The following is a 57,671-nucleotide window of genomic DNA, read 5'->3' as shown; positions in this document are numbered from 1 at the left end:
ATAGAGTAAAGGCGTTGTAAAGGATGGTGACAGAAATGATGGATAAAGAGAAATCAGTTGGTCATTCTGTTGATTTAGATTTCATCAAGAACAATGTTTTCGTCATTACCAATATCAAACGAGGCAATCGTTTAAATGAGATTTTAGAAACATATGAACATGGCGCTAATGACTTCTACGTTGTACAAAGTGCGCAGCAAAAAGGTAAAGCTGTTATTGCTAACTTAGATTTTTTCAGAGAGCTTAGAACTATTGAATGCTATTGATGAAGAGCACATGCAAGAAGCGATGTTAGCACGTAAAGATGATGAAGCCAAGATTCCATTAAAAGAGGCTCATAGATTTTGATGAAATCATAGCGCAGATGTCTTACTGCCCGTTAATGCGGGATAAATAGTATTTAAGCAAAGCATGGTGTTATAGCGATAAGGTGGTGATGATTTTTTCATTCGTCCCTAACCGCTAAATACCGTGCTTTTGCTTGTCCTCTCACAATATTTCTATTCATACTCAACACCATTTCGATACCCTATGGCAATGGGTATTGCTATAACGTTCCAACGATAATATACTGAAAACAAAATTGCATGATTCGTTGTGGATTTCTATTCCGACTATTAACAAAGGATGTGGCATTCATGAACTATCAAAAATTACAGCAACGTTTTCCATTATTAAGACCCTTTTCAGGCGAGACAGAAGGCTATTTATTTAATTTTGACGATCAGCTTTTTGAAATTCCAAAACACACTATTACACAAAGTGAGCTAGAGCTATTGCGTATCTTTTCTGGACCGATCACACTGCCAAATGATTATGATACGGCTTGGCTTGATTATTTAACAGATCAAACAAGTGAAGCTCCAACAGCAATTCATAAACATCGCATACTATTTCTTCATTTTGACAAAGCATTTACTGCTCCTAATTTACTTCGGACAGCCTTTGAAGCATTACTTGGAAAAGGCATTATACTCATATCACTAAATCCTCAATTATTTGCGATCATTGAATGTATTGAAGAAGATGATTTACTTAATTTTTCTCATTATCTCGATCTTTTACTGGAGGATTTAGAGACCAGCTTTAAGATATTCGTTTCTGATGTTATGCCAGACATCACTTTTACAAAAAAACACTTTAACTGGTTCGTTGATATACAGCAATCACTTTGGTCTTATACAACTAAGCATGTGCTTACACAACAAGAGCTATTAGTGCCGTACTTATCATTGCAACTCGGCGTACAGGAGAAAAATATTTTTATATCCTCTGTTTTAAAAGAAGCGACCTCACAGCATGATTTAGTACAAACTATAAAGCAATTGATTAAATACGAGGGAAATATATCACTTGCTGCTAAAAAGATGTTTATGCACCGGAATACACTCCAAAACCGTCTGGAGAAATTTCAACAGCTTACTCAAAAGGATATTCGGCAATTTGAACATCGGCTTGAAGTGTTTCTTGCTATCTCCTTTTTAGAGTCCATGTAAATCATACTGCCCAATTTACAACATAAATATTGTGCACTGTTTACCTAGGTCTACACTATGAAGTTATTTATAATGAATGTATGACTTACAAAGGGGTGTAGTGTATGGCGGAATTAAGATTAGAACATATATATAAGATCTACGATAAAAATGTTCAGGCTGTAACTGATTTTAATTTGCATATTCACGATAAGGAATTTATCGTTTTTGTCGGTCCATCTGGCTGCGGGAAAACAACGACATTGCGTATGATTGCGGGCTTAGAGGATATTTCAAAAGGTGAATTTTATATCGATGATGTACGAATGAATGATGTGGAGTCAAAAGATCGTAGCATTGCTATGGTGTTCCAGAGCTATGCATTATATCCACATATGACTGTCTATGATAATATGGCATTTAGTTTAAAGCTTCGGAAGGTTGATAAAAAGGAAATTGATCGACGTGTGAGAGAGGCAGCAAAAATATTAGGCTTAGAAGATTACTTAAAACGGAAGCCCAAAGCGTTATCAGGTGGACAACGTCAGCGAGTAGCTCTCGGTCGTGCTATCGTGCGTGAAGCTAAAGTTTTTTTAATGGATGAGCCACTCTCCAATTTAGATGCCAAGCTACGTGTACAAATGCGTGCTGAAATTCAGAAGCTCCATCAACGTATTCAAACAACAACCATATACGTCACACATGACCAAACTGAAGCAATGACTATGGCGACTCGTCTCGTAGTTATGAAGGATGGTCTTATTCAGCAAACTGGAGCACCAAAGGAAGTTTATGATACCCCGCATAATATGTTCGTTGCAGACTTCATTGGATCGCCTTCTATGAATCTTTTCCAAGGACGTCTAACTGAAACAACTGTAATACTTGGTGAGCATAGCTTCCCTATTCCTCCAACATATTTAAGGGTATTGAAAGAAAAAAATTATTTAGGCAAAGATATTGTACTAGGTATTCGTCCAGAAGATTTGCAAATTACAGCAGCCGATTCTCCGTACATTTTCCGTGCGACAGTAGACGTTGCTGAGTTGCTCGGTGCAGAAACCTTCCTGTACTCTTCATTAGCCAACCAAACATTTATTGCACGTGTTCATGCTGATAGCAATTTACAACCAGCCGATGTGGTGACATTAGCCATGAAAGAAGAAAAGATCCATTTCTTCGATCCCCAAACAGAAGAACGTATTTAGTAAATTACGCCCACTCATGGATTATAAAGAAGAACTCAGGCGATACGACAAGTCATCGTATCGCCTGAGTTCTTTTCTTGCATTATTTCTTTCGCGTATTGACCTTCTTATGCAGCCCTTGAATTGCAGTACGTGTGGCATCCAGATAATCAATTGTTTGCTCATAGTCGCTCGTTGCTACGCACATAAATAAAATGTCAATTACATGGAGCTGTGCAAGACGCGAGGATGTTGCCCCGCTTCTAAATGTCGCTTCTACATTCGGTGACGTGTATAAACAAATATCCGCTAAGCTTGACACGAGTGAACTACCATAGCGAGTCAAGCTAATTGTTGTTGCAGGTGTTTCACGGGCAATTTCAAGGATTTTAGCAACTTCATGAGTTTCGCCAGAAAATGAAATACCTACTACCACATCCCCCTCTTCTGCGTTAACAACTGCTGTAGCTCCTAAATGTAAATCCATGAACGCCTTACTATTCTTATTAATACGCAAAAATTTCTGATCTGCATCCATTGCTGTAATACCAGATGCCCCGACACCAAAAAAGAAAATTCTGTTGGCCTTTGATAATGCTGATACCGCACGATTCAGCTCTACCGTATCAATCAAGTCCGCTGTCTGGCTCAAAATTTGACTACTTTGCATTGTCACCTTTTCTACAATGGACCGTAACGGCTCATTCGGCTCAATATCGCGATCATCTGTTTTTTCTCGTTGCAAATCACCAGCAATACGTAACTTTAACTCCTGAACACCACTGATATTTAAAGATTTGCACAAACGAATAACAGCCGCACTACTCGTATGACTCGCCTCTCCTAATTCAACAGCTGTCATTTTAATTGCCTTTGATGGATGCTCTAAAATATAGGATGCCACCTTCTTTTCGGATGGCGGTAACTTCTCCCGCATTTCTGCAAGCATAATCAATCCCGCACTTATTTTTTCCATTCCAATCAACTCCGCACTCTATTATGTATGTATTGTAACTAGAACTCCTTTCTGGTTCCGTGACATCCGCCGGAGGCTTTCACTTCTTTCAGCAGGTGTTTAGACACCTGCTGAAAAAGTGAATGGAAGCATTTCCACTCACCCCTTCCGTCAATCCTTCTTTAACTCCACTGCCGTACGCACATGCCCCTCTGATTGTGCTAATAATCTCTCCGCTTCATTTAAAGTCGTCTTCGTAAGTAACATTACAATGGCAAGCTTCACTTGAAAATTAGTCTGCTCTAAAATGTTTTCCGCCTTTTCATAGGATACACCTGTTGCCTCACAGACAATCTTTTTAGCACGCTCACGTAATTTAAAATTACTTGCATGGACATCCACCATTAAATTTTTATAGACCTTTCCAAGCTTAACCATCGATGTTGTCGTAATCATATTTAGTATTTGTTTATGAGCAGTCGCAGCCTTTAGCCTCGTGGAACCCGTTAAGATTTCTGGGCCAGTAATGACCTCTATTGCAATATCTGCATAGGCGCTAATGACAGATTGCGGATTGCTGGCTAAACTTATTGTTTGTGCCCCTATCTGTTGTGCATAAACTAACGCTCCCTTTACAAAGGGGGTCCTACCACTTGCTGCAATCCCTATAACAACGTCCTGTGCACTTAGCTGCTGTTTCTTTAACTCGACTTTCCCTAGCGTACAGTTATCCTCCGCACCTTCTATGGCGACCATTACTGCGTCTGAACCACCCGCTAATAAAGCTTGCACGAGCTTTGGCGGAGTACTGAATGTTGGTGGACATTCCACTGCATCTAATAAACCTATACGACCACTTGTCCCTGCACCTACATAAAATAATCTCCCTCCATTTTTCAGCGCATGAATGACTGCCTCAATCGCTTGTTCAATTTCAGGTAGTACCTTTGCAATGGCTTGCGGTATTTTTAAATCATCTTCATTCATAAGCTGTACAATTTCAGCAATTGACATTAAATCTAAATTTTCTGAATCAGGATGATAGTCTTCTGTCGTCAGTTTTGTCATTCGTTCCATCAAAGTCAAATCCCTCCTATTTTATTTCTTATAGTTGCTCATCCAAGTTTCCTTAACAATTTGCTGTAATGACTTCGTGATTAAAACACCCTCACTAATAAGTCCCTTTACAAATGCACCGATAACAGGTGGTACTTCGGGTTGAATGAGTCGATTGTTAATAGCTGCTTGCTGCAGTTTTTCTTGAAAACAATTAGCAAAATAACTACTTTCAAATAAACCGCCGCAAGTGACAATAGGGAAGCTTTTGACTTGTGGCTCTTTCTGAAACATCGTTAGCAGTAATTGGGCTAAGTAATTACTGGCACGTTCTATAATAATCTTCGCTGTTTTATTATTTTGTTCAGCCAGCTGTAACACGGTTTGTACAATGGAAGCAATCAACACACGCGGCTGAACATGCTCATAAACTAGCGTAATTATTTCAGTTGGATCTTTTAGCTCTAGTTGCTTTAAGATCACTTCTGTAAACATATCTCCATCTCTACCAAATGCATCGAAATGCTGTGCAATAACACGTAATGCCTCTTGCCCAATATAGTAGCCACTACCTTCATCTCCAAACAAATAACCCCATCCACCTACACGGCTAACACGATTATTTTTTTGAACACAATATACAATAGAACCAGTTCCTGCAATAAGGACAAGCCCTTCATGTGCAAATGTACCGCTAGTAAGTGCCGCTACCGCATCATTTGTAACATACACCTTGCAGGATTCAGCTGTGAAAAATAATTCCATCCATTTATGCCAGCGTGCTAAGTCCTCCTGACGATCCCCACCTGCCATACATAAAAAGATAGTTGAAACATCATTTCCCGTTGCCCCAACTTTTTGGAGTAACCGCGTTAGTAATTTCATCATTTGCTGTCGTACTTCTTCTGGTGGAGTCGATTTTATATTTGCTCCTGTTCCTTCAACGGCAGCAAGTACTTCACCGTTTTTTGTACCTATAACTGCACGGGTTTTAGTCCCACCACCATCTACACCAATAATGTATTGTTTATTTAATAGCACCCGCCGTCAGCCCCTCCATAAATTGCTTAGAAGCAATAAAGAATAAAAGTATCATCGGCAATGATGCAAGTGTTAAACCAGCGAAAAGCGAACCCCAATCAGCCGAATGTTCCCCGAAAAGAGACATCATTCCAACTGGAATTGTACGCTTCATCTTATCTGTAATGAAGATAAGCGGGAAGAAAAAATCATTCCAAGCGGCAATAAAATTAATGATGACCACAGTCCCAAGTGCTGGTCTCATTAACGGTAATACTACATACCAGAGCACCCTTAAATTCCCCGCTCCATCAATACGTGCAGCCTCCTCTAGTTCATAGGGCATCGTTTTAAAGAAACCTGTTAATATTAGCATCGTCAGCGGAATTCCTGTCGCAGTATTCATCAATATTAGTGACCACAAGGAATTAATAAGTCCTAAATCACGCATTAAAATGAAAAGAGGTACAATCCCAAGTTTAATCGGAATCATCATCCCTAATAGGAAAATAAAAAATAGCGCTTGATTCCATGAAAATTTAAAACGCGCAATATAAAAAGATGCCAATGAACAAACAACGATTATTAATACAACAGAAACAATACTGACAAAGGCACTGTTCATAAAATAAGTTGTAAACGGAATTTTCGACAATAACGTATGGTAAGTATCTAAGCTAAAGCTGGTTGGTAACCCCAAAGGATTTTTGTAAATATCCACACTCGTCTTAAATGACGATAAAATCATTAATAAAATAGGATATAAGCTTATTGTCGCCACTGCAAATACAACAATATAGTAAAACGGTCGAGCCCAAATTGTGCTTTGCTTCATTTACTCACCCCTTACATTTGTACATCTTTTTTACTCGTAAAACGTAAAAATACTGTTGTGCAAATTAAAATAAAGAAGAATAAAACTGTTGCTAATGCTGACCCTAAACCAATAGCTGTTGCACCAGAGGCTGTCGAGCTACCAAATGCCAAGCGGTAGAAGAATACAGCTAAGGTGTCTGTTGAATAATAAGGCTCTCCCATTGAGCCCTGCATTGCATAGACAAGCTCGAAGGCCTCAAATGATTGGATAAATGTTAAAACACCCATGATCATAATAGAAGGAATCATTAATGGCAGATAGATTGTACGTAATAATGTAAAGCCCTTTGCACCGTCTAGCTTCGCTGCTTCGATTAGTTCACTTGGTATCCCTTGAAATCCAGCTAAGAAAATCAAGACACCAAAGCCAAGACCAAACCAACAATTTACTAAAATAATAGCGATTAAAGCTGTATCGGGATCACCTAACCATGCCTTTTGTAAGCTTTCCAGACCTATCTTCTCCAAAATAACATTCAGAGTTCCAAAATTTGGATTCAAAATGAGTTTCCATAAAAATCCTACAACTATTACTGATAGTAATCGCGGCAAGAAGAAGGCTGCCTTAAAGAATTCCGCGCCCTTTATTTTTTGATAAATAATAAACGCTAGAAAGAAGGCTAACCCATTCATAACAACCATTTGTAATACAAAATACAGTACATTATGTTTGAAGGCATTCCAAAACATTGACCCATATGGTTCCGTCGTAAACAATGTCACGAAATTTTGAAATCCAATAAAATTGCCTCTCGTCATCCCTTCCATTCAAAAAAACTATAGGATAATGCAGCTAAGATAGGGTATAGTACAAACATTCCGTAAATAATCAATGCGGGGATTGGAAAAAGATGAATGGTCCACTTTGCCCAAGTTTTTTTCTTTTTAGTCGGTGAAGCTGTAGTTATGTTCATCTTCGGACAGCCTCCTTTAAAGAAATTTAGACAGTAAGACCCCAGCTTCTTCCTTCGAAGTGTTAGTGGGGTCATTTCACAATCCAACTATTAGCTATCTACTTGACTGAGGATGTAAAATAACGTGCTCACTTACGTTTGAACACGACGATCAAGGAAAGATAGATTTATTTTTGAAACGGTGTAAACCATGTTTTAGCGTTTTCTTGTACTTTTGCTGCTACCTCTTCCGGTGTCACTTGACCTAAATACATGCCTTGTAGTTCACTTTCGAGCAAGCTCTTTGTTGTCGGATCGCCACCTGTAAAATTCGTAACCCACATATACGGTGTTGCTTCATTTTCTGTAGATTTGCTAATGTCATTTAACAATGCATTATCAGAGGTAATACCTGGAATTGCACTAATCATCGAGAATTCTTTTACAAATAGTTCTCCAAATTCTTTTGTTGTTAAAAACTCCAAAAACACTTTAGCAGCATCCTTATTTTTCGAATTTGCATTAATAGCAAATGAACCATCTACCCAAGTTGTCACTGTTTTATTTCCAGCTTTTGATGGTATCGGGAAGTATCCTAAATCTAAATCTGGATTCATTTCTAGTACAACAGGAATTTCCCAACTGCCTAGCGGGAACATAGCTGCCTCACCTAGTGCAAATAATGTACGAATATCATCCATCCCTAACCCTTCTGAATTTGCCGGGAAGTATTTTTTCAAGTCATTCATCACTTGTATAGATTCTATAAACTTAGGATCTGTGAAATCTTTTTCTCCCGCAAGCACTGCTTGATAGAAATCATTCCCTTCATAAATGGCAGGACCTACAATACCGTGCATCAACGACAATAGCCAGCTTTCTTTAGTCCCCATTGCCATCGGCGTAATACCCTTTTCTAGCAATTTATCATTTAGTGCTATGAATTCATCCCAAGTAGTAGGCACCTCTAAGTCATTATCTTTAAAAATCTTTTTATTGTAGAAGAATTGAGTTGAGCTCAAGTTAATGGGTACGCCATACTGATTACCTTCTTCATCGCGTGAAGCTTTTAATGCTTCTTCAGGATATGCACTCAAACCATTTAAGCCATTAATTTTTTCTACATAACCCGCCTCAGCAAGCTTTAATCCTGCAGCATATGGACGTAAATGAAAGATATCTGGACCTTCACCCGCTTGTAATGCTGTGTTTAACACTGTGTTATACTCAGTATTTTTGGTTGGGTTAAATGATATGTTAATTTCGGGATGTTGTTCATTAAATAATGCAATGACTTTTTCATATTTAGCAACGTCTTCTGTACGCCAACTCCCAATCGTTAATGAAACTTTTTCTGCGTTTCCTTTATCATCTGTATCAGGTGTTGGTGAGCTTGTTGATTTCTTATCCGAGGAACAGCCTACTAATGCTACAACGAGTACTAAAGGCAACAGGAACAACCATTTATTCATTTGTTTCATAACCACACATCCACCCTTCATATAATTAGATTTTCATAGATCATCGTATGAAGCTTTTCTCTAATTCCCCTTATGTCCGTATTTCTCCCATAATGAACAGCGTTTGTTAGGAAAACAACGAACGCCTTTTTAACAGGGTCCATCCAAATACTTGTGCCAGTAAATCCTGTATGTCCAAAAGAACCCTTGTTCCACCTCCTACCAAAACAAAATAATGAACGATCTCCATTCCAAACTTCAAAGCCAAGTCCTCTGTTACCCATTGTCTTAGTGTATGTAAGCTCCATCCACTCAAATGGTATGGTAGATTGCTGGATTATTCCCAACCAATATTTCGCATATTTTGCTAAATCCTCTGCGCATGAAAATAACCCTGCACTACCTGACACTCCTTCTAATAGTAATGCTTTCTCATCATGTACAATTCCTTGTACAATTTTACCTACTACCATTTCTGTAGCCGCTGCTTGACTCCTTTTCTGCTCAGGTAATCGGAAACTTGTATGATGCATACCCCATGGCTTGAAAATCTCTTGCTCCACAAAATTCTGAAAAGGCTGACCTGTAACATTTTCGATAATCTTCCCTAATAAAATCATACCTAAATCACTGTATAATACTTGCTCATTTGGCTGTCCAATGACATCACACGCTAAAACCTCCTGCATAATATCACGCTGATGATGTCTCCTAACAGACGGCTCTAAGTCTGCCGGTAGCCCAGAGCAATGTTGTAATAATTGTTGTATTGTAATGTGCGGAAATTTAAAATCTGGTAAATGATCTTGTGCTGAATCTATCAAGTTCAACTTGTTCCTACTAATCAGCAATAGAATAGCTGGTAATGTTGCGACAACTTTTGTTAATGATGCCAAATCAAACAAAGTATTATTTGAAATAATTTGCTTACTCCCATCTTCAGCTGTATATGCTCCGTAGCTTTTTGACAATATACGTCTATGCTGCTGTTGGACAATAAGCACTGCACCCGGAATTTCTTTGTCCCCCACCAAGCGATTCATATATGCATCTACCAAATAATCACCTCACAATAAAATAACTAAATTTTCTGTATTTTAATAGTATGAAATAAAATGATAAAAAACAACACAAAATTTTAAAATTTTTTTTCAGATTTTACTATTTGATGTATCAATTTCGCCTTGGCGTAATGGCGTCCGGATTTTGAATTGTGCCTGCACAATTCATTCCTTTCAAAATCCGTGACATCCGCCGGAGGCTTTAGGCTAACACGATGTTGGTCACTCAGTCGTTGCCACAGGCCGTGGCGTTCTTAGACTGAGTTCCTCTATTTCAGTAGGTGTTTGGACACCCACTGAAAAGGTGGGAATCTTCGCTGAATGAAGATAAAAAAAGCTCCCCTTCGATAAACAGATTTATAATTTTTCATCTGTCTACCTATAGGAGAGCATTTCATTTCATTTCAGTTCATTATTATTTAGCTGGTTTTTTTAAATCCATAGAAGCCGCCGTGCTTTCAATTTTTACACGTTTTAGGAAGAAGGCAAGCACTAGTGCCAGAACTGTAATACAAGCTGCTATTAAGAATGAGTGTGTAATACCATCTAATAAAGCATTTTGCATAATTTGATCCTGCATTTGTTGCATTTGCTCTGGTGTTGATGCAACACCTGATTGCGCTGCAGTAGCTTTTGCTTCTGCAATTAAATCTTCGGCTGTTGCTTTTTTACGGTTATTCATAAACGTTACCATCACGGCACTACCAATTGCCCCTGCCACTTGCTGCACAGTATTATTAATGGCTGTACCATGCGGGTTCATCATTTGTGGTAATTGGTTTAAACCGTTTGTCATAATCGGCATCATAACCATTGACAAACCAAACATACGAATTGTGTACATAGACACGATAAATGTATAGCTTGAATCTAATTCTAACTGTGTTAAACCGAATGACGCAATTGTTGTAATCGTTAAACCGACAATCGCTAATATACGCGGTCCAAATTTATCAAAAAGCTTACCTGTAATCGGCGACATAATCCCCATTACAAGTGCCCCAGGAAGCATCATTAAGCCTGCTTCAAATGGATCAATTCCACGAATCGATTGTACATAAGCAGGAGTTAAAATCATCCCAGAGAACATAGCCATTGACACGATGACCGAGATAGCTGATCCCAATGCAAACATTGGATATTTATAAATACGTAATTCTAGCAAAGGTTGATCCATACGTAGTTGTTTAAATATGAAGATGATTAAAGCAAGAAGGCCAGCTGAAATCATGCCATATACCCAAGGACTTGACCAGCCCTTATCCCCTGCAGTACTGAAACCATATAGAATACCACCGAATGCAATTGTTGATAATAGTACTGATGGGAAATCTAAATGAACTTCACGTGTCTCCATCACGTTTTCTAATTTCCAAATACCAAACAATAAACTAATAACTGCAAATGGAATAATCATTTGGAAGAGCATACGCCAATCATGGTGCTCAACAATATATCCTGATAACGTTGGACCTATCGCTGGTGCCGTAATCATGACTAAACCAAAAATCCCCATTGCTGCCCCACGTTTTTCTTTCGGGAAGCTAATTAACATTACATTCATTAAAAGTGGTGACATACTTGAAGCACCCGCTGCTTGCACCATACGACCTGCTAGTAATGTACCGAAGTTAGGTGCAAAGCCAGCCATAATTGTACCGATCGTAAAGACTGACATCGCTACAATAAATAAATGTCTATTTTTAAAGCGCGTTACAAAGAACGCTGAAGCCGGTACTAAAATACCACTTACAAGCATATAGCCTGTTGCGAGCCATTGTACTGTTGAATACGTTATATCAAAATCATTCATGATTGTTGGTAACGCAACGTTTAACAATGTGTTATTTAGAAAAGCAACAAAAGCACCCACAAATAAAATACCAATCATGCCATAGGGGGGCTTTTTCATTATTTGCTCACTATTCATTTATATCCCTCAATTCTTTGTTGTTTTTTGCGATAAAACTTATTTTATACTCGCAGTCTACTTTTTTCAACAATAAAGATTATTTTTTTTTCGAAACATTGATATATAAGCATTTCCATTATAGAATGATAGTATAATATTTTCTAAAAAGGTGAGGTTATGAACAAAAGAAAAAGACAAATAACTACTTCTGCACGTGAGCTCTTTATCGAAAAAGGATTCGTGGACACATCAATTAACGATATTATTAGTGCAGCTAAAATTTCTAAGGGCACTTTTTATAATCATTTCGCTTCAAAAAATGAATGTTTAATCGCCATTCTAGATCAAGGGCGTGAAGAAGCAAGTAATCGTCGACATGAGCTTCTTTACGGGAAAGACCCAGCTGACTTGGAAGTATTAACACAGCAAGTTGCCGTGCTCATGTATGTCAATCGCGAGCACAATTTAATTCAAATTTTTGAATCGATTTCCCATTCTCATGACAAAGAACTTAAAAAAATTATTTTGAACTATTACTTACAGGAGTTAGAATGGCTTGCTAATCGTTTTGTACAAGTTTTCGGTGAAGAAATCAGTACACTGAGCTACGAATGCGCTGTACAGGCTCTCGGAATGATTAACCTCTCATTACGTGCAGTTTTAATTTCGGATTCTCAATATATTAGTCGTGAAACGATTGTACGTATAGCATTGCGTAATATTAAAGCAATTATTCCTGTAATGTTAGAATCTAAAGAAATTATTATTAACGTTGAAATGATTAATGCTATTCAAAATGTGGTGAACTATCAATCGATTAACAAGGAGATGATTGTTGAACAATTGCAAGGCTTTACGAAAGAATTGTCTAAGGATGAAACAGTTGAGGGCTTAGAATACACTGAATTTTTGTTGGAAGAATTACAACGTGAGAAACCAAAGCTTTTCATCATCGAATCACTTCTTACTCCTTTCCGAAAAGCATTCGTTGGGACGGAACACGCTGCTGAAGCACGTGACATTGCCAATAATTTATGGCGCTACGTAAAAATTGAGCGGCCATCAGAAAGATGTAAAAGGTAAAATAACCACGTAAACCCACCATTACACACTTAAAGGGGCTATATAGAAAGTCAACCACTCATGACTTTCCATATAGCCCCTTTTTTTGAGCTTCTATCTTATTAATTTATTTATTTGATAAGACAGGACGACTTCTTGGGATCAGTGTCCATAACCTATTGCTTAATTTGACGATCTTTCGGCCCTATCCAAAAGCCAACTACAATACTAATAGCCACTACAAGAAAAGGTGCATACAAAATAATAAATTGATTCATTATAGTTCCTCCCTAGACATGATGATTATGTTTACCGCAAGCATAGTCACGATCAAACACAAACCATTTCATTACTAAATATAATGAAGGTATGAGCAGAACTAGCCCTCCAATAAACGCTATCACTAATGCAATAGCCATCGTTTCGTTCGTAAAGCTATCATAGACTGATAAGTACGGATATAGTAAATACGGATAATGTGAAATACCATAGCCGAAAAAGGCAAACCCGAATTGTGCAACCATTAAAAAGACAGCAATGCCATAGTTTCTCTTATTAAATAAAAGAATTAGTGTTATAAAAAATAGTACGCCTGATATTGCAAAGAGCCACCACAGATTTAACATATTTTCATAATGCTCAGGCACATGTCCCTTCAACTCCACCATAGTCCCTATTACGCTTATTATGAGTGGCAACGACCAACCGAGTGCATACTTTCTCATTAAATTAGAAGCATGTTCATCTCGCGCTCTTTTCCCATACCAAGTTAAGAAAACAGCTGAAATATACAAAACTGCAACAATACTTAATAGCACGATAGACCAAGTTAGCGGACTTGTGAAAAGTTTAGCGATTTGTAAATGTGGCTCTTCATTTACAATTTCCACGAACCCTCCCTCAGATATCGTTAATACAATAGAAAGGGATGCTGGTATGAATAAACCAGTAATTCCATACATCAATGTATAACCGATATGTCCACCTTTTTCACTGTAGGATTCAAATGCATAATAGCTCCCTCTAATGGCAATTAATATTAATGAGATACTGACCGGCACTAGCAAAATTGTGCCGTAATAGTAAGCAGTTTGAGGAAAGAATCCTACTATTCCAACAAAGAAAAATACAAGGAAGACGTTTGTAATTTCCCACACCGGAGATAAATAACGTTTTATAACATTTGCTAATATATGATCTTTACCTATTAAGACACTATAAGCATTAAAGAAGCCCGCTCCAAAGTCTATGGACGCAACAATGACATAGCCGAATAGAAATAACCATAGCACTGAAATTCCTAATATCTCTAAACTCATTGTTCTTCACATCCTTCCACTTGTTGATGTTCTTCAATTTCACGTTCAATTGGATTGTTACGGAACATACGAATAAGTGCAACGATACTTCCTATTGCTAATACAATGTACAGCCCTGCAAATAGTATAAGCATTGTATCGACTTGGCCACTTGTTGTGGCTCCTTCTGCTGTTTTCATATAACCACGAAGTATCCAAGGCTGACGCCCTACTTCCGCAAACCACCAGCCTGCCTCAACAGCAATAAGCGATAGTGGACCACCTGCCACTACTATTCTCTTAAAGCTTTTCGAAGAAATAAACTTCCACCCTCGCCACTTGCCTAGCACATAAATAGCTGCAACGACAATTAATAGAGTTCCAATAAGTACCATAATGTCAAATAAATAATGGATATAAAGTGGCGGTTGTTCGTCCTCAGGAAATTGATCTAAACCTTTTACTTCTGCAAAAGGATTATTATGCGCCAATACACTCAATGCGTACGGTACTTTAATGGCATATTTTACTTCTTCTCCATCTAGTACACCGAATAGCATAAGTGAAGCATCCTCTTTTGTTTCAAAATGCCATTCAGCAGCAGCTAATTTCTCAGGTTGATATTCAGCTAAATACTTCCCAGAAAAGTCACCTACGATAAGTGCCGCTAGCGAAAACACTAATCCAAGTTTCAATAATAGATGTAACGCTTTTTTATGATACACATGCTTCGATCCTCGCAGCATACGGTAAGCTGCAATAGAAGCTAATAAAAATGCTGCCGTCATGTAAGATGTCACTAATACATGCGCTACCTTCGTTGGCATTGCAGGATTTAACATGGCAAGTACAGGCTGAATATTCACAAGTTCCCCATCTACAAGATCAAAGCCTTGTGGTGCGTTCATAAATGCATTCACAATTGTAATAAAAACGGCCGACATAGAAGCACCAATAGCTACAGGAACCAATAATAATAGATGTCGCTTTGGATTTTTAAAGCGATCCCAAGTATATAAATACAGCCCTAAGAAAATTGCTTCAACAAAGAACGCAAATGTTTCCATAAACAATGGTAATGCTATTACCTGACCAGCCAACTCCATAAAATTTGGCCATAGTAGCGATAACTGCAATCCAATGGCAGTACCAGTCACGACACCAATTGCTACAGTGATTACAAACCCTCTTGCCCATCTTCTTGCGAGTAGTAAATAATGTTCGTCATTATTTTTTAAACCGACCCATTGAGCAATCATTATCATTAAAGGTATGCCAACGCCAATTGTTGCGTAAACAATATGGAATGACAATGTTAACTCTGTTAAGGCTCGACTCCACATTACAGCTGAATCATTCATTTCATTTCATCTCCTAGGTACCAAAAATTCTTCCAATTAGTGAAAGAAACATTATCCCGGCTACTAAAAAACTTACAATTATTAGCTTTTTCTCATGCGATTTATAGGCAACAACTTTTTGTTTTTTTATCATAATAGATCAGCCCAAATTTTAATTGCTGTCGCTAAAATGAGTACAGCTAAAATACTTTGCAAAATTTTCGTATTCATCTTTTTACCTACTTTTGCGCCAAGAGGGGCCGCCAGTAAACTTGCCACTATCATAATAACTGCGGAATAGTACTCGACTTGTCCTGTCATTAACTTACCAATTGTTCCACCAATCGATGAGATAAACGTAATGGCTAAACTAGTAGCAATCGTCATGCGCGTTGGAATACCGAGTACTACAAGCATAATCGGAACAAGCAAGAAACCACCTGCAGCACCAACGATCCCTGAGCCAATCCCAACAACAAATGCTAAAATTGCAGCTAACGGCTTGTTGAAGGTTACTTCATTCATTGGCATATCATCAATTTGTTTCTTAGGAATAAACATCATCACAGCTGCAATCAAGGCTAAAATACCGTATACGACATTCACACCGTTTTCAGATAAAAACTGTGATCCGTAGCTCCCAACAAAGCTACCGGCTAAAATTGCTCCACCCATATAAATAATGAGGGGTTTATTAAGATAACCACCTTTTCGATATGCCCAGACACCTGCAATCGACGCAAAAAACACTTGTACTGCACTGATGCCTGAAACTTCATGTGCTGAAAATGCCGCTAAACCAAAAAGTGGCGGTATATATAGTAGCATTGGGTATTTAATGATTGAACCGCCGATCCCCAACATACCGGACACAAATGAACCAACGAATCCAATCAGGAAAATCACAATTATAAATGTAATATCCATTTTTCTTGCATCTCCTTTTATTTATGTGCTTTCAGTATAGTCCCGCTGCTATTTCAGACATATAGGGGTTTTCCACTATAAGCTTACTCACTGTGACAATATTGCAAATTATTTTGAATAGAAATAAAAAAAGACCACTCATCATTTGAGTGATCTCAGCTTGTCGGCAAAAGAATAAATATAAAATAATGTGTATCAATAAACAAAGGTAGATTCCCACTCCGAGCTGGCGCTTTCCGCAGGCTTGGTTGATTTTGCCGAAGAGCCATACATTTCAATTTCCAGCTTCAAACAGTAACGAGTTGTTACATATAGTTATTTGCAAGTCCATACTGAATAAGCTCAGCTTTATTACTTAAATCGAGCTTTTGCATAATATTTGATTTATGATTTTCAACCGTTTTACTACTGATATATAGCTGCTCAGCAATTTGGACATTCGTATAGCCTAGAACTGTTAGCCTCATTATTTCCTGCTCACGCACAGTTAAAATGCATTTATCTTCCTGCCCTTTATGTTCAAATAGTTTATTCAACTGTTCCTTTGGAATACCCACGTTATAATATATGCGACCACTATAAACAGCATGGATAGCCTCATAGAGCACTCCACCTTGACTATTTTTCAAAATATAACCATGAGCTTCAACAGCAATCGCTTTTTGAATATAAGCAACTTCATTGTGCATTGTTAACATAATAATTTTCACGTTAGGCATTTGTTTGAGAATTTCTTGAGTAGCTGTAAACCCATCCAGCCCATTCGGAATAGATACATCCATTAAAATGACATCGGGGTCCAATGATATTGCTTGAGTTATCGCCTCGGCTCCATCGCCTGCTTCACCTACAACCTCCACATCTTTATAATTTTCCAATAAAAGAACAATTCCTTTACGAATTAACACATGATCATCTACTACTAAAACACGAATCATCTATAGTCATCCTTCCAATTAGGTACTTGAATGCTAATTTGTGTACCTTTATTGTGAGCAGAAATAATAGTAAAAGATCCGCCTAACAATGTTATTCGCTCCTCCATATGCTTTAAGCCAAGTCCTTCTTTCTTCACGTGCTGTAGATCAAATCCTACGCCATTATCTTCTATATAGAGCGCTAAATCTGTAGCTTTTTTATCGAGTCGAACGACGACCCTAGAAGCCTTTGCATATTTAATAATATTGTGTAAAGCCTCCTGTACGACGCGATAAACATTGATTTCTACAGATGGATGACAGCGCTCTTCAAAATCTGTTTCTAATACTATAGAAATACTAGGATGAACCTTCTGCACTGAATCTACAAGCGTGCCTAATGTAGGTGAAATCCCTAACTGGTCAATGCTATGGGGGCGAAGCTGATAGGAATACGATTTAATATCATTCATTACTTGCTCTAGCTCATTGCGTACCTCTTCAATATACGTATTTAGCTTTTCATTGTCTTTGACATAAGATTCAATCGCTTGCAGTGCAACAGATATTGTATACAATGATTGGCCAACGCCATCGTGTAATTCCTGCGCAAGCCTTTTATGTTCTTCCTCTTTTGCCTCAATCAGCTTTTTTATAATAAGTTTTGAAATCCGAGCCTCTTCTTCCTTCAACTGAATTGTCTGATCGCGCAGTACAAGAAGAAACTCCTGCTCATTTGTTTTACTGTCTGTATACATTAGTGCTGTACTCATTTCCACATCTATCTTACTGCCATGGTACGTGGGCATTTTCGATAAAAAATAGGGAACCTCATTATGTTCTATTAAATAACATGTATGTTCTCCTGGAGACTTTTGACGGTTTTCACAAAATGAACAAAAAGGTACTCGATCCCCCAATTTCCATCCCGTTAACCGATTCGCTGAAGGATTCATCATTAAAATTTCACGGTTGTGATTCATAATGATGATTCCATCTTGAATATATTGAAATATTTGCTGTAAATATTTATTTTTTAGCTGTTCCTTCTCCAATCTAAACACACTCCTAGCTTAAAAATGAGAGCACGGAAAAAATAAGTTTCTTTCCTACTTTGAAGTTAGTGCCTTTCTCTCAAGTTTATTTGTTACTAATAAACACTTTGCCCTATATTTCCTCTTCTATCAAGCTATAGCTCTTCACTTCATGCCCTGCTTTTCGAATGATACGAACACTCATATTTTTTTCTAGCTTTGTTGATGCAATAATATGAAGGGGTTTTTTTGGTAGCTCATGTATGTAGCGTACTAAATAGGCAATTGGTAAATTTAATGCATTTGGTGTAAGTGACTTGTAAGAGTCATTGTAATCACGTACATCCACTATCGCCATCCCCGCATTTAGCTCTTGAGGTAAACACTCCTGTATTTGACGTACTGGGACATGACGTTTATAAATAATTCTACCAATAATAAGAAGGAATATACTCATACTTACAATAATCATTTTTTAACCCCTTTTTTCGAGAAAAAAAGGTTGTCTAAATCTGTTCAGCTTTCCACAGACGACCGTTGAGTCTCTTGACGCCTTATAAAACCTTCGATTGAAAGTAATCCTCACTTCATTCAAAGATACCTCTTGGAAAGCGTTGAGCCGAAACGGAATCCACCCTCAACTTTACGAAGAACAAAAAAATAGCAAACTAGGATCACTAGTATGCTATTTTTCTTTTAGAACAACCTCTGTAGATAAAACTTTTTTATTTGTTCAATACATCATGCTGCCAAGCCATGTAGCCACCCGTTAAATTTACAATGTTGTGAATACCGTTTGCTTTCAGTACACTTACCGCAATTGCAGAACGAGCACCTGCTTGGCATTGTACAACAATTTTTTTATCTGTTTGTAATTCATCCAAACGTTTAGATAGCGTACCAACCATAATATGTTGAGCATTTTCAATATGCCCTGCATCATATTCAGTTTGATTGCGTACATCAAGTACATGAACTTCTCCACTTTCAATTAATGACTTTGCGTCAAGAGGAGTTATATTTTCATAACTTTCTAGAGAAGTAGCCTCTTCCAAAATTTTCATTACATCCCCATATCCAACAACATTGTCGATACCAATAGAACGTAACGCTATTAAAATATCATCTAGTTGAGAAGGATTAATTAGTAAATATAATGGTTTTGAATAATCCACTAACCAACCAGCCCAGTTTGTCACTGAATTATTGTAAGGTATGTTTAGCGTTCCTGCGATATGCCCCTGTGAGAAATCTTCCGCCGGACGCATATCAATAACTTGCTTCCCATCTGCAATAAGTTGAGTAATCTCTTCATAGCTTGACACTGCCGTTACTGGCGGTAAGTTCTTAAGAAGTTCTATTCCTACTTTATTGACACGCTTCATAACAGCGAAATAATAAGGAGGTTCCGGTTGACCATCTAGTAACGCATCAATGAATTTTTGCTCATCATCAAATTGCATAGCCCAGCTGAATTGCTTCTCATACCCAACTGTTGAAGATGGTACTGCTCCTAATGCTTTACCACAAGCACTACCTGCTCCATGAGCTGGCCATATTTGCATGTAATCTGGTAAAGCCTTAAAGCGTTCTATTGATTTAAACATTGCTTTTGCACCGGATAGTGATGTACCTTGAATACCAGCAGCTTTTTCTAACAAGTCAGGGCGTCCAATATCACCTACAAAGACAAAGTCACCCGTAAAAATACCCATTGGTTTATCTGCTACACCGCCGCGATCCGTTAATAAGAAGGAGATGCTTTCTGGCGTATGTCCTGGTGTATGCATGACTTTAAAGATAAGATTACCTATACTAAATTCATCACCATCTTTTAATAATTGATGAGGAATTCCTTCAAGATTTTGATACTTCCAATCAGCATCCCCTTCGTCGGAAATATACATCTTTGTTCCAACACGGTCTGCTAACTCACGAGATCCCGCTACAAAATCAGCATGGATATGTGTTTCTAATGCACCAACAATTTGCATCTTCTCTTTTTCTGCTAATGCAAGATAGGGCTCAATATTACGCATCGGATCAACAATGACCATTTCACCTTTCGCCTGACATCCCACAACATAAGAAGCGTGCGCTAATTTTTCATCGTAAAAATATCGTAATAACATGTGTAAAACTCCCCTTTATCATCTATTTTTTTCTTTTAAAATATCTAATGTAGCCTGAACATAATTAAGTGATTTTTGAACAGAAGGATCCTTCATCCATTTTATAATTGAAAAAACATTGATTTGCTGAGGCTTTTCTTCTGCCCTTTGCTGTATCATTTTCAAGAAATCCAAACTTGTCTTTCCTTTTTCAACGTATGGATCGACGTAGCCCTTTAAATTATTCATTGTATAGTCTGTCGTTTGCTTATCCTGAAGTACTGCTGTAACAAAATCAATGATGTTTTCTAACTGATGAATGGTTTGAACAAGCTTTGGCAATTTCTCCATTAGCTGCACAATAGCCGTAATCGTGTCTGAGCCTACATTATAAGAAGAAGCAAATTGCTCGTATCTATCTACGGTCTTTGCATCAGCTAGTACTGATTTTCCAAAATCCACAACATTTTCTGCTGATTCAATCGTTTGCTCTACATTTGGTAATTTTTCTAACAATCGCTGTAAAGAGTGTCGAACTTCTGGTTTCTCAAGCGCTTCAATTATTTGATATAATTCCTCGCTCATGCTTACCGTTGCATTAGCCATGCTTGACGCCTCCCTTCATTCGTAATTACATAGTGCCTTTCAGCATGCCATCCCAGTACATAACAGGCAGTAAATCCTTTTTCATGAAATACATACTGGATCTTTCCACTGCTTGGTTGAAAGGCATAGATTCGACAGGCTCTTTGTTGTAATCAAACTCAGCTAATATCAGTTTGTTGTAGCCTGTTACGATTGGGCAAGAAGAGTAGCCATCATACATTTGCGTCATAGGCTGTTGTCGCATTAAAGCAATAAGATTTTGTGCAACGACAGGGGCTTGCTTTCGTATAGCTGCACCCGTTTTAGATGTTGGGAGATTGGCATTGTCACCAATTCCAAACACATTGCTATACTTTTTATGTTGCAAAGTAAATTTGTCGACATCTACCCAACCATTTTCATCTGCTAATGCACTTGTTCGTATAAATTCAGGTGAACACATATATGGTGTCACATGAATCATGTCGTATTTAATTTCTTCTACTGTGCCAGTATCTAAGTTTTCAAAGATAGCTATTTTTTCATCCGCCTTAATTTCAATCAAATTATGTCGGAATCGAGCGTCAATATTTTTACGTTCTATTACCTTTTCAAGTGCCTCACGATATTTCAAGACATCGAAAATGGCTGGATTAGCCGAACCGAAAATAATGTTAATATTGTCACGAACATTGACTCTATTAAAATGGTCTTCTGCTAAATGCATAATTTTTTGCGGAGCACCACCACATTTTACTGGAGAGTTAGGATGTGTAAACAATGCTGTCCCCTCTTTAAAATTGCGGATCGTTTCCCACGTATAATCCACATGCTCGAAAGAATAATTACTGCATACACTTTTAGTCCCAAGTGCCTCTTTCAGCCCTTTAATAGCACCCCAGTTAATCTCTATACCACCAGCAACTACTAAAAAATCATACGTATATGTTGTACCACCTTGTGTAATTACCTGGTTTTGATTGGGGTCAAAACTGCTAACAGCTTCTTTTAACCAAACAGCGCCTTCAGGAATAATAGAAAGCATCTCACGTTCAGAGTCCCACTTATTTGCTGCACCACCTCCCACCAATGTCCAGAGTGGTTGATAATAATGTTTTTCTGCAGGATCTATGATGGCAATCTCCCCTTGAAGTGAATGAGATTGACGAAGTAAACGTGCAGCTACAGAAATGCCAGCAGTTCCTCCTCCAACGATGACTACTTTAAAAGAAGTCTTCATGTGTATATCCTCCTTATCATGCTGTCTTTCGTATACAACTTTTACACCTTTATAATAGTTGTAAGCGGAAACTGTTCATATAGGGGTAATCCCCTAAATAATTACACTTCACCTTTAAGACTGTTCAATTTCACGAAAAAAAGGCCAGTACAAAGTGAATGATTCATCACTTGTACTGCCCAAATTAACAGTGTTTTTACTTTACTTTTTCAATAAAAAACTATCATTACCATAACGTGGGGTTGATTTCCGTTCCGGCTGGGCGCTTTGTTGTTGCTGTCGCTTCGCTTTCGCACAGATAAAACATTGTTGCTGTCGTTTCGCTTTCGCACAGAGCAGAGCTTCCTGGGGGCGTCGGGGCAACAAATGTGTTCTGTGCGAAAGCGTAGTGCAACGTAGCGGCAGCAACAGGATGTTGGTCACGAAGGCGTTATCACAGGACGTGATGCTTTTAGCCTTCGTTCCCCTCCCCACTTCACTCGCGGGGCTAGCTCCAGGGTCTCATCTGTGACGCTGATCGAGGGTACTAAAAAAGTCGATTTGCCACAAAAATGCAAATCGACTTTTTTGAGTTTCTAAATCCAACAAAAGACAGATTTATAATATAAAAAAATGAATTTCTTTAGTTTTCCAGTGCCCTTGACGCTGATCCCCAAGGAGTCACCCAGCCGGAACGAAAATCAACTTATATACATAATGTCATCCCTAATTTTTGGTGATGACCTCAGAAACTACTATTTACGTTTAAATTTCAATACAAAGACTGTACCTTCTACCCCTGATCGGACACTAATGGTACCACCGTGTAAATCAATTAACTGCTTAGTAATAGCCAATCCAAGACCTGTACCCGTTGTATCATCTGTAGTATTAGTACCTCGATAATAGCGTTCAAAGAGGTTATCGAGCTCCTCCTGAGGAATTCCCGGACCTTGGTCGGCAATTGTCAGCATAATTTCCCTACCTATATTTTGCGCTTCTACGTTTACCTTTGTACCATCAGGAGTATATTTTTTAGCATTAGTTATTAGATTATCTAAAATGCGCTTTAATAGAAGCTCGTCCGCTTCGAGCAGAATATCTCCATAAATCTTCACAGACACCTGCTCATCTGCAAATTGAGGTAACCATATGTTGAGTGGTAATAACACTTTTTCAAGCTGTATCGCTTTATTTTTTAATTGGTACGTATATGTTAAGTCTTGTATAAGGGCATCCATATACGTCGCCTTTTCCTGCATTGTATTCGCAAAGATGCGCATTTCTTCCTTTGTCCACTCATAATCCTCTGAAGCAAGCATTGTTGAATAACCAAAAATAGAGCTTAACGGTGTCTTTAAATCATGCGATAAACCTGTTATCCACTCCTCACGCAATTGCTCTGCCTGTTTAATTTGCCTTTCATTAGATGAAAGACGTTCTGATAAATTATTTAGGGATTCATCAACTGGCTGAAATAATTTAAATTTCCTCTTCAACTTCCCTGTCTTCCGATGACGGATATTTTTATCTCTTACTTCACTGTAATCAAACTGTGTAAGTCGCTCTATACGAGATAGTACATAAACAAGCGGGCGCACAAATTGATGGGAAATGCTAATCGATAAAAATACGACCCCGATTAACACGATAATATGTCCCCCAAAGAAGATCGAAACAAATAAAACCATCGCCTTATTAAAAGGCTCATCAAATGGCTTGTATGACGGATTGGGCATGCGTACAACTAGTGTCGAACCATCCTCTAAAGCAGCACTTTGTGTAAGCTCCGCATGCTCGAAAATATCGTATTTTTCTTCTAGCAGCTGAGGCTTATGTAGCTTTTTATAATGCTCACCAATGATTTCTATACGATCCCACCGCTCATTATAGATCTCAACAGAGGCCTTCTTATCTTGTAAACGCCGGAGTAGTTCTGAAGAAATCTCTCCTTTATCCTTCCAATTCTGAAATGCTTCCTCAAAAAGTGGTTGGGGTGACGTAGGGAGGAATAGCAAATAGTATTTAGGAATCTCCCATGTATGCATTCCTGGCTGTTTCAGAGCCATTATTTCATTATCTGTCATTCCACATAGTTCACAACTATCTCCGGTATAATCAACAATGTCCATCGATTGATTGAACAAATACAATTGCCCTACGTTCTCCTCGGCTCGCTTCACTAAATAATCAGCAATCTTAATGGATTTTCCTTTTTCTACGACAGCATCATCTTTTATTTCAGAGGAAGTCATTATATGAATATTGTCACCGACATGACCATTGATAAAGATTGCAAAAAACACCAAACTAATAATAAAGCCCGAAATAATTAGTAAATAAAATATGATGAAATAAGACACAAAACGGAGCGTTAACCTTCTAGCTGGCTTCATGAATGAACATCTCCAACAAGTTTATAACCAATACCCCTCACAGTTATAATGCAAGTTGGTTTACCTGGATTCTTTTCAATTTTTTCTCGTAGTTTTCGAATATGTACCATCACTGTATTATCATCAAACAGGCAATCACCCCATACACGTTCGTAGATTTGCTCCTTTGATAATACTTGCCCTGCGTTTTCACATAAATATTTCAATAAATGAAATAATCGCCCACTAATGATTTCCTTTGTATCATTTACAGTTATCTCTGCTGCATCGATATCAAATGTAAACCGACTACATGTAAATAAATGACTTTCTGGCACATCCTTTTTCTTCATATATCTTGTAAGCTGTACCTTCACCCTTGCAACAAGCTCAAGTGGATTAAATGGTTTCGTAATATAATCATCTGCACCGTTCATAAAACCGCGAAGTTTATCTGCATCACTACCTTTTGCCGTTAAAAAGAATATAGGTGCATCACTTTGTTCACGAATTATATTCGCCATATCAAGTCCACTACCATCTGGGAGCATAATATCAAATAGATAAAAATCAAAAATCTTCGTTTCAATTTTCTTTTTTGCTTCTAGAACAGTGCCGCAGAGAGTAATGTTTAAAAATCCTTCTTTCCTTAATATGATTTCAATCATTTCCGCAATTGCACGTTCATCTTCTAACACTAAAATTGACGCATCTTGCATGCTATCACCTTCTTTTAAGATTACTTTAAGGTAGTCATTATTTCACCATAAGATTTACCAACTACACTATGTATAAGATAACCAATTAAGGAGATAAAACGCAATGACAATTAACCGTGTTACCTTCATAGATACAATGCGTGGATTTAGTTTATTTGGCATCTTAATGGCGAATTTGTTGATTTTCCAATTTGGCATGTATGGCAAAGATGAACTAAAAGATCTATCCGCCCTCGATAACGGGGCTTTATATTTTGTAAAAGTCTTCATCGAAGGGTCATTTATGCCGATCTTCACCATTTTATTTGGCTTCTCTCTTATTAAACTTATTGAGTCTATTCGTAAAAAAAAGGATAAAAGTCGATGGTCCATTTTACGCCGTGCAACGGGGCTAATTGCAATCGGTTGGCTCCATTCAACATTTTTATGGGATGGCGATATTTTATTTTCTTACGGCTGTATGACTTTATTTTTGATTCCCTTTATTAATCGCAAACCCAAAACTTTATTTATTTGGGCTGGCATTTTATTTTTACTCACGACAGCATTAACATTTGGTCCTACGGTTGAATCAAAAAAAGAGCAAAAAGAACTGGATACTTATATTGAGAAAGCCGACGATATTTATGCTAACGGAAGCTACTTAGATATTTATGATTTCCGTGCAAATTCAGTACCTCCTGGAATGGATGAACCTATTTTTCTATTCATCATACTTATTTTTGCACCAATCTTCTATGCTCCATTGTTCCTCTTAGGCATGGGACTCGCCAAAAAGCGAGCATTTGTGAATATGGAGGATGAAAAAAAATGGTATTCGATTGGCTCAATGCTAGTTCCAGTTGGGCTAGCTTGTAAAGGTATGAGTTTAATAGAAAGTAATTTTTCCGACATCTTGATGACGGGTGGTTCACAGCTACTTTCAATTGGCTATGTCTGCCTTGCAGCTTTATTATATAAAACTCGCCCAGTACAACTGCTAGCTCCTGCTTTTGAGAGTGTCGGTAAACTATCATTAACCAATTATCTAATGCAAACCATTATTTGTACAACAGTATTTTATGGATATGGTCTAGGCTTATACGGCAAGCTAGGCGTGTTTGGTGGTATTTTATTCGGAATCGTCGTATATAGCTTGCAATGTGTTTTCAGCCTTGCCTATTTAAAGAAATTTAAACGCGGACCATTCGAAACTATACTGCGTGTTTGGACGAATTGGTCTTTGAGCGGAAAAATTAAACAGAAAGGACATACTTTACATGAATAGTGATTCTAAAGAAGACTTTACAGACACATGGTGGTTTTTAGGCATCTGTGCAGCTGTAGCTGTAGTTTTAACACTATTTGCTTTATAATCAATTTCGCCTTGATGTATTGCCGCTGTCGCTTCGCTTTCGCGCAGGTAAACAATGCCGCTGTCGCTTCGCTTTCGCACAGGTAAAACAATGCCGCTGTCGCACAGATAAACAATGCGTCCGGATTTTGAATTAATCTCCCCTTCTTTGCAAGATGGGAGTCTTACTGCCCATTAACGCTGGATAAATTAACATTCAACTATACAACAACATATCGGAATTCGTTTTCGCTTGCCCCCTACTGTATACTATGACTACATACTATACAGCTCAGGGGGCGTTTTTTTGCTACAGCGAATTATTATCACTGGCTATAAACCACATGAATTAGGCATTTTCAATGACAAGCACCCTGGCATTGCCATCATAAAAAAAGCACTCGAAAACCGTCTACGTATATTGATAGATGAAGGCTTAGAATGGGTGATTATTAGTGGTCAGCAAGGTGTAGAAACATGGAGTGCCGAGGTTGTTCTTATGTTAAAAAAAGAATTTTCTCATTTAAAATATGCTGTTATCACTCCTTTTTTAGAGCAGGAGAAAAATTGGCAAGAACATAAAAAAGAAAAATATCAAGCATTAGTAGCTCAAGCAGACTTTGTCACTAGCGTAACAAAAAAGCCATACGAGGCTCCGTGGCAATTTATCGAAAAAGACAAATTTATAATACAAAATACAGATGGTCTACTACTAGTTTATGACGAAGAAAATGAAGGCTCTCCGAAGTATATGAAACGTCTAGCAGAAAAATATATGGAAACATACGATTATACACTTTTAATGATTACCGCTTATGATTTACAAGTAGTGGCAGAAGAAATGCAGCAACAAGATTGGTAAGGAAAATATTGATATAATTTTCTGATAATTATATACTGGAATAAATAAGTCTAACTATATTAATCATAAACTTATGGATCATCACAATAACGTGTGGTTGATCTCCGTTCCGACTGGACGCTTCGCTTTCGCGCAGAGCAAAGCTTCCTGGGGGGCGTCCGATGAGCCCCAAGGAGTCACCCAGTCTCCACTCCAATCATTTAACAAATATCATCCATACTTTAGGTGATGACTATTTAAAAATTAGATCTTTGCTTTTAAAAAAGAAATCACGTCTTTTTTTCTACCCCTTGGTGCTAATTTCTGAAAAGGAGCTGCTAACATTTGAATAAAAAAATCGAAATGGTTCTTGAGTCATCGCCGGTGAATGTTTCTCATGATACGTACCGCAGAGAGTGCAGATATACACGAGGAATTCATATTGAAGAACAAGAGTTTAAAGCAATTTTGGATACAATGTGCCACGATTCTCGCTTGTATTTTGATTTCCATAATCCTCGTAAGGAGATTAAAAAAGGAACATATTTAAATGGACACTCTGGATTAGCGCAAAACATCTATAAGTACTATAAAACCAATTACGACATTGAAATTAATGAACTAATTAACGGTAAAGATTTTTATGTGAAAATAATATAAAGAGATAAATTAAGTGTGCTGTTTACTTACATATCAACCCACATTTTATATCCGATACAAAAAGAGCTACCCTCAATTGAGAGTAACTCTTTATTTTTATAGGTCTGATACTTGAGCACCTAATTCTTTATTGTTGTACATTTCAGTGTCCAATTCTTTTGTGACACGTGCTGTTGCCACACCTGCTGTCATTGATCCACTTACATTAAGAGCAGTACGGCCCATGTCGATTAATGGCTCAACGGAGATTAATACACCCGCAAGTGCAATCGGTAAATCAAGTGCTGATAATACAAGTATTGCTGCGAATGTCGCACCACCACCAACACCAGCTACACCAAATGAGCTGACTGCCACGACTGCAATAACCGTAATGATGAACACTGGATCAAGCGGATTAATCCCAACTGTCGGTGCAATCATAATCGCTAGCATTGCAGGATAAACACCCGCACAGCCATTTTGACCAATAGATAAACCAAATGAGCCTGAGAAGTTCGCAATACCCTCAGGTACACCAAGACGCCCTGTTTGTGTTTTAATATTCATCGGCAAAGCACCTGCGCTTGAACGTGAAGTGAAAGCAAACAATAATGTTTCTGCAGATTTTTTTAAATACGTAAATGGATTTAAACCACTTAAAGTAATAATTAATAAATGTACTAATAACACGATAAATAACGCTACATAAGATGCAATAACAAACTTACCTAGATTATAGATTGCCGCGAAATCAGATGTTGCAACTGTACGTGCCATAATTGCTAAAATACCATATGGTGTTAAGCGTAAGACAATTGTTACAACGCCCATTACTAATGCATAGATTGCATCCAAGCCCTTTTTAATAGTAGCTGCTGTAGCTTCATCCTTACGTGCTACACGTAAATACGCAAAACCTAAGAACGCTGAAAAAATGACAACAGCAATTGTTGATGTAGAACGAGCACCAGTTAAATCTAAGAATGGGTTTGCTGGGAATAACTCAATAATTTGTGTTGGTAAATCTGGTGCAGCTAATCCAGTAGTTTTTTCCTCTAAATATGCTCCACGCTCAGCTTCTGCAGCACCTTGCATAATATGAGAAGCATCTAAATCAAATACTGTTGCTGAAAAAATACCAACAGCAGCTGAAACAGCTGTTGTACCGATTAAAATGGCTAAAATAAGGGCTGCCATTTTTCCAAAGTTTTTACCAACCTTCATTTTCGTAAAGGCTATTAAGATGGAAATAAAAATTAACGGCATAGCAACCATTTGTAGCAATTTAACATAACCAGTACCTATAATATTGTACCAACTTGTTGTTTTTGCTAATACATCAGAATCAATACCATATATTAAATGCAGTCCAAGACCAAGTACTATACCTAAGCCTAGAGCAGCAAAAACACGATTTGAAAACTTAACGTGTTTTTTATTCATATAATATAAAATTCCAACGAACACGAGTAAAACGGCCACGTTAAGAATGATTTGTAATGTAGACAATGGAAAGCCTCCTAAGAAGTTTAATTATAATGTAATCGAATTATATACCTATAATCCCTATAATTCAAGTATGTTTTATTAAGATTAGTAATTTCCTAAAATAAAAGCGATTTCAGGTGTGTTGATTAACCATTTTTTCTATCCTGATTAATTTAGAAGGCTCTGATTTCCACTACGAGCTACTCGCTTTCCCGCGGGAAGCTTTGCTCTGCGACGAAAGCGAAGCGACAGGAGCACTCGAGTAGCTCTCCGCTACAATCAGCAAAAACGGGCACATATAAGTAAAATATCAACAAAAATAATAAACCTATATTTCCTAATCAACACGCTTGAAGCGGTTTATTTCTTTTGATTATGCCCTATAAACCGAATTTAATTAGAATGTATTAAACACAACTGTTTTGAATTTGACGAAAGTAAATGTCACCGTAGAAGTAGCAATCAATTATATTGATACTTTAGTCAATAACGTCTGGGTTGCTGAGTTATACAGGTAGCATCTAAATGTTAAGAATGCTGTGTGGCAGCAGTTTTTCGGGCAGTTGTTTGAAAAGAACCTAGCGACTCCCGTGAATCGTTGTGAAATAAGTGAGTCAGCTACAGGAAAAGCAACTCAATCCCGCCGAGGAATGCGTCCTTAATGAAAAAAAGACTGCAGACAAACTCAAATTATTGCGAGCTTGTCTACAGTCTGATTACTTCGTTTAATGAACGAGGTAGGCTTCTTTTTCATTGTCATTAATTAGGTAACAGCTTCCCGAAATTTTTTTACATTGTTTTTTCACACGCGTCACCGCATCTGACAATTGATCAACAGATTCAAATTGCTGATATTGATTAGTTATAACCGCGATGGATAGGGTAGTACAAGATAAAGGCTCTAATTTACCAGTTCTATTTTGTACTTCTAAGTATGTTAGATCCTCTAAATCATAAAAGCTTAAAATGAATGCATCAAACTCATCAATAATTCTTTGGCATATCGGGGCAGCTTCATAATGTGAAAGAATCGCAACGAAATCATCTCCACCAACATGTCCTAAAAAATCTTCTGTACCAACTATATTTCTTTTCAAAACATCTGTTAAATACAGTAAAATTTTATCCCCTTTATTAAAACCATACGTGTCATTGTATGATTTAAAATGGTCTAAATCAAAATATATTAAACTATATTGCGGTAGCTGTAATGCTTCCTCTAATTTTTCTTCAATTAATTTATTGCCAGGAAGGCTACTTAATGGATTTAAAAAGCTTGCAATAGCTACTTGTGTGTCTACGAGCTTTAACAATAGCTCCCGAATACTTACTACACCATAATATACGTCATTTCTTGTTACAATCACATCATCATATAAGTCTTCTGGTCGTCGACGCATTGCTTCCGTGCTGACTTCTGTTATAGGTGTATTACGATCTACAACTAAAGGATTTTCTTTAATAATAAGTTGATTTTGCCGTCCCATAAATAAATTATAGCCATAGCGCGTACCAATTTTTTGATAGAAATGTGTACGTGTAATTTGCCCAATCGGTTTGTCATCTCGAACAACAACAACACTACGCAATGACGGATTACTTGTAAAAAGTAAATCCACCTCTTTATTTTTCACAAATTCATCAATACAAGGAACGTTTTCTATGACTTCCCCTATCTTCATCGTCATCCATCCTTATTTTCCCCAAATGTATTTCCTTTGCGGGTTCCCCTATCGCATAACCTTGTGCGTAGTGGATACCAATATTATGTAAATAATTAAGCTCTTCCTGGCGTTCAATACCCTCTGCAATAATTTTCGTCTCAGCCTGCTCTGCGTATCTCATCAGCAATGTGACAAGCTGCTGCTGCTCGCTGTTTTTATCGATAAATTGTATTAAAGAACGGTCTAGTTTAATAAATTCTGGCTTTAAGTAAATAAGAGTTTTTAAGCTATTGTAGCCTGAACCTACATCATCCACTGCAATTCGATAACCCTGTGATCGATAATGTGATAATACACGTTCAAACTCTATAAAATCTACCACGGCACTGCGTTCAGTTAGCTCAAATACTACTTGCTGTGGTTTAATGCCCAGCTCCTTTAATAATTGCAAGGTTTCACCACTATGGTACTTCTTATCTAATAAAACATTAGGATGTATATTAACAAATACTAAAAAATCTCTGTTTACCCAATCTCCGTGCAGTCGTTCTTTGAAACGCTGTAATGAAAGGTTACGACAAAAGCATTCAAATAAAAATACGCAGTCCGTTTGCCCAACAAATTCATAAAACTGATCAACACTATTAAACAATTCTGAAGGCTCTGGACGATTCAGTGACTCAAAGCCCACCGTTTGCTTCGTCTGTAAATCGACAATAGGTTGAAAATATGTATGTAAATTCTTGTTCTGAATAATTTGCTTCAACGCTTTTAAACGCTTTATATATAAAGCATTGTTTTGATGCTGCCCATATAAATACTTTAAATAGGAAAATAAATTACTTGTTTTTATGCTTTGTCTCACAGCAGACTCCATTTTCGCACCTCTTAATTTGGTTATTAGGATCTATTGTACGCTTTTATTGTAAATGTACTGTGAATAGCATGTAAAAAGAGGTGGCTCTAGCACTAGAATTCCTTTTCAATTGTTGACATTGCTCTATTAAAAGTAATCTTAATTACTTGATAGAGTAGTATATATTTCACAATACACAATATATTCAATCAATTTATTGATATATATTGTATATAGTGTATGATTGTAATAATAGTATTTTATTACCTTTTATAAAAATTTGTGATTTATATAGTAATATAACAACTCAGCCCCATAAGCTCGGGATGACATTTGTAAAAACGTATACCATGTATCTAAGTTGATTGGAGTGGAGGCTGGGCGACTCCTTGGAGCGTCACAGATGAGATCCTGGAGCGCAAGCGAAGCGGCTCATCGGACCCGGAACGGAAATCAGCCCCACGTTATGGCGATGATTCTTTATAATAAAAAGATTTGTTCTTTATAGGGAAACCTATTTAGATAAAAACTATTTTCAAGGGAGGATCCAGTTAATGAGTTTGTCGATTCAACAATTATTGGAGAACAAAGGAATTACACCAAAATCTGAACACCTTGAACTTCTAAAAGCACGTTGGGAGGGTATGCAATCCCTTCGTAGTAATTTAGAAGGCATCGCTATTGATGACGCTGATATCGCTATCCGCAGCATTCCCGGAGGTGACCACATTGACAACTGATTTACACTTAAAATCTGTTGAGGAGTTAGCACCTTTACTTGAAACTAAAAAACTATCTCCTGTCGAGTTAACGAAAGCAATTTTAGATTTTGCTGAAGAAAGTCAGCCTAAAATTAATTCATATATGGCTTTTTACCGTGAAGAAGCCCTTGCACAGGCAAAAGTGGTAGAAACAGAAATTTGGAATGGACAGTATCGAGGAATGTACCATGGGATTCCTATGGCATTAAAAGATAATTTGTACTTTAAAGATAAAATAACAACGATGTCATCGAAGATTCATAAGGACTTCGTTTCAGGTTATGATGCAACGGTTGTAGAAAAACTTCGTAATGCCGGAGTTATTTTTACGGGCAAATTGAGCATGCATGAGTACGCATGGGGCATCACAAATAATAACCCTCATTACGGACTCGTTCGCAACCCTTGGGATTTAGATAAAATTCCTGGTGGTTCTAGTGGTGGCTCCGGTGCAGCAGTTGCAGCAGGAGCAAGTGTTGCATCATTAGGTACAGATACTGCAGGCTCTATTCGAATCCCTTCATCAGCCTGCGGAATTGTCGGCTTAAAGCCAACTCATGGTCGTGTAAGTAAATATGGCTGCTACCCTCTAGCTTGGAGCTTAGATCATATTGGTCCAATGACAAAGACAGTAAAAGATGCAGCCGGCTTACTTGAGATTATTTCTGGATTTGACCATAGAGACCCTACTTGTACAGACGTTCCAACAGAGAATTATGTGCAGCAAATCTCAGGTAGTGTGAAGGATTTAGTCATCGGCATCAACGAAGAGTATTTCTTTAACCACGTAGATTCAGATGTGGAGAAAGCTGTTCGAGAAAGTATTCAAAGCTTAGTGGATCAAGGGGCAAAGGTTGAAGTCGTTCGGATCCCATCCTTGCAATATGCAGAATGGGCAGAGCTTGTTACTTCCCTTTCAGAGGCTTCTGCAATCCATCATTCCGATTTACAGAAGAGGCCACAGGATTTCGGAGATGATATTCGTCTGTTATTTGAACTCGGTGAATTACCGTCTGCTGTTGATTACTTACAGGCTCAACAGGTACGTCGACAAATAAAGCAAGAGTTTACACAGATTTTCAATCAGGTAGATGTGCTTATTACGCCTACATTACCTGTAGTGGCGAGTACTATCGGTGATGACTTTGCATATTTAAATGGTGAAAAAGTAGATTTAATTGATAATATCATTCGATTTACAGGTCCAAGTAACTTAACAGGCTTACCTGCCCTTTCCGTTCCTTGTGGCTTTAAAGGTAATTTGCCAGTAGGCCTTCAAATTATTGGACCTGCCTTTAAAGAAGGTCATATTCTTAACGTTGGTTACGCCATTGAACAAACGAATCCCACGAAAAACAGAAAACCTAATATTTTCACTAACAGCTAATTTTGATCATGTAGAAGAATCTGCTTGCTTTACGGACTTTGTCTGTAGAAGTCAGCAGATTCTTTTCGATTGGTTGTTTTATCAGTGATTCGTGGTATCTTATCAGTGATTCGCGAGGGCCTTTCAGCGATACTAATAGTATTTTACTGACAAGTACTTTTATAATAAGGAAAAGAAGCTCAATCACAAGAAAGGTTGCTTGATATCCTAATGAACGTAGAGAACTTTTTACAACTGCCTATTACAAAGGATTTTACAGTCGTTGCCGGTCGCAATGGTTTACATAAACCTGTTCAAAATGTTGAAATTCTAGACTTTGAATTTTCACCCGATATTCAAACTGTTAGAGAAACAATTTTCACACCAAATAGTGTTGTTCTAAGCAGTTTATTATTTGCCAAGCAAAAGCCCGAATATTTATTGAATGCCGTGAAAAGTCTTTTGGAGCTAGGGGCAAGTGCTTTAGCCTATAAACCTGTCATCTATAAGGATTTACCAGAGGAAGTTCTAATGTATGCAGATGAACAAAATTTCCCGATATTGCGATTTGGCGGAGATGAATTTTTTGAAAAGATTATTTTAGAAACGATGGCCTATGCAAAAACCCAGGATTATTCATTCTTTTTAGAAACGATTATGCGACGTCTAATAGAGGAAGATGTAACAGATGAACAAATAAAGTCTGTTTTACAGCAAATCAATAAGCCCTTTGAAAAATATGTATTTGTTGCTAATATTCAAATGCAAAATATTACGAATAGCCAATGGATGCAATCTCTGTTTCAATTAGAGCCTCTATTGAAATCAGGAATGATTTGTACCTATAAAAAGAGCCTCTTTATTGTAATGACTCATTCATCGCAGCAATTTCAATTTGAAAAGCTTCTCCATGGATGGTTAACGATGTATGCAATCTCAACTGATACATTGACCTTTGGCTATAGTCGTTGTCACGCAACACAAACTGAGCTTCCCATTGCTGTTCGTGAAGCCTTCTATGCACGCATTATGGCCGAAATTGAAACGGCTCCTGTATGTCATTACGAAAACCTCGCATCCGATTGTTTGTTAATTGAATTGCATCGTAAAGACGCTAAATTTGCTATGGACTATGTAAATAGCTATCTTGGTCCCCTACTTGAGGAGAAGGTTGATCCAGATTTAATGAAAACAGCAATCACTTATGTCGTAAAACAAGGGAATATTAAGGAAATAGCTGTTGCTCACTTCTGCCATCCAAATACAATCCGTTATCGCATGTCAAAAATACGTCAATTAATAGCACCTTTAGAAAATGATTATGTTTTTTATGAACGTATCGCTGCAGCCGTTAAATTGTACTTATTACATAGCAAAATAAATATTGAATAATAGCTTTGGAATAAGTACAAAAAAACGCCTGAATATTTAGAATTAAAATCAAATTATTTTCTTCCATCTCATGCTATTCTATTGAAGTTAGGAGGAAGAATGATGAAACAATACATAGCTGATGGCATGCTATTAGTCACTGCAATCGTTTGGGGTAGCGGATTTGTAATAACGGCTATTGCATTGGAATATTTAACAGCTTATCAAGTAATGGCAGGTAGATTTTTATTAGCTGCCATTATCCTCACAATTTTATTTGGATATAGATTAAAAAAAGCTTCAAAATCAGTTATCTGGAAAGGAATTTTGTTAGGGACCATTTTGTATATTGCCTTTGCCCTTCAGACAGTAGGTTTACAATATACAACACCTTCTAAAAATGCATTTTTAACCGCCGTAAATGTCATTATCGTTCCATTAATTGCATTTGCGGTTTACAAACGTCGTATAGATGGCTATGAGATCATCGGTTCAATTATTGCCATTGCCGGAATCGGTTTTTTATCATTACAAGGCTCACTGACAATGAATATCGGAGATGCGCTTTCCTTAGCTTGTGCTGTCGCTTTTGCCTTTGATATTTTTTGTACAAACCTTTTTGTACAAAAGGAAGATGCCATTGCCCTTACGATTATTCAATTTATCACAGCAGCTTTTTTAGGTATCTTGGTCGTAGTCAGTCAAGGCGACATCCCTACCACTTTTGAAAAAGAAGCAATCTATTCAATCATTTATTTAGCCATTTTTTCAACTACTCTCGCCTACCTTTTTCAAAATGTTGCGAATCAATATACGTCTGCTACAAAGGCAGCTATTATCCTGTCTACAGAGTCCTTCTTCGGCATGGTACTATCCGTTATATTCTTACATGAGGTATTAACAAGTCGCATGGTTGTGGGAGCCGTAATGATTTTACTTGCCATATTAATTGCAGAAGTAAAGCCTGCACATCCTAAAAAACGAATGATGAAGAGCTCTCGATAACGAATTTTAAAATAGTTTCAGTCATACTGAAGCTATTTTTTATTAAACATGACTAGTCATAATACTTGTAGTAATCCCAACTACCAAAATTGTAATAATTGAAAGCCATAAAGTGCTGGAAGATAAAAGCAGTCCCCCTATGACGATGACGATTGAATCTATCATAAAAATAAGTATCCCGACATTAATTCCGGTTTTATCACTTAAAAATTGTGCAATCAAATCTGTACCACCAGTGCTTGTCTGAAATCTAAGCATCAACCCAACACCAAAACCCATAAGTACCCCTCCAAATATGGCACTATAGATGGCATCGATTTGAATAAGATTCCGAACGGGCTTTAGTAAATCTATACTAAGAGAAGATACAATTAATCCATGTATACTATTGTAAAAATATGCTTTGTATTTATACCAGGAAATCACAAAAACCGGAATGCTAATAATGATGATCATCAAACCTATTTTAAGCTTATATAAATAGTGTAAGATAAGCGCTAACCCTACAACTCCTCCATCTAAAATTTGATGGGGCGTTAAGAATAAATTAATTCCTAATGATACCGCGGTACTTCCTATAAGAATGACCAAGCCTTTCGTAAAAAAATACATATAACCCCCCTCCGAGACTTAGCATGTTTTTATAGTATGAAAAAATCGATTTGAACATGTTATTGTTTACGTCTGTCGGTGTAATCGTATTAATATTTTTATCGAGCTTGGTCGCTAAATTTCTCTATATTGCTGGTATCTTTTGTACATCAAATGTTGAGGTGAGGCACAATGTGTTCTATCCGTCACTTATGTTTAGCCTAGCAGCACCTTAACTTGCATGGATACAAAAAATGCCTTCTGTTTACAAACAGAGGGCAATGTTAGAGACTATTTATGTTTTGTCTTCATTCGATCCAGCAAAAATCCACCTTTAAATGATTTGGGCTCGTAAGAAATAATAAACGCATTCGGTTCATAATGCTCAACAATTTGGAACAATTCTGTCTCGCGATTTCTCTTTGTTAATATTTCATATTTATAGCGATTACTATCTCGTCCCTCACCAATGTAAATCGTGACCGCAAACCCTTCATTGCGAAGAAATTTCACAAGTTCCTCGTTCTTATTTTGCGTATTAATGGTCGTATAAACATAGCCTATCGCTAGTTTACGTTCAATTTTGGCCCCTAAAAATATGCCCAATCCAAAGCCAATTGCATAAAAGACCATAGCTAACATACTTTGTTTCCCACTAAAAACGAGTGAAAGGCCAAATACATACACTAACATCTCCAGCATACCGAATATGGCGGCAAGGAAAGTAACATTCTTCACTAAAAGTATTGTACGTAACGTTAAAAAAGGTACATAAATCAATTGAAGTACTAAAATCAGAAATATACTTTGCATTTGTAAGAGACCTTTCAAAAAGTAGTTTTATATACTATAAGTATATGTTGAAATATTTATTTGCATTCTATTAAAAATGTATCTATTTTCTAAATTCCCTACTAATTAGAATTTAAACATTAAAAAAGGCCACCTACTATAAAAGTAGATGACATTTTTTATATTATAGAAATCCTTTAAACTTCCCCATGCATCGGGTCTTCTTTATGCTTCGGCCCAATCATGTTGAATAAAATATTAAGAATAATGGCTGTGACCGAACCACAGACGATACCGTTAGATGTTAGAAGAGATATGCTTTCTGGTAGTGCATCGAAAATTCCAGGAACTTGTGAAGGAAATGGGACTAGGGCAATCTATGTCACGTCAAGGAAACTGTTGGGATAACGCCCCTCAAGAATCCTTCTTTGGTCATTTTAAAGATGAAACCAATCTGAAAGCGGCGAACATTAGAAGAAGTAAAACGAGAAGTGAAATATGATGTATNGTATTACAACCATTATCGAGGGCAATGGAACTTGAAAAAGCTGCCGCCTGCAAAATACAGACAGCAGCTTCAAAAGGTTCCTAGCTTTTTTTCAAAATGTCCTTTACAAAGGGTACACTTTACCATCCGAACGACTTTACAATAAATTATTCTTGTTTCTGAAAAGCGATATTAAAGTTGTTTGAATCTTCTTTAATTAAAGCCTCCGTTAGCCATCCATGTAGCGCAAAAATCAGCACTTTACCACAGAAAATGAAAGATTATTATGTTCTTTCATGGGAGTTGAACAAAGGTTGCAGTTTCTCATATCGCATTAATGAAATATCTTCCTTGTGGTGCTTTTATTTCAAAGAAATATTTTTCGTTCTTCTTTAAGCCATCCAATTTCACGCTTTTTCCAGACTTTACTTGAATTTCATCAACTATTACTTTACCATTTACATCTTTTACCCTTAGAAGGATATCTCGATCACTTTGATTTCCACTCTCACTATCACTTCCGGCATTTACGATAGACTTCTTCCAGAAAACACGATCATATATTAGATAATTTTTGTCATTAAAGTTTAAGCTTTGCCACTCTTCCGAATCATCTTCTACATCCACAATTGCAGTCACTTTTGGGGAAAAGAAATCATGAACAACACCTACATCCTGATAAACTAGATAACCTACAGTCGTGATAAAAAAGGTCATTAAAAAAGTCATAACAATAGCCGTAATAACTTGGATACGCCGCTTTTTATTAATTTTTTTAAATGGCGCAATAGCTTTCTCAACTTCTTTTGGATTTTGTTGAACATAAGCTGTTTGCCGCTGCATACTGTTGACACACGTCTTACACTCTTCGCAATGTTCTAAATGGTCTTCAACTATTTTTGCAGTATCTTCACTACAAATTCCATCAATATAAGATGGCAATAAATCTTTAATAATATTACAATTCATATGGATCAATCCTTTCTGATAGTTTTAATTTTGCACGGTAATAGGTTACCCTTGCCCAGTTTTCACTTTTATCAAAAATATCTCCAATATCTCTAAAACTGAAATGATTGGATGTTCTTAATAAAAATATTTCACGATAAGGTTCCTGCAATCGATGAATTTCTTTATGTATCGAAATCAGTGTACTTCGTTTTATTACCTCAACATCTGGTAAATCCTTATTTGATGGGACATCTAATCCCATATGCATCATGTTTTCTATACTGGTACTATGAAATTTTTTCTCCTTTTTTAAATAGTTGTAATAGGAGTGTTTAGCAATTTGGCATAACCAAACGGATATTTTGCATTCGCCATTATAGCTATGCATCGACTTTAGAGCCTGATAAAAGGTTTCTTGTGTCAATTCTTCAGCCAAATCCACATTTGACGTTAAACAAATAAGAAACCGCTTAACTTCATCTGCATAAGATTTATAAATTTCACTTAAATTTTCCAAATCCCCCCTCCTCTCATAATTTTTAACTGGGATACTTATATATAGATTTAAAACGTTTTTCGTTACAAGAAATTTTATGTTTTTTTGAAAGACTATGTTTTATTTGATTTGTAGTTCATATTCATAACGAAAATAGCATTTTACTAACTAATAATTAAAAAGTTTGGTTCTATCGTACTCAAAACCAAAGCTTTTTCTATACTTAGAGACTCTTTTTTCCCGCATAAAAAATGCCACCTACTATAGGAGTAGATGACATTTTGATGATTATAGAAATCCTTTAAACTTCCCCATGCATCGGGTCTTCCTTATGCTTTGGCCCAATCATGTTGAATAAAATATTAAGAATAATGGCTGTGACCGAACCACAGACGATACCGTTAGATGTTAGAAGAGATATGCTTTCTGGCAGTGCATCGAAAATTCCTGGTACAACCGATACACCGACACCAAGGCTGACTGCAATTGCAGCAATCATGGCGTTTTCCGCTGATTCATTCATAACAGGTACTAGCATGCCCATACCTTGCGTAATGACCATACCGAACATCGCTAGCATTGCCGCACCAAGTACTGGTGTTGGAATGATTGTTGTTAATGCTGCGATTTTTGGTAGGAAACCAAGTGCTACTAGTAAACCACCTGTGATGTAAATGACTTTACGGTTTTTTACGCCTGACATACGTGTAAGTCCCACGTTTTGTGAGAATGTTGTATATGGGAAAGCGTTGAAAATACCACCGATCACAGAGGCAAGACCTTCTGAACGGTACCCACGTGATAAATCTTTTGAATCTAATTTTTTCTTACAAATATCACTTAGTGCAAAATAGACTCCTGTTGATTCTACTAAAGAAACCATTGCTACAAGCGTCATTGTAATAATTGCTGTAGGGTCGAATGTTGGCATACCAAAGTAGAATGGCTGAACCATGTGTAATACGTCAGCATCTGCAACTGGGCTAAAATCAACCTTACCCATAAATACTCCTAGGATTGTTCCCGCAACTAATCCGATTAAAATGGAGATTGCACGGATGAAGCCTGTAGAGAAACGATAAACAACTAAAATAATGGCTAATGTAATGAACGCTAAAGCTACATTAGAGCCAGATGCAAAATCAGCTGCATCTTGTCCACCCGCCATATTGTTTAAGGCTACTGGTAGTAAAGAGATACCGATAATTGATACAACCGAGCCTGTTACTACAGGTGGGAAGAATTTTACTAACTTACCGAAGAAGCCAGCAATAATCATAATAATTACACCTGAAGCAATAATAGAACCATAAATATCTGTAATTCCTTGCTCAGGATTTGTACCGATTGCAATAATTGGACTAACCGCTGTAAATGTACAGCCTAGTACTACTGGCAAACCAATACCGATAAATTTACCCGAATACACTTGTAAAAGTGTGGCGATTCCACACATCATAATATCAATCGCTACCAAATACGTCATTTGTGCTGTATCAAAGCCTATCGCCTTACCGATAATCAATGGCACTAAAATGGCTCCTGCATACATCGCAAGTAAATGTTGAATGGCTAGCGTAGTTGATTTAACGGTATTCATTACGCGTTAGCCTCCGCAGCAAACGTTACTTTACCATCCTCAAGAGAATCTACAATTGCTAATGATTCTACGCGAACCCCTTGCTGACGTAATAATTTCCCACCGTCTTGGAAGCCCTTTTCAATCACAATGCCGACACCTACAACATTCGCACCAGCTTGAGCTGCAATATCAAGTAAACCTTTGACAGCCTCTCCATTCGCTAAGAAATCGTCAACAATTAAGACGCTATCATCTTCATTTAAGAAATTACGTGATACTGAAATATCATTTGTTTCATTTTTTGTGAAAGAATGTACTTTTGAAGAATAAAGATTATCTGATAGTGTTAAAGATTTACGTTTACGTGCAAACACTACAGGGGCACCGATTTCAAGCCCTAGCATAACAGATGGTGCGATACCTGAAGATTCGATCGTTAATATTTTTGTAATGATTTGATCAGAGAAGCGGTTTGCAAACTCATGTCCAATTTCCTTCATAAGCTCTGGGTCGATTTGATGATTTAAAAATGAGTCTACTTTTAATACAGATGAAGATAAAACTTTACCCTCTTGCATAATTTTGTCGTGTAATAACTTCATTTCCTTTATATCCTTCTTTCTTATAGTAATAACTTTTTATGAGCCACTTACATTCCGTTACAGGCGAGCGCCAGAAGCAATGCAAGTAATAAAAAACGCTGAATACCTTGATTCCATTCATCTACGAGTGGAGCAAAGCATTCAGCGTAAAAACGTCGAAACGAATAGAAAACATCCCACTTTATATGAGGTTTTCTAAAGCATTGCTACCCATAGTCGATTTATTTACGGTAAATCGGTAGAAACTTGCGAGCCATATTCTCGCTATTATATGAGTGAAACAGTATAAAGCTGTAAGAACTTTCTTATATCAATCACGCCTTGACGTAATTTGAATCAGCACTTCATTCGGTATGTGCTTATGTGTGGCACTGAATAAAGTCTGTTTTTTCGGAATTTACTAGTATTTTACTAACTTTTAATTGCAAACGTTCGTGTTTTACAATCACGTACTGATTATATCAGACAATTTTCGAGCTTGCTAGTCATTATTTTGATAAATGGAATGGGACTGTCATAATGACGACATTTCTGTGAAATAACAGCGAAGTGCGAATTAATAGACTCGATTGATTGTGTAACATATGATGCCATCCTTTTTTCGGTAAAAACTGTGGTATGACTACTGTTACTTGATGGCCTGATTTCGCACATTGATGTTCAACCTTATCAATAAATTTCATCAACGGCTGTGTAATACTTCGATATGGTGAATAGTATGTTACAAGTCGAACATTTGGCTGCCAAGCTTGCCATTTTTCTTCAAAAGCTTTTGCGTCAGCTTGATCGAAGGCCACATAAAACGCGATAATTTTTTCAACCTTTAATGACTGTGCGTAATGCAATGTGTTTTCGACTACTTTCGTAATACCAGCAACAGGGACAATGAAAACATTCCCCTCAACATTGGGCAGTTCCTCATTATCTAATCTCAACTGCTCACCAACTGCCTGATAATGTTGCTTAATGCGGTGAAATGTCCAAATAATAATTGGTAAAAAGATAAACACTGGCCATACTTGAGGTAATTTCGTCACAAAAAACATCATAGCTACGATAAAAGAAATGACCGCTCCGATTGTATTTATTGTAAATCTAGCAACCCAGCTCTTCGGTTTTTCACGCCACCATTTTCGCATCATCCCAGCCTGCGCTAACGTAAACGGAATAAACACACCAACTGCATAAAGTGGAATCAAGTGCTCTGTTGTTCCATCAAATAATATGATCAAAGCAATTGCAGCTAAACCAAGCATCATAATTCCATTTGAATAACCAAGGCGATCCCCACGGATTTGGAATATTCTCGGAATAAAACCATCCTTCGATAAATTAACCGCCAGTAAAGGAAAAGCCGAATAACCTGTATTCGCAGCAAGTACTAATATCATTGCTGTCATTCCTTGCACTATATAGTAGAAAATATTACGACCTACACTTGCCTCCGCAATTTGTGAGACAACCGTTTCTTTCGCATTTGGAGCAACTCCATAAAAATAAGCCAGACTCACAATACCAATAAATAGCACTGCTAAAATTCCGCCCATAGCCAATAATGTTTTAGACGCATTTTTTGGCGCAGGATCTCTAAAATTAGGTATAGCATTTGAAATTGCCTCAACACCAGTCAAGGCTGAGCTTCCTGACGCAAATGCCTTTAATAATATAAATAAACTAATTCCAGCAACTGGAGTGCCAACCTTTGGATGCAATTCTGCTGGAACTTGCCCTGTTACTACGTTATAAATCCCTACCCCAATTAACATCAACATGACTACCACAAACAAATATACTGGATACGCTAAAATGGATGCTGATTCTGTGACACCACGCAGGTTTAAAAGCGTCAAACATATAACAAAAAACACAGCGATTATCACATTATAGGGATGCAGACTTGGAAATGCCGAAGTGATAGCATCTGTTCCCGCTGATACACTTACCGCAACTGTTAAAATATAATCGACAAGTAGTGATCCACCAGCGACGAGGCCAACATTGACACCTAAATTTTCCCGTGAAACTACGTATGCTCCGCCACCATGTGGATACGCTAAAATAACCTGACGATACGAAAAAATAAGTGCTGTCAGTAACACAACTACCCCAGCAGCAATCGGTAGAGAATACCAAAAGGCAACAGTACTTACTGTCATGAGCACAATTAAAATTTGCTCAGGTCCATACGCCACTGATGACAAAGCATCGGACGATAGTATGGCGAGTGCCTTTGTTTTACTAAGCTTTTGTTCCCCTAACGCTTCGGATCTTAATGGTTTACCGATAACATAACGTTTCAATGAGGATTTCATATTCAACACCTTCTGGTTTCATAGAATGTGTTTCGCATTTCTAAATCGATTACACCTTAGCATAATCGGTTTTAGTATTATTCACTGGGGCTTTATCTTTATCCATGTAGCTTTTACATAAGATAAAAAAAGTCTACAAGTCATCACTAAATAAGACTTGTAGACGCTCATTCGTCTGCCAAGCTCCAACTTTTCTGCTCTTAACGCTTACGAGGTTAGCTGTCGGATTCGGGCCTGAGTAGCCCTACCCTTCAATAAATGAAGAGATTCACCCCAAGGATCACACTTATGCAATCCGTAAAAATTGGGTCCCCCGCGTCTAGTTGCTTCAGCGATTTAGAAATTTGAAACTTTTATAATGATGTCATATTACGCCTGTAAAAAAGAAAAGTAAAGAAGAAAAGAATGGTTACAAAAAAAAATTTTACTTGATTTTTCGAACATCTTTCTTATGGCTCACCACCATAACGTGGAGTTGATTGCTGTTCCAATTGGGCGCGGGCGATGAGCCGCTTCACTTGCGCTCCAAGGCCTCATCTGTGATCCTCAAGGAGTCGCCCAGCCTTCACCCCAAACAACTTATTTACACGGCCTCAACTTTTAGTGATAAATATTTACTATTTGAAGAATAACATTTTAATACTGGTGGAAAATATGTGAATACCCATAAATGAAAATCAATTAAAAAAGCTACCTTATAAGTATATTCCCACTTTTAAAATAGCTAAGTACATTAATCCTTAAACCATTTTCAAATGAATCGAATATTCTGCAACGATGCTTCAATACATGATGATACACAAACAGAATCCAAGTTCTTCATAGCAATTGATTTACTATATCAAAAACATTTTGAATTAAATAAAAAAAATGAGCAAACTTCTTCACATTTTTTTGTTATAGCGATAAAATAGCAATATATCATTTTCCTCTAGGAAACTTTATTTCACCCGTGATACTTTTTGAAATGAGGGAACAACATGGTTTACAAACGAATGGCAAAATCGTCTGCTGAGGCGGTTTTAGATGGAGACATAAAAGGCTGGCGACGAATCTTACCGTTTCTTGGTCCAGCCTTCATCGCAGCAGTTGCCTATATTGATCCAGGCAACTTTGCAACAAATATTACAGCAGGTTCAAAATATGGATATCTACTACTTTGGGTAATTGCCTTTTCCAATTTAATGGCGGTATTAATTCAATCTTTATCAGCAAAGCTTGGTATTGCGACTGGTAAAAATTTACCCGAAGTAGCACGTGAACATTTTTCTAAAAAGACTTCTATTTTTTTATGGATACAGGCAGAATTGGTCATTATTGCAACAGACCTTGCAGAATTTATTGGGGCTGCACTAGGGCTGTACTTATTATTCAATATTCCAATGTTACCTGCAGCACTTATTACAGCAGTCGGCTCATTTGCTATTTTAGAATTGCAGCGCAGAGGCTTTAGAGCATTTGAAGCAGGTATTTCTGGCATGGTGCTTATTGTCGTTTTAGCGTTTGCATTCCAGACATTTTTAGCACAGCCAAATTGGGGCGAAGTAACAATAGGCATGTTTACACCACGCTTTGAGGGAGTAGATTCTATTTTACTTGCAACAGGTATTTTAGGGGCAACTGTCATGCCACACGCTATTTACTTGCATTCTTCATTAACCCAAAATCGTATCGTTGGCCGCAATGATGAAGAAAAGAAACGTATTTTTCGTTTTGAGTTTATTGATATTATCATCGCGATGATTATTGCCGGTGCCATCAATATGAGTATGCTTGTTATTGCTGCAGCAGTATTCCATACACAAGGCGTAGTAATTGAAGATTTAGATATTGCTTATAACGGTTTAAAAGAGGCGCTTGGTCCGATGGCGGCAGTGTCCTTTGGTCTTGGTCTTCTCATTGCAGGTCTTGCTAGCTCTTCAGTTGGTACACTAGCAGGTGACGTTGTGATGCAGGGCTTTATTAGAAAGAAAATTCCGCTCTATTTACGCCGTGCTGTTACAATGTTACCTCCTCTGGTCATCATTGCATCCGGTGTTAATGCGACTTATGCGCTTGTCCTAAGTCAGGTTATTTTATCTTTCGGTATTGCATTTGCACTTGTACCGCTTGTTATGTTTACAAGTAAACGTGACATCATGGGAAGTCTAGTCAACCGTCGTATTACAACAATATTAGGATGGATTGTAGTAGTAATTGTAGTTACTTTAAATCTTTATTTATTATGGGAAACAATATTTGGTTAAAGAAATGCCAGACGCAAAGACCTTTAATTTGGTTTTGTGTCTGGCATTTCTACATGTAAGAGGCTTACTGCATAATGTGTGGTTGATTTCCGTTACGACTGGGCGCTTTGTTGCTGTCGCTTCGCTTTCGCGCAGATAAAACATTTGTTGTTGCTGTCGCTTCGCTTTCGCACAGATAAAACATTGTAGCTGCCGCTTTGCTTTCGCTACAGAAAACATTTGCCGCTGTCGCTTCGCTTTCGCACAGATAAACATTTGTCGCTGACGCGCAGAGCAGAGAGCTTCCTGGGGGCGCCCTGTTATTAGAAAATTTGGATCTATGGTCTCTCTTTTGGTATTTTTAATTATCGCTTCGGCCTTTCTATCCGTCGCACTGGCTGTTCTTTCCGTCGCTTTGACTCTTCTTTCCGTCGCACTGGCTATTCTTTCCGTCACTTCGGCTGTTCTTTCCGTCGCTCCGACTTTTTTCCACGATTATGGCACTTCTATCCACGATTTTGCCGATTCTATCCATCATTTCGATGATTCTATCCACGATTTCGAACATTCTATCCACGACTTCGGCCTATCAATCCTTCGCTTTGGCTCTTCTTTCCGTCACTCTGGCTCTTCTTTCCGTCACTTCGGCTCTTCTTTCCGTCACTTCGGCTCTTCTTTCCGTCGCTCTAACTTTTCTTATCCCTAAATATCGATCTTCTCAATATTTCGAAAAGATGAATAGGCCACCCCTATACCGATAATAGCTAAAGTGATTGGTATGAGAATAATATCGTACAAAGTGAAGTTACCTGAATTTGATGATACGACCGATACAATTAATATAGATGATATAATCGTTGCCGGAATAGAGTATTTTCTCATACCAAAATACAATGGTATTAATGCGATGCATGATGCTGAAACTGCATTCATGATCACAACGGGAATTCGTTGTATTATGAGAGATAACGATAATGCATCTGGAAGCAATTGAAAACTCTCACTAACAGCACAAAAAATCGCTGTGACAAAAATAGTTGATAAAATAATTGCACTAAAGGTAAAAAGAACCACAATGGCTAGCTTTGAAGCAATTAATTTTTTTCTATTGATTGGATACATAAATGCTACAGTGATGGTTTTATATTTGAATTCTCCAATAATAAACTTGGCGATTAACACACTAGCAAAAATAATAAACACTGCTCTTACACCTGAATCTATAAGGCCTAATACCGCCTGATAATTTCTGAGATCTTGGTCCCCTTCTATTTTAGTGATAAATATAAGCATAAATACAATAGCTAATATTACAAAATTTGCGAAAACAGCTCGTTTTATATATGCACCAATATGATATTTTTTCATTTCTAGACGCATTAAATTAAGCACTAGTGACACCTCCATTGATTAACTTCAAAAAATAATCTTCTAATGAGCTTGTTTTTTTGCTAATACCCTCAATTTCAATATCATGCTCAATCAATGTTTTAGATAGCACCTTTTGTGAAGCTGTCGATTCATAAATTCGAATACAATTGTCATCCATTAGTTTGAAATTAGTAATATTTAATTTACTTTCTATAATAAAGGCAGCTTTTTTCCCATCATTGACAATCACTTCAATATAGTCTGCTTGACTATGACTGACATCGTCCATTGATACTTCCTTAATTAATCTTCCATCTTTAATAACTCCAACTGTATCTGCCAATTGTTCAATTTCACCCAAAATGTGACTAGAAATAATAATCGTAATTCCATACTCTTTACAAAGCATCTTGAATAGATCACGAAGCTCTTTAATGCCAACCGGATCTAGTCCATTAATCGGTTCGTCTAAAATAAGTAATTCCGGCTTCGTAATAATTGCACGTGCAATACCTAATCGTTGTTTCATCCCCAGAGAAAAGTCTTTTACACGCTTATTCTCCGTATTTGTTAGTTTAACTAAATCTAGAACATGAGCAATCTCTTTCTTGTCATAATAGCCCATATATTCGCAATGTAATTCTAAGGTTTCCAGTGCTGTTAAATCTTCATAAAAAATCGGGTATTCAATAATCGTTCCCATCCTTTTCAGCACTTCGTATGATCGGTCCATTAATTTTTCACCAAATATTTCGATGTCTCCACTCGTTGGCTTCGTAAGGTTTGTCAGCATTTTCATGACTGCCGTTTTCCCGGCACCATTGGGACCTAAAAAGCCATAAATCTCCCCCTTCTTCACATGCATATTGACAGCAGAAACCACTTCTTTTCCTTCATACACTTTCGTAAGCTGATTCGTTTTCACAATATATGTCATGTAAATCTCTCCCTTAAATTTAGCTATCCTTATTATAAAAAATGAAACTCTCTAATTTATTACTTGATTCTTACAAATTTCTTAAGCGCAGAAGAAAAGCTTGTAAAGCAATTAGAATGCTCTACAAGCATGACTGTTCAGTACATCATTCGTTTTAAAGAAACTGTAAAGATGGTCTTCTCGTATGGGATACTGGAAAGCTGGATGGAGCCATTCATTAATTCTACAAGGCGTTTTGTAATAGTTAGGCCAAGACCACTACCTTGGAAGGTTTTATTTCTGGAATCTTCAAGCGTATACATTCTTTCAAAAACATTATCAATTTGATATTCATCAATCCCCTTACCGCGATCCCAGACATCAATAAAAATATTAGTATCATCATTTCTTACTGTGAGCCCAATGATGTTTCCTGCCGCCCCATAGGCAATAGCATTTGACAGTAAATTATTCAGAACCCTATCTAACGCTTCTTCATTACCAAGTGCATAGACAGATATCTCTGGTATCGTAATATCTATCTCTAGCCCCATAGACGTGACCATATCGTAAAATGATAAAATATTTTTTCGGCAAATTTCACTTACATTGATTTTTGTCATTGGATAATCTGTATCCCCAGCCTCCAGCTTTGCTAGGTCAAAAAATGTATGGATTATTTTTAATACTTCCAATGTTTTCGAATGAACGCCAGTGAGCAACCGTTGCCGCTCCTCTTCACTAAGTGACTGCTTAAGCTGCAGCATTTCAGTATAGCCTAGTACAACTGTTAAAGGTGTTTTAAGATCATGAGAAATATTGGCCAACATCTTTTTCATGGAGCTTTCCATTTTTCGATGTGTCGCTAGTATTTTTTGATTGTGGTCCAGCAATGCATTCATCGCATTAAGTAGTTGCTGCAATTCCTGATTAGCTGTCGATGCTAAAATCTTTTCGCTTGATTGTTCGTTAATGATTGCTTGCAGTTTTTGATGCATGTATTGAATAGTAACGTTTTGTTGTTTTTTTGTCTTCACCTGAAAAATGATAATACCTAAGAGCAATACAATTATAAATAATAGAAATATAATCATCTGTTTATCCTTCAAATTTATAGCCAATTCCCCAAAGCGTTTTAATATATTGAGGGTTGGATGGATCGTCTTCAATTTTTTCGCGTAATCTTCTTATATGTACATTAATAATATTTTCGTCTCCATAGTAAGCGTCATTCCAAATCAATTGATAAATTTGCTGTTTTGTAAAAACTCGATTACGATTTGTCACGAATAGTTTTAAGATGGCAAATTCTTTTGATGTGAGCTTTACTTGTTGTCCATTCTTCTCAGCTGAAAAATTAACAAGATCGATCGATAAGTTATCTATCTCTACTATATCTTTCTTCTCCTCTACTTGACTGGAGTATTTTGTAGCTCTTCGAATTGCTGCTTTGACACGTGCCGAAAATTCCAGCATCGAGAATGGCTTGGCGATATAATCATCTGCCCCTAATCCTAATCCTAACGCTTTATCAACATCACTATCCTTGGCTGACATAATGATAATTGGAAGTGATGCTTGCTCTCGTATAATCTTTAAAACTTCTAATCCATTAAGTTTCGGTATCATAATATCCAAGATAACTAAATCAAAGGGTTTGTTTAAACAATTTTGTAATGCCTCTTCTCCATTCACTGCAGAGGTAACAAGGAACCCCTCCATCGTTAAATAGTTTTCTACCATTTCACGAATCGCTTCGTCATCTTCTACTAGTAAAATATGCTTTTGCACTTTCATACACCTCTTCCCAACATAAAGCTTTTTATCAATTGCCATTTATACAACAGTCTACCATATTAAGATTTAGCACCAAAAGCAGGCAATAATTTTGAAAACTAAAATCCTTCCTTTTCAACCAGAATGAATAAATTTTATCTGAATGCTAATTTTTGGTATTTACTTTTATTTAGGTGCTTTACTCTGGATAATGAGTATTTATTTTGGGATATCCGGAATTAGATCAAAACAAACAGGTATTTCAAAATATTTGGGATTGCTCATTATTTTGTTTATTATAGTAATCTATGGATTGATGATTGCTATTTTGGGTTTACGAGGTTTTGGAGCTTAAAGATTGATGGTTCACTTGGAGTTTTTTTCTGACAAGATTGTACGTTTAGGGTTACAAATTCATTTCTTAACTAAAAAAACTGTCCTGCAAGTCATTTTCTATGACTCACAGGACAGTTTTATTTTTTATTGTTCTACTTTTAAATCACATTGCTCTAATGGAAGCATTTTTGTTTTATTCTTGATTTTATAGCCAAGCCATAACAGTAAGAACAGTGGAATCCCGATATATGAGACAAGGATTCCGTACCAATCTATTGTATCTCCCATAAAGGCATTGTAGTTTTGCCCAATAACAACAATCATACAAACCGTAAAGGCAAATAGCGGACCGAATGGAAATAGCCTTGCTTTATACGGCAACAATTTTGGATCCAAGCCCTGTACCTCGAAAGCTCGACGGAAACGGTAATGGCTAAAAGCAATTCCTAGCCAAGCAATGAAGCCTGACATCCCAGAGGCATTTAAAAGCCATATATAGACAACACCGTCACCAAAGAACGATGCTAGAAATGCTAGACAGCCTACAGCTAATGTCGCCATTAATGCGTAGATTGGAATACCTCTACGACTTAATTTCATGAAAATTTTTGGTGCATGTCCATCTACCGCTAATTGCCAAAGCATACGTGAAGATGCGTAGAGCCCTGAATTCCCTGCTGACAGCATAGCCGTTAGAATGATGGCATTCATCAATGAAGCAGCAAAGGCAATTCCTAAACGGTCGAACACCAGTGTGAATGGTGATACAGCGATATCTTCAGATAACAAACGTTCGTCTGTAAATGGGATCAGCATCCCAATTGCAGCAATCGCTAAAATATAGAATAAAATAATTCGCCAGAAAACAGACTTAACAGCTTTCGGAATATTTTTACCAGGGTCATCTGTTTCACCTGCTGTTATTCCAAGTAACTCTGTCCCTTGGAATGAGAATCCCGCAGCTAAGAAAATACCAAATGTAGCAAGGAATCCACCGTGGAATGGTCCATCACTAATGAAGAAATTCGTAAATCCTACAGGAGCTTGTCCTCCTAAAATTCCAAAAATCATTAAGAGACTGATGATAATAAAAATGATCACCGTTGCAACTTTTATCATCGCAAACCAATATTCACTTTCACCATAGCTTTTTACCGATAATAGATTGAACGTTAAAACTACAGCAATAAATAAAACAGTCCAAAGTGCTGATGAGCTATCTGGGAACCAATATTTCATAATTAATGATACAGCAGCAATTTCTGCCGCAATTGTAATTGCCCAGTTGTACCAGTAGTTCCAACCAAGTGCAAAGCCTAAAGCTGGATCTACAAACTTTGTAGCATACGTACTAAATGAACCCGATGATGGCATATAGGCTGCCATTTCGCCTAAGCTCGTCATTAAAAAATACACCATAATACCGATTAGTCCATAAGCGAGCAGCGCACCGCCAGGACCTGCTTGTGCAATGGCACCACCACTAGCTAAAAACAATCCTGTACCGATTGTACCGCCTAATGAAATCATTGTAATATGACGGCTTTTTAATTCTTTTTTCAGCTTCGGCGCTTTATGGCCGAGCTGATTGACTTTTATTTCACTCACGATATAGCTTCCTTCCTTTTTTAAGAGGCAAAAAAAACGCCATCACATGAACGCTGTGATGGCTAAGTAAATCCTCTGTTCCTTCAAAATGATAGCTCAACACGTTGTCCAAACGTGACAGTTCTGTTCCTTTCGGAGACAGCCCCAGCATGAGGTTTTCAAGTCCCCTCACACTTCGGCGATATTTCCTTTCAACTAATATCTCTAATGCTTGTCATTTCCATTAGCATACTCTTAAATATCGCGACCTCTACCTCAATACAAACATGAGGCATATAAATATTAAATTTATGATGTGTATTAGTTTAACATACGACCTATGACATTTCAATAACCTGAGTAATGTTCTGTATTTTATGAATTTTCTACTATTTTTAACAGTGTGATAAAGTGGTATAGTGGTTCAGTTATAATTGTTCTAACAGGGGGGATTTATTTGACTACTCATGAACATTCCAATACTTATCCTAACAAGAAAATTAGCTGGAGAGGAACAACCTTATTACTAGTCATCGGCATAATTTGTATTGCCTCGACATTACGGATGCCGTTAACAGTTGTTGGACCTATTATTTCCTTTATCCGTGAAGACCTCGGCATATCCAATATACTAGCGGGCTTTCTAACAACAATCCCATTGCTTGCATTTGCAATCATATCACCATTTGCACCAATTGTTGCACGTAGATTGGGGCTAGAATTAACATTATTTTTATCGACTATTCTTTTAGCATTAGGGATTGTACTACGCTCCCTTGGCACAACTGGTTTACTCCTGTTTGGTACTGTGCTAATTGGTATAGCCATTTCATTTGGTAACGTACTTATTCCAGGTTTGCTTAAATTGAAGTTTCCCTATCAAGTAGGTTTACTTATGGCATTTTTCACAATGTCGATGAATTTGACAGCTGGACTCGGTGCTGGCATTAGCTATCCTGTTGCCAATTCATCACTTGGCTGGCAAGGTGCTCTGGCAATCGCGCTTATTCTTGTGGTGTTAACTATTTTAATTTGGATTCCACAGTTAAAATTTAATAAGCCTGAGCCTATTGTTGAGACTACGAAAGAACGTACACCATTATGGAAATCACCAGTTACTTGGGCAGTAACAGGTGCTATGGGATTACAGTCATTATTATTCTATACAACCGCGGCTTGGATTCCTGAAATATATACAGCGCAAGGATTAGCAGCAGATCGTGCAGGCTGGATGTTTTCCATCATGCAAATTTCACAAGTCCCAATGGCTCTAGCTGTGCCTATTATCGCAAGTAAAATGACATCTCAACGTCCTCTCGTATTAATGTTTACGGTATTTTACTTAGTTGGCTTTATCGGAGTAGTGATGGAATGGACAAGCCTCGCTGTACTATGGATGGTGCTACTAGGCTTAGCAGGAGGAGCTTCATTCTCATTAGCGATGATGTTCTTTACACTACGTACCCGTACAGCTTTTGAGGCAGCAGATTTATCAGGGTTTGCACAATCATTAGGATATTTATTAGCCGCAATTGGTCCAATCTTATTTGGGTATTTGCATGATTTATTCGGTGGTTGGAACATCGCTGGTTGGCTCTTCATTGTCGTTGTATTGATCCTCTTCTTATGCTCTTTTAGGGCTTCTAAAAATGAATATGTAAATTAAAAAAGGCGGCTCATGTTTAAAGTGAGCTGCCTTTCTCTACTAATAAGGTGGTTTCTGATAAAAATAATTCGGTGTATTGTAAAGATTAACATAAGGCTTATGGAAAATATGAGTCGTAGCTGGTGAAAGAGGTGGAATCAGCCACGTCCAATTGCCTGTAAGCTCACGCTCTGCTGCTGTTTCAGCTTCCTCAAATAATTTAAATTGCTGAGCTGCGGTATGATGATCTACAATGCTCACACCGTCTTCTTTAAAGGAATGGAGAACTGCAATATTCAGCTCAACTAATGCACGATCACGCCATAGTGAAGCCTGTTTTGTTGTATCGAGATTAAAAATTTCTGCTATAGCGGGCAGCATATTATAACGATCGTGATCTGCTAAATTACGTGCCCCGATTTCAGTGCCCATATACCAACCATTAAATGGGGCTGCCTGAAAATCGATACCTGCCATTTGGAAGCGCATGCTCGAAATAATTGGCACTGCATACCATTTAGATCCTAGCTTTTCGACTTGAGAAGATTCAGGATGACGAATCGGTACCTCGAGTACATATTCATCAGGGATTGTAAACGCTTGCGGATCCCTTCCATCTATCTGTATAACAAGCGGAAGCACATCAAATGCTGTTTTCTCGCCTTGCCAGCCAAGGGATTCACATATTTTTGTAAACTCTACGGAATGTGGATCCCCAACGATTCCTGAGTCCATTTCATAGCCTGCATAACGGATTAGCTGATGATTCCAAATACGAACTCGCCCTGGTGCAAAAACGGTTATTGTTGGGCGGATTTTTCCGTCATTTGTTGCATATTGAATATGCTCAAGCAAAGCATTGAAGATATCCTCTTCATTTGAAATATCGCGGGCATCTACAACATGTAGCGACTGCCAAAATAAGCGGCCAATGCACTTATTACTATTGCGCCATGCCACTCGTGCACCAAAGGTTAATTCTTCTGTTGTCGGTATATATTTTCCTGCTGCTTTAATTTGCTGTAATTTATTTTCTAGCCATGCTTTAGACTCATTTTGTTCCATTTGATAAAGTTCTAAAAACCGCTGTATCTCATGTAAATTCATGTCGAATTCCTCCATCTACCCTCATATTAGAGTAATGGAACTATAATCACCACGAAAAAATCTGCTAGAAAACATACATCTTTCATATATGAAATACTTTGTTCAATATTTCATATCATTTCTTCTATTTCTCTAAAACTAAAGTTATTTATGGATTAAGGAAAAGATACATATCAGTAGCCATTATAAATATACTGAGGAATTACAAAGGAAAAACTGTTAAGCATGGGTTCGCTATTATAACGTTTTTTTATGTAGAAGTAGGTAATACATGAGAAGACTTCAGTTACATTTGCAATTTTGTTTATCATTATTAATCTCTTCTCAGTATTTAGGATTAGACGTTATTGCGTGTGCATTAGAAATAAAATTTCCTTAACGAATGGTGATCTTTATTTATCATTATAGTTGGCATAAAAAAAGCATGTTGCACAAATGTGCAACATGCTTGATGACCCGTACGGGATTCGAACCCGTGTTACCGCCGTGAAAGGGCGGTGTCTTAACCACTTGACCAACGGGCCGTGGCTCCGAAGGCAGGACTCGAACCTGCGACAACCTGATTAACAGTCAGGTGCTACTACCAACTGAGCTACTTCGGAATAATGGTGGGCCTAAATGGACTCGAACCATCGACCTCACGCTTATCAGGCGTGCGCTCTAACCAGCTGAGCTATAGGCCCATTATTTGGAGCGGGTGATGAGAATCGAACTCACGACATCAGCTTGGAAGGCTGAGGTTTTACCATTAAACTACACCCGCATATGGTGGGTCAGGACGGAATCGAACCGCCGACACTTAGAGCTTCAATCTAATGCTCTACCAACTGAGCTACTGACCCGGAAATGGAGGAGGTAGTTCGAACCCCCGCGCGGTGTTACCCGCCTGTCGGTTTTCAAGACCGATCCCTTCAGCCAGACTTGGGTATACCTCCAAAATATTAATAAACGGTGAATCTGTTGAGCTAAGATCCCAACATTTAGGAAAGATGATCGGAATGACAGGATTCGAACCTACGACCCCTTGGTCCCAAACCAAGTGCTCTACCAAGCTGAGCTACATTCCGATACAATTAGGTTTTTTGGCGCGCCCGACAGGAGTCGAACCCATAACCTTCTGATCCGTAGTCAGACGCTCTATCCAATTGAGCTACGGGCGCATATTTTTTTATAAAAACTTGATGAGCCATGAAGGACTCGAACCTTCGACCCTCTGATTAAAAGTCAGATGCTCTACCAACTGAGCTAATGGCTCAAACTAAGAAATGAATGGCTGGGGTACTAGGATTCGAACCTAGGCATGACGGAATCAAAATCCGTTGCCTTACCGCTTGGCTATACCCCAATAATAAATGGGGCGACTGATGGGAATCGAACCCACGAATGCCAGAACCACAATCCGGTGCGTTAACCACTTCGCCACAATCGCCACTATATGTAATCACAGCAGTGTTTGATAACGAGTACCTAGAAACCTGGCAGGGGCAGTAGGAATCGAACCCACACCAAAGGTTTTGGAGACCTCTATTCTACCGTTGAACTATGCCCCTAAAATGGTGGAGGGGGACGGATTCGAACCGCCGAACCCTAAGGAGCGGATTTACAGTCCGCCGCGTTTAGCCTCTTCGCTACCCCTCCATGGGATGATGCCGGCGATAGGAGTCGAACCCACGACCTACTGATTACAAGTCAGTTGCTCTACCAACTGAGCTACACCGGCAAAAAAAAAAGACGGTCCCGACCGGGATCGAACCGGCGATCTCCTGCGTGACAGGCAGGCATGTTAACCGCTACACCACGGGACCATTTTGGTTGCGGGGGCCGGATTTGAACCAACGACCTTCGGGTTATGAGCCCGACGAGCTACCACTGCTCCACCCCGCGATAATAAGGTAATTTATTTTAATAATGGTGGAGGATGACGGGCTCGAACCGCCGACCCTCTGCTTGTAAGGCAGATGCTCTCCCAGCTGAGCTAATCCTCCACATAGAAAATAAGCGAAGCGACATCCTACTCTCACAGGGGGAAGCCCCCAACTACCATCGGCGCTAAAGAGCTTAACTTCCGTGTTCGGTATGGGAACGG

Annotated in this window: 50 protein-coding genes, 17 tRNA genes, 1 rRNA gene, 3 pseudogenes and 3 riboswitches; of the genes and pseudogenes, 14 read left to right on the top strand and 57 right to left on the bottom strand. The window is 37.7% G+C overall.

Going from position 1 to position 57,671, the window contains the following annotated elements; translation table 11 throughout:
- Window positions 1–35 precede the first annotated feature (35 nt).
- The 3 genes from AN161_RS22875 to ugpC all read left to right on the top strand — a co-directional run bounded on the left by AN161_RS22875 (window position 36) and on the right by ugpC (window position 2,683).
- Entirely contained in the window at window positions 36–266 is a 231-nt protein-coding gene (locus tag AN161_RS22875) for a hypothetical protein (RefSeq protein WP_143115041.1), read from the top strand.
- A gap of 372 nt (window positions 267–638) precedes the next feature.
- Window positions 639–1,496 (top strand): helix-turn-helix domain-containing protein, encoded by an 858-nt coding sequence (locus tag AN161_RS22870; protein ID WP_053596618.1) that lies wholly within the window; start codon window positions 639–641, stop codon window positions 1,494–1,496.
- 104 nt (window positions 1,497–1,600) lie between these two features.
- Window positions 1,601–2,683: a sn-glycerol-3-phosphate ABC transporter ATP-binding protein UgpC gene (gene ugpC / locus AN161_RS22865; RefSeq protein WP_053596617.1), complete on the top strand. Its 1,083-nt coding sequence runs from the start codon at window positions 1,601–1,603 to the stop codon at window positions 2,681–2,683.
- Between the two features lie 82 nt (window positions 2,684–2,765).
- On the opposite strand, the gene AN161_RS22860 is transcribed toward ugpC, so the two are convergent.
- The 8 genes and pseudogenes from AN161_RS22860 to AN161_RS22825 all read right to left on the bottom strand — a co-directional run bounded on the left by AN161_RS22860 (window position 2,766) and on the right by AN161_RS22825 (window position 11,913).
- Complete coding sequence (locus AN161_RS22860; protein ID WP_053596616.1) at window positions 2,766–3,638, bottom strand: MurR/RpiR family transcriptional regulator; 873 nt, start codon at window positions 3,636–3,638, stop codon at window positions 2,766–2,768.
- Between the two features lie 150 nt (window positions 3,639–3,788).
- Complete coding sequence (gene murQ / locus AN161_RS22855) at window positions 3,789–4,694, bottom strand: N-acetylmuramic acid 6-phosphate etherase (protein WP_053596615.1); 906 nt, start codon at window positions 4,692–4,694, stop codon at window positions 3,789–3,791.
- 21 nt (window positions 4,695–4,715) lie between these two features.
- Window positions 4,716–5,714: a BadF/BadG/BcrA/BcrD ATPase family protein gene (locus AN161_RS22850; RefSeq protein WP_053596614.1), complete on the bottom strand. Its 999-nt coding sequence runs from the start codon at window positions 5,712–5,714 to the stop codon at window positions 4,716–4,718.
- Window positions 5,701–6,528, bottom strand: a complete 828-nt coding sequence (locus tag AN161_RS22845) for a carbohydrate ABC transporter permease (RefSeq protein WP_053596613.1) — start codon at window positions 6,526–6,528, stop codon at window positions 5,701–5,703. Before AN161_RS22845 ends, AN161_RS22850 begins: the two co-directional genes overlap by 14 nt.
- A gap of 11 nt (window positions 6,529–6,539) precedes the next feature.
- A pseudogene (locus tag AN161_RS22840) lies at window positions 6,540–7,483 on the bottom strand (sugar ABC transporter permease).
- Window positions 7,484–7,650: 167 nt separating this feature from the next.
- A complete protein-coding gene (locus tag AN161_RS22835) occupies window positions 7,651–8,943 on the bottom strand; it encodes an extracellular solute-binding protein (RefSeq protein ID WP_053596612.1) in 1,293 nt (430 codons plus the stop codon).
- 17 nt (window positions 8,944–8,960) lie between these two features.
- Window positions 8,961–9,980: a serine hydrolase domain-containing protein gene (locus tag AN161_RS22830; RefSeq protein WP_053596611.1), complete on the bottom strand. Its 1,020-nt coding sequence runs from the start codon at window positions 9,978–9,980 to the stop codon at window positions 8,961–8,963.
- Between the two features lie 418 nt (window positions 9,981–10,398).
- The gene (locus AN161_RS22825; RefSeq protein WP_053596610.1) at window positions 10,399–11,913 is read right to left on the bottom strand and encodes a DHA2 family efflux MFS transporter permease subunit; all 1,515 of its coding nucleotides are present in this window, start codon (window positions 11,911–11,913) and stop codon (window positions 10,399–10,401) included.
- Between the two features lie 159 nt (window positions 11,914–12,072).
- Between AN161_RS22825 and AN161_RS22820 the strand changes: the two genes are divergently transcribed.
- Window positions 12,073–12,978: a TetR/AcrR family transcriptional regulator gene (locus tag AN161_RS22820; RefSeq protein WP_053596609.1), complete on the top strand. Its 906-nt coding sequence runs from the start codon at window positions 12,073–12,075 to the stop codon at window positions 12,976–12,978.
- A 269-nt stretch (window positions 12,979–13,247) separates the two neighbouring features.
- Here AN161_RS22820 and AN161_RS22815 read toward each other — a convergent pair whose 3' ends face one another.
- The 12 genes from AN161_RS22815 to AN161_RS22765 form a co-directional block, all read right to left on the bottom strand.
- Window positions 13,248–14,276, bottom strand: a complete 1,029-nt coding sequence (locus AN161_RS22815) for a cytochrome d ubiquinol oxidase subunit II (protein WP_053596608.1) — start codon at window positions 14,274–14,276, stop codon at window positions 13,248–13,250.
- Window positions 14,273–15,616, bottom strand: coding sequence for a cytochrome ubiquinol oxidase subunit I (locus AN161_RS22810; protein WP_053596607.1), 1,344 nt, complete (start codon window positions 15,614–15,616; stop codon window positions 14,273–14,275). Before AN161_RS22810 ends, AN161_RS22815 begins: the two co-directional genes overlap by 4 nt.
- Before the next feature lie 129 nt (window positions 15,617–15,745).
- A complete protein-coding gene (locus AN161_RS22805) occupies window positions 15,746–16,522 on the bottom strand; it encodes a sulfite exporter TauE/SafE family protein (protein WP_053596606.1) in 777 nt (258 codons plus the stop codon).
- 305 nt (window positions 16,523–16,827) lie between these two features.
- Window positions 16,828–17,460, bottom strand: a complete 633-nt coding sequence (locus tag AN161_RS22800; RefSeq protein WP_053596605.1) for a response regulator transcription factor — start codon at window positions 17,458–17,460, stop codon at window positions 16,828–16,830.
- Window positions 17,457–18,494: a PAS domain-containing sensor histidine kinase gene (locus AN161_RS22795; RefSeq protein WP_241774631.1), complete on the bottom strand. Its 1,038-nt coding sequence runs from the start codon at window positions 18,492–18,494 to the stop codon at window positions 17,457–17,459. The genes AN161_RS22800 and AN161_RS22795 overlap by 4 nt, the downstream gene beginning before the upstream one ends.
- A 112-nt stretch (window positions 18,495–18,606) precedes the next feature.
- Window positions 18,607–18,945, bottom strand: coding sequence for a hypothetical protein (locus AN161_RS22790; RefSeq protein WP_053596604.1), 339 nt, complete (start codon window positions 18,943–18,945; stop codon window positions 18,607–18,609).
- Window positions 18,946–19,198: 253 nt separating this feature from the next.
- On the bottom strand, window positions 19,199–20,605 hold the full coding sequence (locus tag AN161_RS22785) for an MBL fold metallo-hydrolase (protein ID WP_053596603.1): 1,407 nt from the start codon (window positions 20,603–20,605) through the stop codon (window positions 19,199–19,201).
- An 18-nt stretch (window positions 20,606–20,623) separates the two neighbouring features.
- Entirely contained in the window at window positions 20,624–21,190 is a 567-nt protein-coding gene (locus AN161_RS22780; RefSeq protein ID WP_053596602.1) for a hypothetical protein, read from the bottom strand.
- Window positions 21,191–21,215: 25 nt separating this feature from the next.
- Window positions 21,216–22,409: an FAD/NAD(P)-binding oxidoreductase gene (locus AN161_RS22775; RefSeq protein ID WP_053596601.1), complete on the bottom strand. Its 1,194-nt coding sequence runs from the start codon at window positions 22,407–22,409 to the stop codon at window positions 21,216–21,218.
- Window positions 22,410–22,635: 226 nt separating this feature from the next.
- Window positions 22,636–22,803 (bottom strand): hypothetical protein, encoded by a 168-nt coding sequence (locus AN161_RS29945; RefSeq protein WP_158003091.1) that lies wholly within the window; start codon window positions 22,801–22,803, stop codon window positions 22,636–22,638.
- A gap of 340 nt (window positions 22,804–23,143) precedes the next feature.
- On the bottom strand, window positions 23,144–24,784 hold the full coding sequence (locus AN161_RS22770) for a HAMP domain-containing sensor histidine kinase (protein WP_053596600.1): 1,641 nt from the start codon (window positions 24,782–24,784) through the stop codon (window positions 23,144–23,146).
- Window positions 24,781–25,482 carry a response regulator transcription factor gene (locus AN161_RS22765; protein ID WP_053596599.1) on the bottom strand — a complete coding sequence of 234 codons (702 nt, stop codon included), beginning with the start codon at window positions 25,480–25,482 and terminating at the stop codon, window positions 24,781–24,783. The genes AN161_RS22770 and AN161_RS22765 overlap by 4 nt, the downstream gene beginning before the upstream one ends.
- 103 nt (window positions 25,483–25,585) lie before the next feature.
- On the opposite strand from AN161_RS22765, the gene AN161_RS22760 reads away from it, so the two are divergent.
- Window positions 25,586–26,749 carry a DUF418 domain-containing protein gene (locus AN161_RS22760; RefSeq protein ID WP_053596598.1) on the top strand — a complete coding sequence of 388 codons (1,164 nt, stop codon included), beginning with the start codon at window positions 25,586–25,588 and terminating at the stop codon, window positions 26,747–26,749.
- Here the strand turns inward: AN161_RS22760 and AN161_RS30245 are convergent.
- On the bottom strand, window positions 26,738–26,917 hold the full coding sequence (locus AN161_RS30245; RefSeq protein WP_198926928.1) for a hypothetical protein: 180 nt from the start codon (window positions 26,915–26,917) through the stop codon (window positions 26,738–26,740). The two genes, AN161_RS22760 and AN161_RS30245, sit on opposite strands and share 12 nt — an antisense overlap.
- A gap of 205 nt (window positions 26,918–27,122) precedes the next feature.
- On the opposite strand from AN161_RS30245, the gene AN161_RS22755 reads away from it, so the two are divergent.
- Together AN161_RS22755 and AN161_RS22750 are read left to right on the top strand one after the other, a co-directional pair.
- Window positions 27,123–27,677 carry a DUF1273 domain-containing protein gene (locus AN161_RS22755; protein WP_053596597.1) on the top strand — a complete coding sequence of 185 codons (555 nt, stop codon included), beginning with the start codon at window positions 27,123–27,125 and terminating at the stop codon, window positions 27,675–27,677.
- 324 nt (window positions 27,678–28,001) lie between these two features.
- Entirely contained in the window at window positions 28,002–28,316 is a 315-nt protein-coding gene (locus AN161_RS22750; protein ID WP_053596596.1) for a hypothetical protein, read from the top strand.
- A 96-nt stretch (window positions 28,317–28,412) separates the two neighbouring features.
- On the opposite strand, the gene AN161_RS22745 is transcribed toward AN161_RS22750, so the two are convergent.
- From AN161_RS22745 to AN161_RS22735, 3 genes are all read right to left on the bottom strand, one after another.
- Complete coding sequence (locus AN161_RS22745) at window positions 28,413–29,807, bottom strand: L-cystine transporter (protein ID WP_053596595.1); 1,395 nt, start codon at window positions 29,805–29,807, stop codon at window positions 28,413–28,415.
- A 704-nt stretch (window positions 29,808–30,511) separates the two neighbouring features.
- Window positions 30,512–31,468 (bottom strand): GGDEF domain-containing protein, encoded by a 957-nt coding sequence (locus tag AN161_RS22740; RefSeq protein ID WP_053596594.1) that lies wholly within the window; start codon window positions 31,466–31,468, stop codon window positions 30,512–30,514.
- Window positions 31,428–32,327: an EAL domain-containing protein gene (locus AN161_RS22735; protein ID WP_053596593.1), complete on the bottom strand. Its 900-nt coding sequence runs from the start codon at window positions 32,325–32,327 to the stop codon at window positions 31,428–31,430. Before AN161_RS22735 ends, AN161_RS22740 begins: the two co-directional genes overlap by 41 nt.
- A 533-nt stretch (window positions 32,328–32,860) precedes the next feature.
- Here AN161_RS22735 and AN161_RS22730 point away from each other — a divergent pair.
- The 4 genes from AN161_RS22730 (at window position 32,861) to AN161_RS22715 (ending at window position 36,809) form a co-directional block, all read left to right on the top strand.
- On the top strand, window positions 32,861–33,046 hold the full coding sequence (locus tag AN161_RS22730) for a hypothetical protein (protein ID WP_053596592.1): 186 nt from the start codon (window positions 32,861–32,863) through the stop codon (window positions 33,044–33,046).
- Window positions 33,036–34,454: an amidase gene (locus AN161_RS22725; protein WP_082340366.1), complete on the top strand. Its 1,419-nt coding sequence runs from the start codon at window positions 33,036–33,038 to the stop codon at window positions 34,452–34,454. Before AN161_RS22730 ends, AN161_RS22725 begins: the two co-directional genes overlap by 11 nt.
- A 210-nt stretch (window positions 34,455–34,664) precedes the next feature.
- Window positions 34,665–35,825, top strand: a complete 1,161-nt coding sequence (locus AN161_RS22720) for a PucR family transcriptional regulator (protein ID WP_053596590.1) — start codon at window positions 34,665–34,667, stop codon at window positions 35,823–35,825.
- Between the two features lie 102 nt (window positions 35,826–35,927).
- Window positions 35,928–36,809 (top strand): DMT family transporter, encoded by an 882-nt coding sequence (locus AN161_RS22715; RefSeq protein WP_053596589.1) that lies wholly within the window; start codon window positions 35,928–35,930, stop codon window positions 36,807–36,809.
- A gap of 42 nt (window positions 36,810–36,851) precedes the next feature.
- Here AN161_RS22715 and AN161_RS22710 read toward each other — a convergent pair whose 3' ends face one another.
- The 3 genes and pseudogenes from AN161_RS22710 to AN161_RS30790 form a co-directional block, all read right to left on the bottom strand.
- Window positions 36,852–37,421 carry a YitT family protein gene (locus AN161_RS22710; RefSeq protein WP_053596588.1) on the bottom strand — a complete coding sequence of 190 codons (570 nt, stop codon included), beginning with the start codon at window positions 37,419–37,421 and terminating at the stop codon, window positions 36,852–36,854.
- A 270-nt stretch (window positions 37,422–37,691) separates the two neighbouring features.
- Complete coding sequence (locus AN161_RS22705; RefSeq protein ID WP_053596587.1) at window positions 37,692–38,213, bottom strand: DUF2179 domain-containing protein; 522 nt, start codon at window positions 38,211–38,213, stop codon at window positions 37,692–37,694.
- A 176-nt stretch (window positions 38,214–38,389) separates the two neighbouring features.
- A pseudogene (locus AN161_RS30790) lies at window positions 38,390–38,548 on the bottom strand (purine permease); the annotation flags it as partial.
- On the opposite strand from AN161_RS30790, the pseudogene AN161_RS30785 reads away from it, so the two are divergent.
- Window positions 38,533–38,699, top strand: a pseudogene (locus AN161_RS30785) (IS3 family transposase); the annotation flags it as partial. The pseudogenes AN161_RS30790 and AN161_RS30785 overlap by 16 nt on opposite strands.
- Window positions 38,700–39,003: 304 nt before the next feature.
- Here the strand turns inward: AN161_RS30785 and AN161_RS28325 are convergent.
- The 5 genes from AN161_RS28325 to AN161_RS22675 form a co-directional block, all read right to left on the bottom strand.
- Complete coding sequence (locus AN161_RS28325) at window positions 39,004–39,648, bottom strand: zf-HC2 domain-containing protein (protein WP_053596585.1); 645 nt, start codon at window positions 39,646–39,648, stop codon at window positions 39,004–39,006.
- Entirely contained in the window at window positions 39,638–40,147 is a 510-nt protein-coding gene (locus AN161_RS22690; protein ID WP_053596584.1) for a sigma-70 family RNA polymerase sigma factor, read from the bottom strand. Before AN161_RS22690 ends, AN161_RS28325 begins: the two co-directional genes overlap by 11 nt.
- A gap of 280 nt (window positions 40,148–40,427) precedes the next feature.
- The gene (locus tag AN161_RS22685) at window positions 40,428–41,726 is read right to left on the bottom strand and encodes a nucleobase:cation symporter-2 family protein (RefSeq protein WP_053596583.1); all 1,299 of its coding nucleotides are present in this window, start codon (window positions 41,724–41,726) and stop codon (window positions 40,428–40,430) included.
- Window positions 41,726–42,310, bottom strand: coding sequence for a xanthine phosphoribosyltransferase (locus tag AN161_RS22680; protein WP_053596582.1), 585 nt, complete (start codon window positions 42,308–42,310; stop codon window positions 41,726–41,728). Before AN161_RS22680 ends, AN161_RS22685 begins: the two co-directional genes overlap by 1 nt.
- Window positions 42,311–42,503: 193 nt before the next feature.
- A riboswitch (purine riboswitch) is annotated at window positions 42,504–42,605 on the bottom strand.
- Between the two features lie 193 nt (window positions 42,606–42,798).
- Window positions 42,799–44,622: an APC family permease gene (locus tag AN161_RS22675; protein ID WP_053596581.1), complete on the bottom strand. Its 1,824-nt coding sequence runs from the start codon at window positions 44,620–44,622 to the stop codon at window positions 42,799–42,801.
- Between the two features lie 190 nt (window positions 44,623–44,812).
- Window positions 44,813–44,966, bottom strand: a riboswitch (cyclic di-AMP (ydaO/yuaA leader).
- A 636-nt stretch (window positions 44,967–45,602) separates the two neighbouring features.
- Between AN161_RS22675 and AN161_RS22670 the strand changes: the two genes are divergently transcribed.
- Window positions 45,603–46,868, top strand: coding sequence for an Nramp family divalent metal transporter (locus AN161_RS22670; RefSeq protein WP_053596580.1), 1,266 nt, complete (start codon window positions 45,603–45,605; stop codon window positions 46,866–46,868).
- On the opposite strand, the gene AN161_RS22665 is transcribed toward AN161_RS22670, so the two are convergent.
- From AN161_RS22665 to AN161_RS22640, 6 genes are all read right to left on the bottom strand, one after another.
- Complete coding sequence (locus AN161_RS22665; RefSeq protein ID WP_053596579.1) at window positions 46,845–47,303, bottom strand: hypothetical protein; 459 nt, start codon at window positions 47,301–47,303, stop codon at window positions 46,845–46,847. The genes AN161_RS22670 and AN161_RS22665 overlap by 24 nt on opposite strands.
- A gap of 246 nt (window positions 47,304–47,549) precedes the next feature.
- Window positions 47,550–48,239, bottom strand: a complete 690-nt coding sequence (locus AN161_RS22660) for an ABC transporter permease (RefSeq protein ID WP_053596578.1) — start codon at window positions 48,237–48,239, stop codon at window positions 47,550–47,552.
- Complete coding sequence (locus tag AN161_RS22655; protein WP_053596577.1) at window positions 48,232–49,155, bottom strand: ABC transporter ATP-binding protein; 924 nt, start codon at window positions 49,153–49,155, stop codon at window positions 48,232–48,234. The genes AN161_RS22660 and AN161_RS22655 overlap by 8 nt, the downstream gene beginning before the upstream one ends.
- Window positions 49,156–49,292: 137 nt before the next feature.
- Window positions 49,293–50,228 (bottom strand): sensor histidine kinase, encoded by a 936-nt coding sequence (locus AN161_RS22650; RefSeq protein WP_053596576.1) that lies wholly within the window; start codon window positions 50,226–50,228, stop codon window positions 49,293–49,295.
- 4 nt (window positions 50,229–50,232) lie between these two features.
- Entirely contained in the window at window positions 50,233–50,925 is a 693-nt protein-coding gene (locus tag AN161_RS22645) for a response regulator transcription factor (RefSeq protein WP_082340368.1), read from the bottom strand.
- A 465-nt stretch (window positions 50,926–51,390) separates the two neighbouring features.
- On the bottom strand, window positions 51,391–52,854 hold the full coding sequence (locus AN161_RS22640; RefSeq protein WP_053596574.1) for an amino acid permease: 1,464 nt from the start codon (window positions 52,852–52,854) through the stop codon (window positions 51,391–51,393).
- An 84-nt stretch (window positions 52,855–52,938) separates the two neighbouring features.
- A riboswitch (Lysine riboswitch) is annotated at window positions 52,939–53,115 on the bottom strand.
- A gap of 175 nt (window positions 53,116–53,290) precedes the next feature.
- Here AN161_RS22640 and AN161_RS22635 point away from each other — a divergent pair.
- Entirely contained in the window at window positions 53,291–54,499 is a 1,209-nt protein-coding gene (locus AN161_RS22635; protein ID WP_053596573.1) for an MFS transporter, read from the top strand.
- Between the two features lie 39 nt (window positions 54,500–54,538).
- Here the strand turns inward: AN161_RS22635 and AN161_RS22630 are convergent, their stop codons facing one another.
- From AN161_RS22630 to rrf, 19 genes are all read right to left on the bottom strand, one after another.
- The gene (locus AN161_RS22630) at window positions 54,539–55,585 is read right to left on the bottom strand and encodes a nitric oxide synthase oxygenase (protein ID WP_053596572.1); all 1,047 of its coding nucleotides are present in this window, start codon (window positions 55,583–55,585) and stop codon (window positions 54,539–54,541) included.
- Window positions 55,586–56,037: 452 nt separating this feature from the next.
- Window positions 56,038–56,109: transfer RNA gene (locus tag AN161_RS22625), tRNA-Glu, on the bottom strand.
- A gap of 1 nt (window position 56,110) precedes the next feature.
- Window positions 56,111–56,187, bottom strand: a tRNA-Asn gene (locus AN161_RS22620).
- A 4-nt stretch (window positions 56,188–56,191) separates the two neighbouring features.
- Window positions 56,192–56,268: transfer RNA gene (locus AN161_RS22615), tRNA-Ile, on the bottom strand.
- Window positions 56,269–56,274: 6 nt separating this feature from the next.
- Window positions 56,275–56,348: transfer RNA gene (locus tag AN161_RS22610), tRNA-Gly, on the bottom strand.
- A gap of 3 nt (window positions 56,349–56,351) precedes the next feature.
- Window positions 56,352–56,427 (bottom strand) — tRNA-Phe (locus AN161_RS22605).
- Window positions 56,428–56,432: 5 nt separating this feature from the next.
- Window positions 56,433–56,520, bottom strand: a tRNA-Ser gene (locus tag AN161_RS22600).
- 58 nt (window positions 56,521–56,578) lie between these two features.
- Window positions 56,579–56,652 (bottom strand) — tRNA-Pro (locus AN161_RS22595).
- 16 nt (window positions 56,653–56,668) lie between these two features.
- Window positions 56,669–56,745: transfer RNA gene (locus AN161_RS22590), tRNA-Arg, on the bottom strand.
- A gap of 22 nt (window positions 56,746–56,767) precedes the next feature.
- Window positions 56,768–56,840 (bottom strand) — tRNA-Lys (locus AN161_RS22585).
- A gap of 15 nt (window positions 56,841–56,855) precedes the next feature.
- Window positions 56,856–56,930: transfer RNA gene (locus tag AN161_RS22580), tRNA-Gln, on the bottom strand.
- A gap of 8 nt (window positions 56,931–56,938) precedes the next feature.
- Window positions 56,939–57,014, bottom strand: a tRNA-His gene (locus tag AN161_RS22575).
- A gap of 47 nt (window positions 57,015–57,061) precedes the next feature.
- A tRNA-Trp gene (locus AN161_RS22570) sits at window positions 57,062–57,135 on the bottom strand.
- A gap of 4 nt (window positions 57,136–57,139) precedes the next feature.
- Window positions 57,140–57,223 (bottom strand) — tRNA-Tyr (locus tag AN161_RS22565).
- Window positions 57,224–57,232: 9 nt separating this feature from the next.
- A tRNA-Thr gene (locus tag AN161_RS22560) sits at window positions 57,233–57,305 on the bottom strand.
- 12 nt (window positions 57,306–57,317) lie between these two features.
- Window positions 57,318–57,390: transfer RNA gene (locus AN161_RS22555), tRNA-Asp, on the bottom strand.
- Window positions 57,391–57,394: 4 nt separating this feature from the next.
- Window positions 57,395–57,469, bottom strand: a tRNA-Met gene (locus tag AN161_RS22550).
- A gap of 25 nt (window positions 57,470–57,494) precedes the next feature.
- Window positions 57,495–57,570, bottom strand: a tRNA-Val gene (locus AN161_RS22545).
- 13 nt (window positions 57,571–57,583) lie between these two features.
- Window positions 57,584–57,671: ribosomal RNA gene (rrf, locus tag AN161_RS22540) — 5S ribosomal RNA — on the bottom strand; the annotation flags it as partial.

This window comes from Lysinibacillus sp. FJAT-14222, assembly GCF_001278875.1.
Taxonomy (GTDB): Bacteria; Bacillota; Bacilli; order Bacillales_A; family Planococcaceae; genus Lysinibacillus; species Lysinibacillus agricola.
This window is presented reverse-complemented; position numbering and strand designations above follow the sequence as displayed.

Bases quoted from the DNA above. Each gene is read 5' to 3' on its own strand.
- AN161_RS22875 (WP_143115041.1), top strand. From the start codon at position 36: ATGATGGATAAAGAGAAATCAGTTGGTCATTCTGTTGATTTAGATTTC.
- AN161_RS22870 (WP_053596618.1), top strand. From the start codon at position 639: ATGAACTATCAAAAATTACAGCAACGTTTTCCATTATTAAGACCCTTT.
- ugpC (WP_053596617.1), top strand. From the start codon at position 1,601: ATGGCGGAATTAAGATTAGAACATATATATAAGATCTACGATAAAAAT.
- AN161_RS22860 (WP_053596616.1), bottom strand. From the start codon at position 3,638: ATGGAAAAAATAAGTGCGGGATTGATTATGCTTGCAGAAATGCGGGAG.
- murQ (WP_053596615.1), bottom strand. From the start codon at position 4,694: ATGGAACGAATGACAAAACTGACGACAGAAGACTATCATCCTGATTCA.
- AN161_RS22845 (WP_053596613.1), bottom strand. From the start codon at position 6,528: ATGAAGCAAAGCACAATTTGGGCTCGACCGTTTTACTATATTGTTGTA.
- AN161_RS22835 (WP_053596612.1), bottom strand. From the start codon at position 8,943: ATGAAACAAATGAATAAATGGTTGTTCCTGTTGCCTTTAGTACTCGTT.
- AN161_RS22825 (WP_053596610.1), bottom strand. From the start codon at position 11,913: ATGAATAGTGAGCAAATAATGAAAAAGCCCCCCTATGGCATGATTGGT.
- AN161_RS22820 (WP_053596609.1), top strand. From the start codon at position 12,073: ATGAACAAAAGAAAAAGACAAATAACTACTTCTGCACGTGAGCTCTTT.
- AN161_RS22815 (WP_053596608.1), bottom strand. From the start codon at position 14,276: ATGAGTTTAGAGATATTAGGAATTTCAGTGCTATGGTTATTTCTATTC.
- AN161_RS22810 (WP_053596607.1), bottom strand. From the start codon at position 15,616: ATGAATGATTCAGCTGTAATGTGGAGTCGAGCCTTAACAGAGTTAACA.
- AN161_RS22805 (WP_053596606.1), bottom strand. From the start codon at position 16,522: ATGGATATTACATTTATAATTGTGATTTTCCTGATTGGATTCGTTGGT.
- AN161_RS22800 (WP_053596605.1), bottom strand. From the start codon at position 17,460: ATGATTCGTGTTTTAGTAGTAGATGATCATGTGTTAATTCGTAAAGGA.
- AN161_RS22790 (WP_053596604.1), bottom strand. From the start codon at position 18,945: ATGATTATTGTAAGTATGAGTATATTCCTTCTTATTATTGGTAGAATT.
- AN161_RS22785 (WP_053596603.1), bottom strand. From the start codon at position 20,605: ATGTTATTACGATATTTTTACGATGAAAAATTAGCGCACGCTTCTTAT.
- AN161_RS22780 (WP_053596602.1), bottom strand. From the start codon at position 21,190: ATGGCTAATGCAACGGTAAGCATGAGCGAGGAATTATATCAAATAATT.
- AN161_RS22775 (WP_053596601.1), bottom strand. From the start codon at position 22,409: ATGAAGACTTCTTTTAAAGTAGTCATCGTTGGAGGAGGAACTGCTGGC.
- AN161_RS22770 (WP_053596600.1), bottom strand. From the start codon at position 24,784: ATGAAGCCAGCTAGAAGGTTAACGCTCCGTTTTGTGTCTTATTTCATC.
- AN161_RS22765 (WP_053596599.1), bottom strand. From the start codon at position 25,482: ATGCAAGATGCGTCAATTTTAGTGTTAGAAGATGAACGTGCAATTGCG.
- AN161_RS22760 (WP_053596598.1), top strand. From the start codon at position 25,586: ATGACAATTAACCGTGTTACCTTCATAGATACAATGCGTGGATTTAGT.
- AN161_RS22740 (WP_053596594.1), bottom strand. From the start codon at position 31,468: ATGAAGATAGGGGAAGTCATAGAAAACGTTCCTTGTATTGATGAATTT.
- AN161_RS22735 (WP_053596593.1), bottom strand. From the start codon at position 32,327: ATGGAGTCTGCTGTGAGACAAAGCATAAAAACAAGTAATTTATTTTCC.
- AN161_RS22730 (WP_053596592.1), top strand. From the start codon at position 32,861: ATGAGTTTGTCGATTCAACAATTATTGGAGAACAAAGGAATTACACCA.
- AN161_RS22720 (WP_053596590.1), top strand. From the start codon at position 34,665: ATGAACGTAGAGAACTTTTTACAACTGCCTATTACAAAGGATTTTACA.
- AN161_RS22715 (WP_053596589.1), top strand. From the start codon at position 35,928: ATGAAACAATACATAGCTGATGGCATGCTATTAGTCACTGCAATCGTT.
- AN161_RS22710 (WP_053596588.1), bottom strand. From the start codon at position 37,421: ATGTATTTTTTTACGAAAGGCTTGGTCATTCTTATAGGAAGTACCGCG.
- AN161_RS22705 (WP_053596587.1), bottom strand. From the start codon at position 38,213: ATGCAAAGTATATTTCTGATTTTAGTACTTCAATTGATTTATGTACCT.
- AN161_RS28325 (WP_053596585.1), bottom strand. From the start codon at position 39,648: ATGAATTGTAATATTATTAAAGATTTATTGCCATCTTATATTGATGGA.
- AN161_RS22685 (WP_053596583.1), bottom strand. From the start codon at position 41,726: ATGAATACCGTTAAATCAACTACGCTAGCCATTCAACATTTACTTGCG.
- AN161_RS22680 (WP_053596582.1), bottom strand. From the start codon at position 42,310: ATGAAGTTATTACACGACAAAATTATGCAAGAGGGTAAAGTTTTATCT.
- AN161_RS22675 (WP_053596581.1), bottom strand. From the start codon at position 44,622: ATGAAATCCTCATTGAAACGTTATGTTATCGGTAAACCATTAAGATCC.
- AN161_RS22670 (WP_053596580.1), top strand. From the start codon at position 45,603: ATGGTTTACAAACGAATGGCAAAATCGTCTGCTGAGGCGGTTTTAGAT.
- AN161_RS22655 (WP_053596577.1), bottom strand. From the start codon at position 49,155: ATGACATATATTGTGAAAACGAATCAGCTTACGAAAGTGTATGAAGGA.
- AN161_RS22650 (WP_053596576.1), bottom strand. From the start codon at position 50,228: ATGATTATATTTCTATTATTTATAATTGTATTGCTCTTAGGTATTATC.
- AN161_RS22630 (WP_053596572.1), bottom strand. From the start codon at position 55,585: ATGAATTTACATGAGATACAGCGGTTTTTAGAACTTTATCAAATGGAA.